Genomic DNA, 44,624 nt, shown 5'->3' on the forward strand with positions numbered 1-44,624 from the left:
TCGACCGCATTCCCCTGTGGGAGCGGGCTTGCTCGCGAAGGGCGCACCGCTTATTTAGCGACCTTGCCCAATACGCGCAGGCGGCTCACACCACCATCCGGGAACACGTTCAGACGGATGTGGGTGATCGGGCCCAGTGCCTTGATCTGCTCGACGAAGGTGTGTTCGGCGTGCATTTCCAGCTTCTGGCTCGGCAGCAGTTCGCGCCAGAACAGCGACTGGGTTTCGATCTGGCTGTCGGTGCCGCCCTTGACGAACGCGCCCTGGATCGAGCAGGTGTCCGGGTAGTTGCCCTTGAAGTGCAGGGTGTCGACGATGATTTTCTCGATCTCGCCCGGGTGGCCCAGTGCGACGATCACCCAGTCATTGCCCGGGGTGCGACGACGTGCGGTTTCCCAGCCGTCGCCCATGTTGATGCCACGGCCCGGATTGAGGATGTTGCTCATGCGGCCGAAGTGTTCGTCGGAGCAGGCGAGGGCGCGGCCACCGTTGAGGGCTGCTGCCAGGTCGACTTGCTCGTTGTCGCCAACAGCGGACCAGTCGCGGAACGGAATGCCGTACACGCGCAGACGGGCCACGCCGCCATCCGGGTAGATGTTGAAGCGCAGGTGGCTGAACGCCTTGTCGTTGCTGATTTCGTGGTAGTGGTGGCTGTTGCCTTGCAGCTCGACGGCCGACAGCACTTCGGTCCACTGGGTGTTTTCGTCCGGCTCGCCCGAGGCCAGGAAGCACGCTTCCAGCGAGGCCGAGGGCGGGAAGTTGCCGGTGAAGAATGAAGTGTCGATGTCCACGCCTTTGATCGAACCCGGTACGCCCAGGCGGATCACCGCGCTGTCGTAGCCTTCGAAGCGCTTGCGACGGGATTCCCAGCCGTCCATCCACTTGCCGTTGTCATCGAACACGCCCTCCTTCCACACGGCCGGGGTCGGCTGAAACAGACGATTGGCGTCTGCGAACCAGTCATCGGTGACCGAAATGATTTTGGTGCCCAGACGGGCATCGGCCAGGTTGACGAACTTCTCGAAAGGTACGGCGTAAGCTTTCATTCTTCTTGTCTGCCTTTAAATAAGTGGCTTGGGATGCTTGCAGGGCCCTGGGAAACACAAGCGTTCTAGAGGTTTCTCGGGCCAGGCTCGCTAGAGAGTCAGTAAACGGAACAGGGCAATCTTGTTGATCTCCGCCAGCGCACATTTGAACTCGGTGTCGACCGGGTTGTGAATGCGCGTTTCGAACGCCGCGAGGATCTGATGCCGGTTGCTGCCTTTTACCGCCATGATGAAGGGAAACTTGAACTTGGCCTTGTAGGCGTCGTTCAGCTCGGTGAAGCGAGAAAACTCTTCGGCCGTGCATTGGTGAATACCGGCGCCAGCCTGTTCATTGGTGCTGGCTTCGGTCAACTGGCCCTGGACGGCAGCTTTGCCGGCCAGGTCCGGGTGAGCGTTGATCAGTGCCAGTTGGCTTTCGTGATCGGCGCTCAACAGGATGTCGCTCATGCGCTGGTGCAGGGTTTCGATCTGGTCGATCGAGGCGTCCTGGCCCAGGTCGAAGGCCTTCTCGGCCACCCATGGCGAATGTTCGTAGATGTCGGCGAAGGCTTTGACGAAGGCGTCGCGGCTCAGGGTCGACGGTTTCAGGGTTTGAAAGGTGCTCATTTGGCAGCCCCTTGGTACGGGTGGGTTTCATGCCAGTGACGCGCGATGTCGACGCGACGGCTGAACCACACCTGTTCATGACTTTTGGCGTATTCGATAAAGCGCTTGAGCGAAGCCAGACGCGCCGGACGGCCCACCAGACGGCAGTGCAGACCGATCGACAGCATCTTTGGTGCTTCGGCGCCTTCGGCGTAAAGCACATCGAACGCGTCTTTGAGGTATTCGAAGAAATCGTCGCCCTTGTTGAAACCCTGGACCTGGGTGAAGCGCATGTCGTTGGTGTCCAGGGTGTACGGGATCACCAGGTGCGGCTTGCCGGTCGGGTTGTTCGGTTCCCAGTAGGGCAGGTCGTCGTCGTAGGTGTCGCAGTCGTAGAGGAAACCGCCTTCTTCCATCACCAGACGACGGGTGTTCGGACCGGTGCGGCCGGTGTACCAGCCCAGCGGGCGCTCGCCGGTCAGTTCGGTGAGGATGCGGATCGCTTCGAGCATGTGCTCGCGTTCCTGCGCCTCGTCCATGTATTGGTAGTCGATCCAGCGGTAGCCGTGGCTGCAGATCTCGTGGCCGGCCTCGACCATCGCGCGGATCACGTCCGGGTGGCGCTGGGCGGCCATGGCCACGGCGAAGATGGTCAGCGGAATGTCGAATTCCTTGAACAGTTTCAGAATCCGCCAGACGCCGGCACGGCTGCCATACTCGTAAAGCGATTCCATGCTCATGTTGCGCGCGCCTTGCAGAGGCTGGGCCGCGACCATTTCCGAGAGGAAGGCTTCCGATTCTTTGTCGCCGTGCAGAATGTTGCGCTCGCCGCCTTCTTCGTAATTGAGCACGAAGGACAGGGCGATCCGGGCATTGCCCGGCCAGTGTGGGTGAGGAGGGTTACTGCCGTAACCGATCAGGTCGCGTGGGTAGTCAGCGCTCACTGCAGTCTTCCTTCTTATTCGTTGACAGGTTGTGTAACGGCCTGCACAGGCTGGCGTCACAGCGATGGGCTGATTGTATACAACTTTATTCTCAATTTGTAAGCCTGAATTTTCGCATTTTTCACCGGCTGTCATCTTTTACTGTTAATGGCGTGAGCCTGCAAGAAACCTGCCTGGCCAGTCAGCTAATGGACTGGGGGTTCAATGAATGCATGGTACAAGGGCAGATCACCGGGAAATCGGAGGATGGCGGGGGCAGGAGGAAAAATGTCGTTTTTATTGTGTACAATTTTTTTGAAAAGTGTCTTAATCAATCGCTCGCCGCAGCTTTTCGTGCTCCGAAACGGTGCGGTCTCCTTTTCAACTGACTTCGGGAGGCGCGAAGTCTGACTGCTCCACGCAGGCAGGCGCGCAGAATCAATGGGACGTTTGACTACACACGTTTTGGACGCTGCACACGGTTGCCCGGGCAGCTCGATCAAGGTCGAGCTGTACCGCGTTGAAGGTTCGCACCTGGAATTGGTCGCCAGTGCGCTGACCAACAGCGATGGCCGGGTCGATGCGCCGCTGCTGCAAGGCGATGACTACCGTACCGGTGTCTATCAGGTTCAGTTCCACGCCGGCGATTACTACCGCGCCCGTGGCGTCCAGTTGCCGGAGCCGGCATTCCTGGACGTGGTGGTGCTGCGGTTCGGCATCTCTGCCGAACAGGACCACTACCACGTACCGTTGCTGATCTCGCCTTACAGCTATTCCACGTACCGGGGCAGCTGACCCCCAAGCAGCTGCCTCCACCGGGAAGCGACTGCGCATATAGCTTCTTTGGTCTTTCGCCCGCTCACACTGCGGGCTTTTTTTCGCCTCGCGAAAGGCGTTCCGGACTACAGGCTGGCAAGCGTTCCGAGCTTCGACTCATCATCCCTGACAATGAAAACGGTATCCGTTTGCGAAGCCAGGACCTGAGACCCACCCTTGAGCCAGACCAGCCTTTTTTCTGCGTGCGCCTGGAGCATTTCCTGCAGTGCGGCGTACCCGACCTGGGTATTCAACCGGGCTTCGATCGAATCAGGATCGTAATTGAGGGGTTGATGAATTTTTCTGCCCTTGACGCGATACAGGCTGATGAAAAAGACAAAGGGATGGTTTTTGCGACGAAACACCAGAGCCGGAAAGGCATTCGCAATGGTCGGCGGGAAAACATCATAGCCCTGTCGATTCAGAATGCCGGTCATGAGCTGCTTGAGCTCGTTACCTGACTGCGTTGTTTTGAAATCGTCCCATTCTTGCTTCGTCAAATCGAAGTCCAGCCGCTGGAGAGGGCCTTCCGGGGATGCGGCCGGTAAATCCAGAGTCCGGGCAAATCCCGTACCGCTGCTGGACGTTGCCAGTATCGGGAGCATCAGCAGCGGATCAGCCAACTGCGGTCGAGGTGCGCTGTTGCCACTTTTCCAGTCATTGAACGTTTGCCTGAGGCGGGTCATACCGACGCCGGTTGCCATGTCCCCATCGTTTGCCAGGCTGAACTGGTGCCTGGCCACTTTGGCCATCGAGGTTTCCGACAGCTGCGGAAAATAGGTGGCGATGTAGTGTTTCAGCGGGTGTTGAAAGGGGAGGTTCGGATCGATCTCCCACCGATTGGCAGGCGGAACGCGGATCGCGCCTCTGGGTTGCTGCAGCAGGTCTGTACCGAGGATGCGTTCCATGTAGTCGAAGTCGTATACCCAGTGTGCCGGATTCTTGATGTAAACGATGGGGTGATCGGGATCGCTACCGCGCGGCACCAGCAGATACCGGATTCCGTCGACTTCAAGGCTGCCGAAGGAAGCATGTTGGGGTGGTGCTTCCCATCTTCTCCAGGGCGCGGACCCATCATCGCCCGTTGAGGTGGAGGAACGTTTGGGCGCGACAATCTCGCCAGAATCGTCACCCGGGTTGCGCAGACGTTTGACGGTTAATCTGGAATCGTTGTCGCCGGCGCTCTCGTCGGTGGGCTTCACGCGCCAGGTGAGGGTGCCTCCCACACGTTCGAGGCGCGGGCCGGAAGGCTTGTAGTCGCTGTTCAATCTGGCCCGGAAATGATTTTCCGAGTCGATGCCCAGCAGCACGGTTCCTCCTTCCTGAAGATCCACGAAGTACCTTTGCGTCCCGAGCTCTCGAATCCCGGAAAGCGCGTCTGGCGCCGGGAGTCTGGATAACTGATTGGGCGGGAGGAAAAAGTGCTCGATCGGTGCATGGACGGTGACAGGGGTGATATGGGTTTCGAGCGGAAGGTCGACGATCTCCAGTGGCACAGGCTGAGAGGGGGATGATTGAACGGGCGTTCGGGGTTGGTCGACAGGTGCTCGGTCTGCGCCCTGGGAGCCAATGTTCAGCGGCAGTCTGTGCAGTGCTGGAGGTCGGACGTCGGGTAGGGTGAAAGGCGTTTCGGGTGAGGGGGTTTCCGCACCGGGTTTTATCGGTCGTCTGGGACTCATGGGTATTTCACTCGCAAGGTCGATTCACGTTGGTCTGGCCAGCAGAGGCCGGATGTTCGGTGAATCAACGCTGCGAAGTGCGGTACATATATCTATTCGTGAGGCGAAATGTTGCCGGGTATCACTCGATCCCAACGGCCTCAGTGGCTGCTCAACAATGAGGCTGCACCTGCTCCGCCAAACAAACCGGCGCTGATGCGGTTGAACCAGCTCTGGCCCTTGCCGCTGCGCAGGTAGCGCGCGGCGCCATGGGCGCCGAGGCCGTAGGTCAGCTTGCATAGCAGATCCAGCACCGTCCAGGTCGCGATCATCACCAGCAGTTGTGGCAGAAACGGCTGCTCGGCGTTGAGGAACTGCGGCAGGAAAGCGGCGAAGAACAGGATGTCTTTCGGATTGCTGGCGCCCAGCACGAAGGCCCGTCCGAAGAGGGCGCGGAAGCGCGGAACCGGAGCCGCCTCAGGGACCTGGGCGCCGACCGATGGCTGACGCGATTGTTGCCAGCTCTGCCAGGCGAGATAGAACAGGTACAGCGCACCGACGATTTTCAAAGCGCTGAACAGCTTTTCCGATGCCAGCAGCAGGGCACCCAACCCCAGGGCAGAAGCACTGAGCAAGCAGATTGATGCACTTACGCCACCCAGAAAGGCCGGGTAGGAACGGCGCAAGCCGTAATTCAGACTGTTGCTGATCATCAGCAATGACAGTGGCCCCGGAATCAGGATCACCACCAGCGCGGCGCCGCTGAACAGCAGCCAGGTTTCCAGACTCATCACTTTCTCCTTTTTATCGTTATCAAGAATGTGCAAAAGCCCCACCCGGTTGGGTGAGGCTGTTTTGACGCTTGGACTGCGTGACGCTTACAGGAAGATGAACTTGGCGATGAAGATCGCGCAGAGCACCCACAGACTCACGGAGATTTCCTTGTACTTGCCGGTGCCGGCCTTCAGCGCGACATAGGTGATGAAACCCAGCGCGATGCCGTCGGCGACCGAGAAGGTCAGCGGCATCATGATCGCGGTGACGATGGCCGGAATGCTGTCGGTCGCTTCGTCCCATTCGATGTGCGCCATGCCGCCCATCATCAGCATCGCTACATAAATCAGCGCGCCAGCGGTGGCATAGGCGGGAATCATGCCGGCCAGCGGTGCAAAGAACATCGCGGCTATAAATAGCACACCGACGGTGACTGCGGTAAGACCAGTCCGACCACCAGCCGCCACTCCTGCGGCACTTTCCACATAACTGGTTACAGGAGGAACGCCCACCACTGCACCGAATACGCTGGAGGCGGAGTCGGCCTTCATGGCGCGGGAGAGGTTTTCGATGCGGCCGTCAGCGCCAACCAGATTGGCGCGCTGGGCAACGCCCATCAAGGTGCCGGCGGTGTCGAACATGTGCACAAAGAGGAAGGCCAGCACTACGCTGATCATGCTGACGTTGAACACGCCGGCGACGTTCATGGCCATGAAGGTCGGTGCCAGGCTTGGCGGAGTCGACATGATGCCTGAGTAGTGCACGATGCCCAGGCCCCAACCGGCCAGGGTCACGGTGATGATGCTGATGAGGATCGCGCCGAACACTTTGTGGTAGCTGAGGATCGCGATCATCAGGAAGCAGATGGCGGCGAGCAGCGGGCCGGGTTCACGCAGCGAGCCGAGCTTGATCAGCGTGGCCGGGCTGTCGACGACGATGCCGGCGGTTTTCAGGCCGATCAGGCCGAGGAACAGGCCGACACCGGCGCCCATCGCGAAGCGCAGGCTGACCGGGATGCTGTTGAGCAGCCATTCGCGAATCCGCGAAAAGGTCAGGATCATGAACAAGACACCGGAAACGAACACCGCACCGAGTGCTGTTTCCCAGTTGTAGCCCATGGTGCCGACCACGGTGTAGGTAAAGAAGGCGTTGAGGCCCATGCCTGGGGCCAGGCCCACCGGCCAGTTGGCGTACAGCCCCATCAACAGGCAGCCGAGCGCAGCGGCGATACAGGTGGCGACGAACGCCGCACCGTGATCGATCCCGGCATCGGCCATGATGTTCGGGTTGACGAAAATGATGTAGGCCATGGTGATGAAGGTTGTCAGACCGGCGATCAGCTCGGTCTTCACCGTGGTGCCATGCAAGCTGAGTTTAAAGAGGCGCTCAAGCAGGCCATTGCGTAACGGCGGCGAGAGTTCCAGCGTCGATGCTTCGGATTTGCGGCTTTCCACAGCGAGTACTCCTCAAGAGTTTTATTGTTATTTCCAGGGCCGGACCCTATGAGGGGGTGGCAGCGGCCCTTTGAGGCATACGCGAATTTGTTGACCATGCGGTCAGGAACTCGCACGCTGTGGATTATGCTTTTGTATACAAATAAAGCAAATAATGTTTTTGGTTTTGTCGACGAAAGTTTTGAGGATCGGGCTATATCACTCGCTTGTACGGTTTTTCCCCAGTGCCAGATTCACCGCCAGCCACCCATTGACCGCCGTTTCGCCTGCTTCGGCAAACACCCGCTCAAGTAATTTCACCTGCTCACGGCGCAGCGCCTGTTCGAATCGCGCACCTTCGACGGTCAACGTCAGAAGCCGTTTACGTTTGTCTTCTTCGGACGCCACGCTGTCCACCAGGTGCATTTCCTGCAATTGACGCAACGGCATGTTCAGCGCCTGTTTGCTAACACCCAGCAGCGCCAGCAACTCCTTGACGCTCAAATTCGGGTAGCGGGCGATGAAGAACACGATGCGCTGATGCACCCGGGACAGGCCCCGACGCTCAAGCATTTCGTCGGCCTTGGCGGTGAACGCCTGATAGCCGAAGAAGAACGCTTCCATGGCTTGTTGTTGGCTGGTGCAGTTTTTAAGGTCAATCATATTGACGTTTCCGCTGGGGCTGTCGTAATTTCAGTCAACAAGTTTGACTCATTCTTCTCATGCCTCGCTAGCGGTGACTTCCATGGCTTTTTCCGAACGTGTCTCGCGTCTCAAAAGTTCTCTGATCCGTGAAATCCTTGCAGCGGCCCAGCGCCCGGAAGTGATGTCTTTCGCTGGCGGTTTGCCGGCTGAAGCGATGCTGCCGAAGGTCGAATGGGCCGACATGCCGCTATCTCTCGGCCAATACGGCATGAGCGAAGGCGAGCCTGCGTTGCGTGAAACGCTTGCGGCAGAGGCGAGGGCGTTGGGTTTGCCATGTGAGGCCAGTCAGGTGTTGGTGGTCAGCGGTTCCCAGCAAACCCTCGATCTGGCGGCCAAGTTATACATCGACAAGGGCACCGAAATTCTGCTGGAAGCGCCGACCTATCTGGCGGCCTTGCAGATCTTCCAGCTGTTTGGCGCCGATTGCCTGACCGTGCCGCTGGAAGCTGACGGTCCGAACCTTGCGCAATTACGTCAGCGTCTGGAGCAGCACCGCCCGGCCTTCATCTATCTGATCCCGACCTTCCAGAACCCATCCGCCGTGCGCTATAGCGAAGCCAAGCGCGAGGCTGTCGCAGCACTGCTCGACGAATTCGGTGTAACCCTGATCGAAGACGAGCCTTACCGCGAACTGACGTTCGACGGCGGCAGCGCCCGACCAATTGCCGGACGCTTGAAAAAATCCAGCTGGATCTACACCGGCACCGTATCGAAAACCCTGTTGCCGGGCCTGCGCGTCGGCTACCTCATCGCCAGTCCGGATCTGTTTCCGCATCTGCTCAAACTCAAGCAGTCGGCGGATTTGCACACCAACCGCATCGGCCAGTGGCAGGCGTTGCAGTGGATCGGCAGCGAGAAATATCAACAGCACTTGAGTGAATTGCGCAGCTTTTATCGTCAGCGTCGCGATGCTTTTCAATCAGCGCTGGAAACTCACTTCGCCGATCTGGCGGACTGGAACACACCCCAGGGCGGGCTGTTTTTCTGGCTGACCCTGAAGCAGCCGCTAGACACCCGCACCTTGCTGAACACCGCGCTGGCCAATGATGTGGCGTTCATGCCGGGCGAACCGTTCTTCCCAGAGCCGGATCGCAACCACGGTCACCTGCGCCTGAATTTCAGTCACATCGACCCGGCCCGGCTGGACGAAGGGCTCAAGCGTCTGGCAGCGGTGGTGCGCCAGGCCCAGGCCGCGCAGGCAGCATGAAAAAACCGGCCATCAGGCCGGTTTTTGTATTCAGACTGCGGCGAACCGCTTGTTCAGATATTCGATGATGGTGTTGGACTCATACATCCAGGTGGTCTGACCGTTTTCTTCGATGCGCAGGCACGGCACCTTGATCTTGCCGCCCTGTTCCAGCAGGGTCTGGCGATCCTGCTCGTTGTTCTTCGCGTCCTTCAGGGCCACCGGGACATTCAGGCGGCGCAGGCTGCGGCGAGTCTTCACGCAGAACGGGCAGGCGTGGAACTGATACAGGGTCAGGTCTTTCGCGGCGGCGTCCACTTGAGCCTGAGCAGCGGCGGGGCGCTGTTTCTTGCCCGGGCGGGTCAGGAAATCAACGAAGATGATCAGTTGGCCGAGGCCGACACGAAGCGCTTTGACGAACACGTTACAAGCCTCACAGGGACATTGAAGAAGGCGCGCAGCTTACCCGATTTTTCACGGACGAAAAAAAACCGGCGATCAACGCCGGTTTTTTTGTGTCGCAAATTACTTGATCAGGCTGAGAAACTCGCTGCGGGTTGCAGCGTTTTCGCGGAACTCACCGAGCATCACCGAGGTGATCATCGACGAATTCTGTTTCTCCACACCGCGCATCATCATGCACATGTGCTTGGCCTCGATCACCACGGCCACGCCCAGCGCGCCGGTGACCTGCTGGACCGCATCGGCGATCTGGCGGCTGAGGTTTTCCTGGATCTGCAGGCGACGGGCGTACATGTCGACGATCCGCGCGACCTTCGACAGGCCCAGCACTTTGCCGCTCGGGATGTACGCGACGTGGGCCTTGCCGATGAACGGCAGCAGGTGGTGTTCGCACAACGAGTAGAGCTCGATGTCCTTGACCAGCACCATTTCGCTGTTGTCGGAGCTGAACAGGGCACCGTTGGTGACCTCTTCGAGCGTCTGTTCATAACCGCGGCAGAGGTACTGCATGGCTTTGGCGGCACGCTTTGGCGTGTCGAGCAGGCCCTCGCGGGACACGTCCTCGCCCAGTTGGCCGAGAATCGCGGTGTAATTCTGTTCCAGGGACATGAAACTACCTGTGGGGATTTTCGCAAAGGGCAAGGGTACGGTGGCGGACACGACCCTGCAAGTTCGGTGTGACGGGATTATTCGTCGCGGCCTTCCATCATGGTGCGTTTGAGCATCACGTAGACCGCGCCGGCACCGCCATGTTTCGCCTGGCACGAGCAGAAACCCAGCACTTGCGGATGCTGACGCAGCCAGGTGTTGACGTGGCTCTTGATCATCGGCCGTTTGCCGTCCAGCCGCACAGCCTTGCCATGGGTGACGCGCACGCAGCGGATTTCGAATTTGGTCGCTTCGGCGAGAAATGCCCAGAGGGTTTCCCGGGCCTTTTCGACGCTCATGCCGTGCAGGTCGAGGCTGCCTTCGAACGGGATCTGCCCGACCTTGAGCTTGCGCATCTGGCTTTCCTGCACGCCGTCGCGGGCCCACATCAACTCGTCTTCGGGACCGACGTCGATCACGAACTGATCGGACAGGCCGTCAACGGTGGTGGTTTCGGTACGGATGGTCGCGGACTGGCGCAGCTTGGCGATTTGCGCGCGGTCAGCCTTGGGTTTGCCGGTGTCGGCGCGGTCGTGCTTGATCGGCTTGACGCCTTGGATCGCACTTTTGAACAGGGAAAAATCGTCGTCTTGCATATCAGCCTCCGCGAAGGGCGGCCAGTTTACCCAAACAGACACAAAACGGCCCGGCAAAAAAGCCAGGCCGTCGATTCAGTCGTGTTTTTTCATCAGGTGCGGGGACATGTTCAGTTCCCGCGATTGCCGTGCGCGACGCCGGCAACGACGCCACAGGGCTACGCCGAAATACAGGAACAACAGGCCGACGGCCAGAATGATCGCCGAGCCCATCGGGGTTGCGTTCAAGTCGCCGAGTGCCGGCGGGTGCCCCAGCAGGCTGGCGGCCCCGGCCATCGCCAGCAGCACACCGAATGTCGCCAGAATGGCGGCGATCGCTGCACCGAATCGAAATCGCCAGTTGCTTTGGCCTTTGGGCCGCAAGCGGCGTGCGTCAAATCCATCGGATAACTTCATTCCGACCTTCCTCAATGGGTATCGGCCCTTCGACCGGGAGTTGACCGGGTTGTTCCTGAGGCTAGGGTAATTGAAGCAAATGCGAGGTTTTTGCAGATGAGCGGCGGGCTGAGCCGCTCATTTACGGTCGATCAGATCAGATCCTGGGTCAGCGCGAGGGTGGCGAAGTTGTCGGCCATGATCGCCATTTCCGCTTCCTGAACCTGTTCGGCACTGAGCACGCGGCCCTTGAACGGCAGATCACGGGTGGCGCAGGCGTCTTCCACCAGAGTGCAACGGAAACCCAGGTTCTTCGCCGCGCGCACGGTGGTGCTGACGCTGGAGTGGCTCATGAAACCGCAGACGATCAGGTCCAGCGAACCGATGGTCTGCAGACGATCGTAGAGTTCGGTGCCGTGAAAGGCGCTCGGCAGCAACTTGCCGATGATGGTTTCATCGCCCTGGGGTTCCAGGCCGGGGATGAATTCGCCGCGTTCGCCTTGCGGGTCGAACAGACCGCCGACGGTGCCGAGGTGGCGCACATGCACGATCGGCCGGCCGGCTGCGCGGGCGGCGGCAACCAGTTGTTTGATGTTCGCGACAGCCGCGTCCATGCCGCTCAGGGCCAGCGGGCCGCTGAGGTACTCTTTCTGGGCATCGATGATGACCACGGTGGCATGGCTCAACGTGGCCGCTGCGTAACCGCGACCGCTGAGTTGAAACATCGTTTTTGGAACGGACATTCTGGGGCTCCTTGGGGTGGGGCTTTTGCGACATTGTCCTCTGGCTGAGCGGTTCTGTGAATCGCTACCATCGTAGGCACCGTCGTTACTGGCCTGCAGCCTCGTCAAGTTACACGTTCTGTTCAATAGCCGATAAGGAATTCGGAACACTCCTACCGTCGCTCAGGGATTTTTCCTGCGTCGTCGTGGCGCGTTTTGGCTGGTAGAATCGCCAGTCGTTTTTTCTGGAGTTCTGCCCCGTGATCACTTCCCGACTTCGTACCCTGCGCGACCACATCCGTTGGGCCGTCAGCCGCTTCCATGGGGAGGATCTGTTTTTCGGCCATGGCACCGACAATGCCTGGGACGAGGCCCGGCAGCTTGTGCTCGGTGCCTTGCACCTGCCATGGGAAATCGCCGACAGCTATCTGGACTGTGCGCTGGAAGACGACGAACTGGTCAACCTGCAACGCCTGCTCAAGCGCCGCATCGAAGAACGCATTCCGACCGCTTACCTGTTGGGCGAGGCGTGGTTCTGTGGCATGTCGTTCATCGTCGATGAGCGTGTGCTGATCCCGCGTTCGCCGATTGGCGAGTTGATCGAAAACCGTTTTGCACCGTGGATCGGCGACGAGCCGGCGCGGATTCTCGACCTGTGCACCGGCTCCGGTTGCATCGGCATCGCGTGTGCCTACGAGTTCCAGAACGCTGAGGTTGTGCTGGCGGACCTGTCGTTCGAAGCCCTTGAAGTGGCGAACCAGAACATCGAGCGCCATGGCGTCGATGAGCGGGTGTTCACCGTGCAGGGTGATGGTTTCGATGGTCTGCCGGGTCAACGTTTCGACCTGATCGTGTCGAATCCGCCCTACGTCGATGCGGAAGATTTCGCCGACATGCCGGACGAATACCAGCACGAGCCGGAACTGGGCCTGGCCTGCGGTGACGATGGTTTGAATCTGGTGCGCCGGATGCTCGCCGAAGCGGCGGATCACCTGACCGAGAAGGGTTTGCTGATCGTCGAGGTGGGCAACAGCCAGGTACACGTCGAAGCGCTCTACCCGGAAGTCGATTTCGCCTGGCTGGAGTTCGAGCGCGGCGGGCATGGCGTGTTCATGCTGACCGCCGAACAGTGCCGCGATCATCAGGCGCTGTTCGCTTCCCGCGTCTGACCTGAACCGATCGTTCCCACCTTGGTGGGAACGATCATTGGCTCAGCGGTGAGTGGCAATCCAGATCAGCAACCCCGCCTGGAACACCGCAAACGCCACCAGACAAGTAATGGTGAAGCGCAAACCCGCGTCTTCACGCTTGAACTTGCTGACCTTGTCTTCCTGTTTCTTCAGCTTCACTTCCTGCTCGGCCAGGTTCTGCTCGGCCTGCTGCAACATCTGCGCGGCTTCGAGAATCTCGACGATCTGCAGCTTTTCGCTGTTCCAGTCGCCCAGCAAGTCACCGACCTGCACTTCCTTGACGCTGCCCTTCAAATGCTGGGCGTCGGCGTAAACCACATCAAAGCCATGCACGCGCAGAAAGTGATCGCGGCGCAGGCGGGTGTCTTCGTTCAGCGCGTCCTTGTTGTTCAAGTCCATGCCGTCGACGGTATAGGTGGGCCAGCGCTTTTTTGCCCAGTTGATGCCCTGGGCTGCCATGAAGCGGCCGATGCCACGGTTCAACGGTTCGATCTGCAAACCGCTGTCCGGGCCGAAATGCACGCGTTTGGTCTTGTGGTCGACCCACACGTCGAGCTGGTTCTGTTCCTTGCGCACACGCTGCGCGGGCAGTTTGATCGACATGCGCATCAGGCTGTGTTCTTTGCTGTTGCGCTCGGCGTAGCCGAACTCTACAAAGCGCAACGGCCGCCCGCCCGTGTTGCGGTCGGTCTGCAACGGCGCCAGGCGGAGCATCTTGTGGTGCTCGACGTGGACATCCGCCCATGGCAGCTCGACCGCTGGCGGTGCGTCTTTTTCAGCGGTGGTGTCGGGTGAAGTCTGGGTATCAGTCATAACGGCGAGATCCTGTCCAAGCGGCTTGCCGCCAGCCAGTACGCTGGCGACAAAGGCTTATCGGCCGTTTTCTACAGGACTAGAGGGCAAAAAGCGCTTAACGGGTGCGAAGTCCGTCAATAAATTCGAGGATACGGGTTCCCAGTTCCGCCGCCAGAGGCAGATTCGGGTCCTTATAGGAGGCCATTTGCCGCTTCACGTCGTTGGGCACGATGCGCATCACGTGGTTCATTCCCTCGATCAACGCCAGTGTCGCGTCGGGTTTTGCCGCTTTGAGCAAATTGGCGTCATCCACCTGAACCTGAATGTCGTTGCTGCCCTGAACGATCAAGGCCGGCATTTTCAGTTGAGCGAAAGCGGCGGACGGATCCTGACGGAACAGCGAAATCAGATACGGCTGCACGCTTGGGCGGAAGATCGTTTGCAATGGGGGCGGGACATTGTCGTCGGTATGACCGGCCTTGAGGCTGTCGAGCAACTCGTTGCTGCGCTGCATCAGCGGTGGCGGGAGACTGCGGGCCAGTTGCCGGCGCAAGACCTGATCGATTGGCCGAGCCGTGCCGGACAGCGAAATGACTGCCGCGGCGTCGACTTTCGGTGCGGCCAGACTTGCGATCAATGCGCCCTCGCTGTGGCCGAGCAGGATCAACGGGCCGAAACGCGGATCAGCCTTGAGCTTCTGGCCCCAGGCCACGGCGTCCGCCACATAGGCTTCCACCGACAGGTTTCGCTCATCCGGCGTCGCGGCCAGGCTCGCAGCGACCCCGCGTTTGTCGAAGCGCACGCTGGCGATATTGTGCTTGGCCAGCACCCAGGCCAGTCGTTTGAGGCTGTCGTTGCGCCCGCCGTCCGGGTTGTTTCCGTCACGATCCGTAGGACCCGAGCCAGAAAGAATGAGGACAACCGGCACGGGATTGTCAGACTTTGGCAGCAACAGCGAGCCGAAAAGTTCGCCGCTGCCGGTGTCCAGAGTCACCGGGCGTTGCAGGACAGTTGCCTGGACGAAGCCAGTAAACAGGGTAAGGCTCAAGATCAAAACTCGCAGCATCATCACGCCATCATTTGCAAAGGTGCCGGTTGGACTCACCAACACCGCCAAGGTTCGAGGATGAACTACTCGGTTAGCCTGCGTATACTGGCGCGCATCATGAATTTGGGTTTGATTTCACGGAGCGTCCTGCATGTCCGGCAATACCTACGGCAAGCTGTTCACTGTCACCACCGCGGGCGAAAGCCATGGTCCGGCGTTGGTCGCCATTGTCGACGGCTGCCCGCCGGGCCTGGAGATTTCCCTTGAGGATCTGCAACGCGACCTCGATCGCCGCAAGCCGGGCACCAGCCGCCACACCACCCAGCGTCAGGAAGCCGACGAAGTCGAAATCCTTTCCGGCGTGTTCGAGGGCCGCACCACCGGCTGCTCCATCGGCCTGCTGATCCGCAACACCGACCAGAAGTCCAAGGACTACTCGGCGATCAAGGATCTGTTCCGTCCGGCCCACGCCGACTACACCTACCACCACAAATACGGCGAGCGCGATTACCGCGGCGGCGGTCGCAGCTCTGCGCGGGAAACCGCCATGCGTGTGGCGGCCGGTGCGATTGCCAAGAAATACCTGGCGACGCAGGGCATCGTCATTCGTGGCTACATGAGCCAGCTTGGCCCGATCGAAATCCCGTTCAAGACTTGGGACTCGGTCGAGCAGAACGCCTTCTTCAGCCCGGATCCGGACAAGGTTCCGGAACTGGAAGCCTACATGGACCAGCTGCGCCGCGACCAGGACTCGGTCGGGGCCAAGATCACCGTGGTCGCTGAAGGTGTGATGCCGGGTCTGGGCGAGCCGATCTTCGACCGTCTCGACGCCGAACTGGCCCACGCGCTGATGAGCATCAACGCGGTCAAGGGCGTGGAAATCGGCGCCGGTTTCGCCTCGGTCGCCCAGCGTGGCACCGAGCATCGCGATGAAATGACCCCGGAAGGTTTCCTCAGCAACAACGCTGGCGGCATCCTTGGCGGTATCTCGTCCGGTCAACCGATCGTCGCGCATCTGGCCTTGAAGCCAACATCGAGCATTACCACCCCGGGTCGTTCGATCGACATTCACGGCAATCCTGCGGAAGTGATCACCAAGGGCCGTCACGATCCGTGCGTCGGCATCCGCGCCACGCCGATTGCCGAGGCCATGATGGCCATCGTGCTGATGGATCACTTGCTGCGTCACCGTGGACAGAACGCCGATGTGCGCGTGAGCACGCCGGTGCTGGGTCAGCTCTGATGGGTCAACTCACAGCCGCTGCGGTCTGACCGTGGCGGCGCTTCCGTACTGGCGGCTGTCCAGTTTCTATCTGTTCTATTTCGCCTTGCTCGGTTCGACGGCGCCGTTTCTGGCGCTGTACTTCGATCACCTCGGATTCAGCGCTGCGCGCATCGGCGAGCTGGTGGCGATCCCGATGCTGATGCGCTGCGTGGCGCCGAACATCTGGGGCTGGCTCGGCGACTACACCGGCAGGCGCCTGGCCATCGTGCGCTTTGGTGCGGTGTGCACGCTGCTGACCTTCTCGTTGATTTTCGTCAGCAAGACCTACGCCTGGCTGGCGATGGTCATGGCGTTGCATGCGTTCTTCTGGCACGCGGTGCTGCCGCAGTTCGAAGTCATTACCCTCGCGCATCTGCAAGGCCAGACCTCCCGTTACAGCCAGATTCGCCTCTGGGGCTCCATTGGTTTCATCATCACAGTGGTGGCGCTGGGGCGATTGTTCGAATGGCTCAGCCTCGACATCTACCCGGCGGCGCTAGTGCTGATCATGGCCGGCATCGTGCTCAGCAGTCTGTGGGTGCCGAACGCGCAACCGCCTCAGGGCAATCGGCCGACGGGCGAAGGTTTTCTCAAGCAGTTGCGCAATCCCGGGGTGCTGGCGTTCTACGGTTGCGTGGCGCTGATGCAGATGAGCCACGGGCCGTATTACACGTTTTTGACCCTGCACCTCGAACGACTGGGCTACAGCCGTGGTGTGATCGGCATGCTCTGGGCGGTGGGCGTGGTAGCGGAAGTGCTGATGTTCATGGCCATGAGCCGGATCCTTGCGCGTTTTTCCTTGCGGCGGGTGTTGATGGCGAGTTTTCTGCTGGCGGCGCTGCGCTGGTTACTGTTAGGTTCGTTCGCCGAATTCCTCTGGGTGCTGCTGTTTGCCCAGGTGTTGCACGCCGCCACGTTCGGCAGCTTTCATGCGGCTGCCATTCAATTCGTGCAACGTAGCTTCGGCGCCCGTCAACAAGGGCAGGGCCAGGCGCTGTACGCCGCACTCGCCGGCACCGGCGGTGCGCTCGGCGCGTTGTATTCCGGCTACAGCTGGAATGCCCTCGGCGCAACATTGACCTTTAGTATTGCCAGTCTCGCAGCGCTCGCCGCTGCCGTTATCATTGCCATTCGAATGCAAGAGGACAGGCCATGAGCCTTACCCGTGAACAGCTTGCCCAGCAAATCGTCGATGCCGGGCGTTTTCTTTATGGTCGCGGCTGGTCGCCAGCCACCAGCAGCAATTACTCGACGCGCCTGTCGCCGAGCGAAGCGCTGCTGACCGTGTCCGGCAAGCACAAGGGCCAATTGGGCGTGGACGATGTGCTGGCCACCGACCTGTCCGGCAACAGCCTGGAGCCGGGCAAAAAACCGTCCGCCGAAACCCTGTTGCACACTCAACTCTATAGCTGGCGCCCGGAAATCGGCGCGGTGTTGCACACCCACTCGGTGAACGCCACGGTGCTGTCGCGGCTGACGTCCGAAGACTTCATCGAATTCGAAGACTACGAACTGCAAAAAGCCTTCAGCGGCATCTCGACCCACGAATCCCGTGTGCGTGTGCCGATCTTTGACAATGATCAGGACATTGCGCGCCTCGCCGCCAAGGTGCAGCCTTGGCTCGACGCCCATCCCGATTGCGTCGGCTATCTGATTCGCGGCCACGGCCTCTACACCTGGGGCGCGCAGATGAGCGATGCGTTGCGCCAGATCGAGGCTTTTGAATTCCTGTTTGAATGCGAGTTGAAGACCCGCAGCGTCATGAACCGCCAAGGCTGACTTCACCAGAACCAGCCCATTTGCCTGATGAATGCAGTGCCCGACCGGTCTGAAAGAACCGGACGGCAAGGCCGATACCGAGGAATTGCCCCCATGAGCAGCCTGTCCGTCTATCACGTTTCCAGCCCCGAAATTCCGAACAAGGTGCTGACCCATTTCGAAGACATCGCCTCGACCCTGGCCGAGCAGGGCGTGCGCTTCGACCGCTGGCAAGCCGCTGCGAAGATCCAGCCCGGCGCCAGTCAGGAAGAAGTGATCGGTGCCTATAAAGAGCAGATCGACAAGCTGATGACCGAGCGCGGCTACATCACTGTCGATGTGGTCAGCCTTAACAGCGATCACCCGCAAAAAGCCGAGTTGCGCGCCAAGTTCCTTGAAGAACATCGCCATGGCGAAGACGAGGTGCGCTTTTTCGTCGCCGGTCGTGGCCTGTTTACCCTGCACATCGACGATTACGTCTACGCCGTGCTGTGCGAGAAGAACGACCTGATTTCGGTGCCGGCCGGTACCAAGCATTGGTTCGACATGGGCGAGAATCCGCACTTTGTGGCGATCCGCCTGTTCAACAATCCTGAAGGCTGGGTTGCCAACTTCACCGGCGAAGACATCGCCGGCCGCTTCCCGCGCCTGGAGGACTGAGCCGATGTCGATCAAGGTCATCCTCACCGATATCGAAGGCACCACCAGCGCGGTGAGTTTTGTGTTCGACGTGCTGTTTCCGTATGCCGCCAAACACCTGCCTGACTTCGTTCGCCAGAACGCCCAGCGCGCCGACGTTGTCGAGCAACTGGACGCGGTGCGCCGCGACAGCAATGAGCTGCAGGCTGACGTCGAGCGGGTCGTGGACATTCTGCTGGGCTGGATCGCCGAAGACCGCAAAGCCACGCCGCTGAAAGCGTTGCAAGGCATGGTCTGGGAGCAGGGTTATCAGGCAGGTCAGTTGAAGGGGCATGTTTACCCGGACGCTGTTGAAGCGCTCCAGCGCTGGCATCAGGCGGGGTATCAACTGTTTGTTTATTCGTCCGGCTCGATCCAGGCGCAGAAGCTGATTTTCGGCTGCTCGGAAGCGGGGGATCTGACACCGCTGTTCAGCGGCTACTTCGACACCACGTCGGGCCCCAAGCGCGAAGCGCAGTCGTACAGCAATATCCAGCAGGCCATCGGGGTCGAGCCGCAGGAGATCCTGTTCCTGTCCGACATCGTGCAGGAACTCGACGCCGCCCAGGCCGCCGGCCTGCAAACCTGCGGCCTGGCCCGTGAGGGCGGGGAGCTGGAAGGGCATTTGACCGTCGACAGCTTTACCGGGATCGAACCGGAAGCGTTCTGATTCCACACAATCGATGCGCAAAAAAACAGGCCGTGAAGCGAAAGCTCCACGGCCTGTTTGTTTATGCGGTGTTTACATCGAGTGATAGGTCGGCAGGGCAAAACGCTGCTGACTTTGCAGCATGCCGATTTGCGGCAGCTCGCTGGCTTGTTCGGCCAGGTCACGGCGGATCGCGCTGATCGCCCAAGACAGTTGGTCGCCGGCATGCAGTTGCTGATAGGTGAGCGCACGTTTGAACACTTTGCCGTCGGCACTCTTCAGCGTCAGCAGGATCCCGCCATCGGGACGCGGTTGGGTGGTGACGTTGAAGTTGGAGAACAGGGAGGTAAATTTTTCTTGGATCAGGCTCATGTCTTTCAGCTCCGTATGCACTTGAATGGCAAGCATGCAGAGGGAGTTGCAGTGATTGTGCCAGTATTCTTTTTTTATAAAATCCTTATAAATCAATAATTTATAAATTATGCAGATTCAAGTCGTCGTGCAATCTGCATGAATGGCCATCGTGCATCCTGCATTTTGCGGGATCGCTGTCGATCCGATGGAACCATTCCATCCGGCCGCAATCGCACTTCGCCCTGTTGCGTTGGCGGATACAAAACATTGCAAAAACCGCGTGTACAGCTCCAGAAGCCCTGACGTATTTTCGGCCTCGACCCTCGCTCAAGAAGCGCCGGTTGTCTTACCCGATTGCCCGACAATAAAAAATCCGGCCTGCACGTCAAGGTCGAACGGGAGCTGCCATGCGCCACGCGCCTAGCGACACGATTACCTGGAGCATGATGCTCCGCAAGCTGCCGATGATCGCCAAAGCTATCCCCCGGGTGGTGAAAGGCATGAAGGTGGCCAACGTCAAGGATCCGACCCAAACCTGTGGCCTGGGCTGGACATTCGAGCAAGCGACCCTGCGCAATCCCGAGGGCCCCGCGCTGCTGTCGGGCGAGGTGGTGCTGAGTTATTCACAGGTCAACCAGTGGGCCAACCGCATTGCCCACTACCTGATCGGGCAGGGCATCGGCAAAGGCGATGTGGTGGCGGTGTTCATTGAAAACCGTCCGGAACTGCTGGTGACGATTCTGGCGCTGGCCAAGGTCGGTGCGGTCAGCGCACTGCTGAACACTTCGCAGACCCGCGACACGCTGATCCACAGCATCAATCTGGTGGCACCGGTGGCGATTGTCGTCGGCGAGGAATTGCTGCCAGCCTTCGCGGCGGTGCGCGAGCAAGTGTCGATCCCGGCAGCGCGTGCCTGGTTCGTCGCCGATCAGGATACGTTCAGTCATCCGGGCATCGCGCCCGAGGGCTATATCAACCTGATAAGCGCCAGTGCCGACGCCTCGGGTGAGAACCCGGCCAGCAGCCGGCAGATTTTCTTCGATGACCCGTGCTTCTACATCTACACCTCCGGCACCACCGGTTTGCCCAAGGCCGGCGTGTTCAAGCACGGACGCTGGATGCGCAGCTCCGCGAGCTTCGGCATGATCGCCCTCGACATGCGCCCGGACGACATCGTCTATTGCACCTTGCCGCTGTATCACGCCACCGGGCTTTGCGTGTGCTGGGGTTCGGCGGTTAATGGTGCGTCGGGTTTTGCGATTCGCCGCAAGTTCAGCGCCCGGCAGTTCTGGAGCGACGTGCGCCGCTACCGCGCAACCACCATCGGCTATGTCGGCGAGTTGTGCCGTTATCTGGTGGATCAGCCGGTCAGCAGTGATGACAGCCGCCATGACGTGCGCAAGATGATCGGTAACGGTTTGCGTCCCGGTGCCTGGGCCGAGTTCAAGACCCGGTTTGCGGTGGATCACATCTGCGAACTGTACGCGGCGAGCGACGGCAATATCGGTTTCACCAACATCCTCAACTTCGACAACACCATCGGTTTCTCACTGATGGCCTGGGAACTGGTCGCCTACGATCAGGACAGTGGCGAACCGATTCGCGGTGACGACGGATTCATGCGCAAGGTCGGCCGGGGCGAGCGCGGCCTGTTGCTGGCGCGGATCGACGACAAGGCGCCGCTGGATGGCTACACCGATCCGCAGAAAACCGCGAAAGTCGTGTTGCAGGATGTGTTCGCCAAGGGCGATCGTTTCTTCAACACCGGCGATCTGCTGCGCAACATCGGTTTCGGTCATGCGCAGTTTGTCGATCGCCTCGGCGATACCTACCGCTGGAAAGGCGAGAACGTCTCGACCACCGAGGTCGAGAACCTGCTGCTCCAGCATCCGCACATTTCCGAAGCCGTGGCCTATGGCGTGGAAATCCCCAACACCAACGGTCGCGCCGGCATGGCGGCGATCACCCCGGCCGAGTCTTTGGCGACGCTGGACTTCACCGAGCTGCTGGCCTTCGCCCGTCAGCGCATGCCGGCCTATGCGGTGCCGTTGTTCTTGCGGGTCAAGGTGAAAATGGAAACCACCGGCACCTTCAAATACCAGAAGACGCGCCTGAAAAACGAAGGCTTCGACCCCGGCCTGACGGGGGATGATCCGATTTATGCCTGGTTGCCCGGGACCGAAACCTACGTGCAGGTCACGGATGAAATCCTTGCGGACATTCAGGCAGGCAAGTTCCGTTATTGATATTGGCTATCGGCTGTCTTGGAAAAAAGGGGGTGACAGCTATCGCCGCGCTCGGGAAACTATCGACTTTCCGATTGACCGAAAGTGGAGTTGCCCCATGTCCGACCAAAGCCGCCAGATGACCCCCGAAGAAGCTGCCGAATTCACCGAGCAGGTATTCAACAAGGCACGCGACGGCGATGCGGTGATGCTGGATCGCCTGATCACTGCCGGTCTGCCGGTGAACCTGACCAACAGCAAGGGCGACACCCTGCTGATGCTCGCCAGTTACTACGGACACGTGGACGCGGTGCAAGTGCTGCTCAAGCACAAGGCCGACCCGGAGCAACGCAATGGCAACGGCCAGAGCCCGATTGCCGGCGCGGCGTTCAAGGGTGATCTGGCCGTGGTCAAGGCGTTGGTGGCCGGTGGGGCGCAGATTGAAGGCGCCTCGTTCGACGGTCGCACGGCGCTGATGATGGCGGCAATGTTCAACCGGGTGGAAATCGTCGAATACCTGATCGACCAGGGCGCCGACCCGAAAGCCAAGGACGCCAACGGCATCACGGCGCTGGACGCGGCCCGCACCATGGGCGCTGTGGACACCACCGCGCAGCTGGAAAAACTGCTGGGTTGAACCGTCGGGCCGGAACCCGCTCTGTGGCGAAGGCGAGAATGCGCTATCCTTCGCGCCCTCAAAATTCTCTTCGCCACAGGATCCGCCCCATGAAAGCCGCACTCGCCGAACTCATCAGCAAAATCAGCTCCGGCTGCATGGGCGAAGACGAGATCCTGAAGGTCGCCGATGAAGCGGCGCAGGCCTACGCTGATGCCGACGCTTTTCTGACCGCCAACCCGGACATCAACTACGACGACACTTTCCCGATTCCGCTGGGCGAGTGGGTCGTGGTCGGCAGCCTGCCGGAGACCGTGCTGTTCCAGGCTGACACCTACGTTGACCTGTTCGCGCAGATCGTTGCCTCGTTCGGCCCGGGCGTGGAGTTCAACCTCAAGCCCAAGCAACTGGCCAAGACCGAAGCGCTGACCGCGCTCAACCGCATCCAGGTGCAGATGAGCAGCCTGAACAAGGAAAACGGCGGCTACACGCTGATGAACTTCAGCCAGTTGCTCGACGACGAGTTGCAAGTGGTGCTGGTCTACGGCAACGACGTGCCGCGAGTGCTGGAGCTGTGCGCCGAAGTCGGTATCGCTGCCGCGCCGTCGCTGGAAGCCTTGAAGGTCGCCGTTCACGTCTGAACGCAATAAAAGGGAACCCTGCGCGCGACCGTCTATCCTAAAAGTGCATGCCACTATTCTGGAGCGACACCATGGGTTCCACGTTCAACGGCCTGATCGGCCTGATCATTCTTGCCCTCGACATCTGGGCGATCATCAACGTGCTGAAAAGCGGCGCCGAGACCGGGATGAAAATCCTCTGGGTGCTGTTGATCATCTTCCTGCCGGTGCTGGGCCTGATCATCTGGGCGATTGCCGGGCCACGGGGCAATGTGCGGATCTGACTGTTCGCACCATGGATTGCGCGGGGCCGATGAACTGAGGTTCGACCTGTCATCTTCGGCAACGTAGAATGCGCGCCTTTCCCGGGCAATCGAACCTGACGATTGGCGCCCGCGCATTCATCGGAGCACTTCACCATGACCGTCACCAAGACCAGCGAATATCTGGAAACCCTCTACGAAGGCTACGGCCAGCGTTTTCGCATGGAAAAACTGCTGCACGAAGTGCGCACCGAACACCAACACCTGGTGATTTTCCAGAACCCGCGCATGGGCCGGGTGATGGCGCTGGACGGCGTGATCCAGACCACTGAAGCCGATGAATTCATCTACCACGAAATGCTCACCCACGTGCCGATCCTCGCCCACGGTACCGCCAAGCGCGTGCTGATCATCGGCGGCGGCGACGGCGGCATGCTGCGCGAAGTGACCAAACACGCCAGCGTCGAGCACATCACCATGGTCGAAATCGACGGCACCGTGGTCGACATGTGCAAGGAATTCCTGCCGAACCATTCCAAGGGCGCCTACGATGATCCACGCCTGAACCTGGTCATCGACGACGGCATGCGTTTCGTCGCCACTACCACCGAAAAGTTCGACGTAATCATTTCCGACTCCACCGACCCGATCGGTCCGGGCGAAGTGCTGTTCTCGGAAAACTTCTACCAGGCGTGCCACCGCTGCCTGAACGAGGGCGGCATCCTCGTGACCCAGAACGGCACGCCGTTCATGCAGATCGACGAAGTGAAGACCACCGCCGGTCGCCTGCGCAGTCTGTTCCCGGACTGGCACTTCTATCAGGCGGCCGTGCCGACCTACATCGGCGGTTCGATGACCTTCGCTTGGGGCTCGACCAATCCGGCCTACCGCAAGCTGAGCCGCGAAGTTCTGCAACAGCGCTTCATCGGCAGCGGCATCGTCACCCGTTACTACAACCCGGAAATCCACATCGGCGCCTTCGCCTTGCCGCAATACGTGCTGCAAGCGGTGAACAAGCCAAGCAACGACTAAAAACACTGTAAAACCCCTGTAGGAGCGGGCTTGCTCGCGAAGGCGTCTTATCATTCAACGCAGAGTTGACTGGTCGTCCGCTTTCGCGAGCAAGCCCGCTCTCACATGGGATAACTTTTTTTTCATGTTCGGCGGATGTAAACCTTTTGAACGATCATTCCTGACAAAAGTCGAGATAGATGTAAGCCCATTTGCGGGTTTGTTCGAGGAGGCTCCAATGCAAAAGTGGAAAGTCACTTTCGTGGATGATCACGGTGAAATTGTCGATGAAGTCTTCGAGCGTGCGGAATGCCCCAGCGATGATGAGGCTGCCCGTTTGATTAAGGAACGACTCCTCCCTGTCGCGGCCGCACTGGATCTGAACGATCTGGAAGGGCGAACCTCCGATGCAGGCGCCAAAAGCCTGAAAACCCAGAACAGCATAGAAATCCGCAGCATCACTCCCATCTGAAAATCTTCTTGTCCGTAACGCACCAGGCCTTGGCAGCGGCTCTATCTTGGGGCTACTCTGCAAGCGAGATCAGCGAAAGGATCGCTAAGGTCTGGTCTTGTCAGCTACATGCTTGTTTCCCGCGTGCAACCACGTTGCCGAAGTACTTAGGCCAAAGGCCCGGGGCGGGAATACGGAAAGTCTATCCATCTATGCGAGGGGGACGATTCATGAGCACAGCCTATCAAGAAGACATCAGCAGCAATGTTCTGCGCCGCATGAAAGAAGGCGGTTTCGATTTTTCCCGATTCCATCCCATCGAGTTCTACGCCATTTTCCCGGACGAGGAGCGGGCGCGCAGGGCGGCAGGCAAGTTTCGCGGTGAATCCATCAATGCCCAGGTCAGTGCGCGCGACGACGGCGCGTGGTCCCTGGAATTGAGCAAGGTGATGTACGCAACCTACGACGACATTGGCGATTTCGAACAGGGCTTTTCGGCGGTGGTCGAGCCCCTGGGCGGCATCATCGAAGGCTGGGGCGTGAAGCAGGAGGTGCGCAACCGCAATCGTTTGAACTGATAACCCTCGCAACACGTCGAGCAACGGCTGACCTTCGGGTCGGCCGTTGTCGTTTGTACGCCTTGAAAACCGCCCGGCAAAACCCTGAAACAAGAATCCGGCGCAAAAAAAAGCCACCAGGAGAGGTGGCTGAAAGGGAAGACCGGAAGGAGAGGAAACCGGTCAGGGTTACGGCCGGTAGGGCTGCCAGGGCAAGCCGGATCAGTTGGGCTGCGCACTTCGTCAGAGACGTTTTGCAGCGGATGTGCGGATTATCCGCAGGCGGCGCCGGGCAGTGAAATCAACTCTGACTATGCTGGTGATAGGCGACTGCACTGCGTCGCAATGAGGCGGGGGCGATCAGGTTGGGGCATTTACCGCACAGGAATGGTGCGGTGCTTGTGACGTGAATATCCAACCGATTGAAATCAAAGCGTTTATGCCGATGGCACGGGCCTTGCGAAGGTCTGTATGTCCGGGGTGACAAGGAGTACGGCATGATCCGCACCTATTTTGATGAAATGTACGATGCCGGCGGCCAGGTTCGCCCGCATTACCGGGAGTTTGCCCGCTGGCTGGCCGAGACGCCTGACGAACTGCTGGCCCAGCGGCGACGCGAGGCCGATCTGCTGTTCCATCGTGCCGGGATCACGTTCACGCTCTACGGGGACGAGCAAGGGACAGAACGCCTGATTCCCTTCGACACCATTCCGCGCAGCATTCCCGCCAGCGAGTGGCGGATTGTCGAGCGCGGCTGCATTCAGCGGGTCAAGGCGTTGAACATGTTCCTCGCCGACCTTTACCACGAGCAGCGCATCATCAAGGCCGGGATCATTCCCGCCGAGCAGGTGCTGGCCAACGAGCAATACCAGTTGGCGATGCAGGGGCTGGATCTGCACCGCGATATTTATTCGCACATCTCCGGCGTCGATCTGGTGCGCGACGGCGACGGCACGTATTACGTGCTCGAGGACAACCTGCGAACGCCCAGCGGCGTGAGCTACATGCTCGAAGACCGCAAGATGATGATGCGCCTGTTCCCCGAGCTGTTCGCGGCCCAGCGCATCGCCCCGATCGACCATTATCCGAACCTGTTGCTCGACACCCTGAAAAGCTCAAGCCCCATTGATGACCCGAGTGTCGTGGTGCTGACGCCGGGCCGGTTCAACAGCGCGTTTTTCGAACACGCATTTTTGGCCAGGGAAATGGGCGTGGAACTGGTCGAAGGCGCCGATCTGTTCGTGCGCGACGACAAGGTCTTCATGCGCACCACCGACGGCCCCAAAGCGGTGGACGTGATCTACCGCCGGCTCGACGACGCGTTCCTCGACCCATTGGCTTTCCGTCCGGATTCAATGCTGGGCGTGCCGGGCCTGCTGTCGTCCTATCGCTCCGGCAACGTGGTGCTGGCCAATGCCATCGGCACCGGAGTGGCGGACGACAAGTCGGTGTATCCGTTCGTCACCGAGATGATCCGTTTCTACCTCGATGAAGAGCCGATCCTGAAGAACGTGCCGACGTGGCAATGCCGCAATCCGTCTGAACTTTCCCATGTACTGGCCAATCTTCCGGATCTGGTGGTCAAGGAAACCCAGGGATCCGGCGGTTACGGAATGCTGGTGGGGCCGGCGGCGACGACTGCGGAAATCGATGCATTCCGCGAGCGGATCAAGGCCAAGCCCCACGCGTACATCGCGCAACCGACGCTGTCGCTGTCGACCTGTCCGACCTTTGTCGAAAACGGCATTGCGCCGCGCCATATCGACCTGCGCCCGTTCGTATTGTCCGGCCGCGAAACCCGGGTTGTGCCCGGCGGTTTGACCCGTGTCGCCCTGCGTGAAGGCTCTCTGGTGGTGAATTCATCCCAGGGCGGCGGAACGAAGGACACCTGGGTGGTCGAGGATTGAAGGAAGCCTGTCATGTTAAGTAGAACTGCCTCGGATCTGTACTGGATGTCGCGTTACCTGGAGCGGGCGGAAAACCTCGCACGCATGCTCGATGTCAGTTATTCGCTGTCGCTGATGCCGCAGGACGGCCGTGGCGACGGTCTGCACGAACTGGCGATGCCGCTGTTGATCACTGGCACGCTGGACGATTACCTGGAGCGTCACGGTGAACTGCATGCAGAGCGCTTGCTGCATTTCTTCGCCCTCGACGCGGCCAACCCGGCGAGTATCTACAGCTGCCTCGGCGCGGCGCGGGCCAGTGCCCACGCGGTGCGCGGTCGGATCACCGCCGACATGTGGGAGAACATCAACGCCACCTGGCTGGAGATCCGCGGGATCGCCAATCAAGGCCTCAGCCGCTACGGCATGAGCCGTTTCTGCGAGTGGATCAAGGAACGTTCGCACCTGTTCCGGGGCGCGTCCTACGGCACCATCATGCGCAATGACGCGTTCCGTTTCATTCGCCTGGGTACGTTTATCGAACGCGCTGACAACACGTTGCGCCTGCTCGATGCCCGCTACGAAATGGCCGGCGATCAGGCCGAAGCGGTCAGCGACGGCACCGCGCATGCCTATTACCAGTGGAGCGCCTTGTTGCGGGCTTTGTCCTCGTTCGAGGCCTACACCGAAATTTACCGCGATGCACCCGGCGCCCGGCATGTCGCCGAGCTGCTGCTGTTGCGCGCCGACGTGCCGCGCTCGCTGCGAGCCTGCACCGAAGAAATCGACCAGATCCTCGCGCAATTGCCGGGTGCCAACGGTCGTCCCGCGCAACGGCTGGCGGCGGAAATGGATGCACGCCTGCGCTACACCGGCATCCACGAAATTCTTGAAGAAGGGCTGCACGCCTGGCTCACCGAATTCATCCCGCTGGTGCGTCAGCTGGGCAACGCCATTCACAGTTCCTACCTGGAGGCCGCATGAGACTTTCCATCAGCCACGAGACCACCTATCACTACGAAGATCAGGTGCGGGCTAGCATCCAGTACCTGCGCCTGACACCCCACGACAGCGAGCGTCAGCACGTGCTGAGCTGGCAGCTCGATCTGCCGCGCCCGGTACGCGCCCAGCTCGATCCGTTCGGCAACATCCTGCATGTGCTGACCATGGACGAGCCCCACGAAGCGATCATCATCGGCGCCCGGGGGCAGGTCGATATCGACGAGTTGCGTGAAGCGGAGCATGAGAGCCAGTCGGCGCTGCCGTTCCTGCGTTTCACCCGGCTTACCGAGGCCGACGAGGCACTGCGGGCGTTTGCCGAAAAATCCTGCAAGCAACGACGCGACCGCAACGCATTGATTGACCTGATGCACGGTTTGAACCAGCACATGACTTACAAGCCCGGCTCTACCGAAGTCGACACCAGCGCCGCCGAGGCGTTTGCCGGCCGGGCGGGTGTTTGCCAGGATCACGCCCACGCGTTTCTCGCCTGCGCGCGCAGCCTCGGTGTGCCGTCGCGGTATGTGTCGGGTTATCTGTACAGCGAGGATTGCGAGCATCTGGCCAGTCACGCCTGGGCCGAAGCCTGGATCGATGACGCCTGGTACAGCTTTGACGTGACCAATGAGCTGGCTCGGCCGGAGCGGCATTTGAAACTGGCGGTGGGACTGGATTACCTCGACGCCTGCCCGGTGCGGGGGATGCGCCGGGGCGGCGGTTCAGAGCAGATGCACGCGAAAGTGCTGGTGTCGCCGACACCAGCGCCAATCATTTCAGTGCAGCAGCAGTAAGATCCGCAATTCCGTATCGTTGGCAAGTCGAGTCGTTGCACCGCAGCTCCCACAGGTTATGCGCTGATCCTGTGGGAGCGGGCTTGCCCGCGAAGAGGCCAGTGAGAGCACTGCAAGGCTTAAGTGATCAAGGCTTAACCTTGCGCCCAGCCATATGCTGCAAATACCCCACCAGCTTCTGCAGATCCGCATCCGGCAACACCTGCGCAGTAAACCCCGGCATTTTCGCCTGCGGCCACTGACGCAAACTTTGCGGATCGCGGATGTAACGCTTGAGGAAGTCCGTGCCGAAGTACTCAGTCGGGTTGTAGGGAATATTCAGGTCCGGCCCGAATTGCGCATCGCCAGCGCCATTCAGGCGATGGCAGGCCAGGCAGTTCTTCTGGAACAGCGCAAACCCCTGATTCACCGGGTCGTCGGCCTTCAGCGCAGGATCCGGCAGCAGGGCAGGGAAGCGCTCGGCCACTGGCGCCATGCGCTTGATGCTTGCGACTTGGAATGGCCATTGTTCCGGGCTGATATGGCCGGCCTGTGGATCGGTCCACACCAGATAGAACGGCCCGGCGCTCTGCTTGCCTTCCGACAGCGGCGGCCAGGGCTGCGCCGGATCCTCGATTGCCAGCCAGGCGCGTGAGCCCTTGTTGTTCAAGAGCGGCGCGGCGGACAGTTCGGCGGCAAAGCCGTCCAGCGCTACCGCTTGCAGGTGATCGTCCGGTTTGATGCCGGTCAGCAGCGCGGCAACCGGCACGGCGCGATAAGTCATGTCCTTCTTGTAGGACACGTCGTTCTTGATCGTGAGGGATTGCACCTGAGGATGCTTGAGCAATTCCTCTGTCTGCCAGGTGCGGCTGTTCGCGCCCAACTCCAGATTCAGCTGCGCGGCAGACAGGGGCAGGCTCAGCAGCATGGCCCCAAACAGAATGAGCGTTTTCAAGTGATCGCCGTCCATGTCGTGGAAGTGCGCAAAGGGTCGCACAGCCACGCTGGCCCGGGTAGCGGGCCAGTCACAATTTCAGTGGCGATGAACAATACCTGCCGCTTGAATCAGCCGATGACCTTGGTCAGATTCGGCAAAATCAACAACAGCGTCGTGGCGAAAAGAATGAGCCCTGCTTGACGAACTTTCGGTTGTTTGAACATGGCTTGACCGCCTTTTTTGTTATTTCCTGATGCCTGCCTGCATATCCATGATGGCAAGCGCTGCACTTCCTGTTGAAGAACGCCTGCCTCGGCAAAACCCGACGACAACGACGTACATGTTCACCTTAGGGCCCGCGTCACGCTTGGCTTAGATCCATTTCATATGTATTTGCTACCAGGCGCGATTAAAAAGGCATGAGGCCCATTGCCAGCTTCTTTGCCGCCCTTTTGCTAGACAGCTCGGTGACCTGAACCGGTTAACCTGGCCGGGAATGACCGTCCGTCTGAGCGTGCGCGTCAACGTCATTGAGCGCTGTGGTCATTGAATCCGTAAGCGTCCCGGCCAAGAGTGGAGGCACGAATTTCACTCACCGCACAGGTTCGAGAACGCCATGACCCAAGCTTTGATTTTCGACGCGTTACGCACACCCCGCGGCAGGGGTAAGGCCGACGGTTCGCTGCACAGCGTCAAACCGGTGAACCTGGTGGCCGGGCTGCTGACCGCTTTGCAGGCGCGCACGGCACTGGACACCAGCCAGGTCGATGACGTGGTGCTCGGTTGCGTCACGCCGATTGGTGATCAGGGCTCTGACATCGCCAAGACCGCCGTGCAGGTGGCCGATTGGGACGTCAGCGTCGCCGGCGTGCAGATCAACCGCTTCTGCGCCTCGGGGCTGGAAGCGGTGAACCTCGGAGCGATGAAAGTGCGCTCCGGGTTCGAAGACCTGGTGGTGGTCGGCGGTGTCGAGTCCATGTCTCGTGTGCCAATGGGCAGCGACGGCGGCGCCTGGGCGCTGGACCCGCAGACCAACCTGCACAGCCACTTCACCCCTCAAGGTGTCGGCGCCGACCTGATTGCCACTCTTGAAGGCTTCAGCCGTCAGGACGTCGATGCCTACGCGCTGCACTCGCAACAAAAAGCTGCCCGGGCTCGGGCCGACGGTTCGTTCAACAAGTCGTTGGTGCCGGTGCAAGACCAGAATGGCATCATCCTGCTCGACCACGATGAGTTCATTCGCGCCGATTCGACCCTCGAAGGCTTGGGCAAACTCAAGCCGAGTTTCGAAATGATCGGCCAGATGGGTTTCGATGCCACGGCGCTGCGGGTCTACAGCCATGTCGAGCGCATCAATCATGTACACACGCCGGGCAACAGCTCGGGGATCGTCGACGGTGCGGCGCTGATGTTGATTGGCTCCGAGGCCAAGGGCCGGGCGCTGGGCCTGCAACCCCGGGCGCGGATTGTCGCCACGGCAGTCACCAGCACCGACCCGACCATCATGCTCACCGGCCCGGCGCCGGCCACCCGCAAGGCACTGGCCAAGGCCGGGCTGCGGGTCGAGGACATCGACCTGTTCGAGGTCAACGAGGCGTTCGCCTCGGTGGTGCTGAAATTCATCAAGGACATGGCCGTCGACCCGGACAAGGTCAATGTCAATGGCGGCTCGATTGCCATGGGCCATCCGCTGGGCGCCACCGGTTGCGCGATTCTCGGCACCTTGCTCGATGAACTGGAAGCCCGGCGCCTGCGTTACGGCCTCGCGACTCTGTGCGTCGGCGGCGGCATGGGCATTGCCACCATCATCGAACGCCTCTGACCCCAAGGAATCTGTCATGACCCAAGCCATTCGTTACGAAAAAGGCCAGGACGGCATCGTCCTCCTGACCATCGACATGCCGGGCCAGAGCGCCAACACCATGAACGCGGTGTACCGCGAAGCCATGGCCGAAAGCGTCGCCCGACTGCTCGCGGAAAAAGATGACATCGCCGGGGTGATCATCACGTCGGCCAAAAAGACCTTCTTCGCCGGCGGTGACCTGAATGAACTGATCAAGGTCGGCAAGCCCGAAGCCAAGGCTTTCTACGACATGGTGCTGACCCTCAAGGGCCAATTACGCACCCTGGAGACCCTCGGCAAACCGGTGGTCGCGGCGATCAACGGCGCGGCGCTCGGCGGTGGCTGGGAAATCTGCCTGGCCTGCCACCACCGCGTGGCGCTGGACGATGCGTCGGTGCAACTCGGCCTGCCGGAAGTGACCCTTGGCCTGTTGCCGGGCGGCGGCGGGGTGGTGCGCATGGTGCGCATGCTCGGTATCGAAAAAGCCCTGCCGTATCTGCTCGAGGGCAAGAAAGTCCGTCCGCAGCAGGCGTTGCAGGCCGGTTTGATCGATGAACTGGCGGCGGATCGCGATGAGCTGCTGGCCAAGGCCCGGGCCTGGATTCTGGCCAATCCTGCGGCCGTGCAGCGTTGGGACGTGAAGGGCTATCAGATTCCCGGCGGCACGCCGTCGAACCCGAAAGTTGCGCAGATGCTGGCGATTGCGCCGTCGATCCTGCGCAGCAAAACCCAGGGCACGTTGCCGGCGCCGGAGAAAATCCTCTGCGCGGCGGTGGAAGGCGCGCAGGTGGATTTCGACACCGCGCACCTGATCGAAACCCGTTACTTCACTGAATTGACCACCGGCCAGATCTCGAAAAACCTGATCGGCACCTTCTGGTTCCAGCTCAACGAAATCAATGCCGGCGGTTCGCGTCCCCAGGGCTTTGCGCCTTATGTGACGAAACGCGTGGGTGTCCTCGGCGCCGGGATGATGGGGGCGGGAATTGCCTACGTTAGTGCTGTGGCCGGAATCGACGTGGTGCTCAAAGACATCAGCCTCGCGGCTGCCGAAAAGGGCAAGGCGCATTCGGCGGCACTGCTGGACAAGAAAGTCGCTCGCGGGCAGATGACCTCGCAGCAGCGTGAAGTGGTGCTGGCGCGTATCCAGACCACTGAAAATGACGCCGATCTGGCGGGGTGCGATCTGATCATCGAAGCGGTGTTCGAGGATCGTCAACTCAAGGCCAAGGTCTCGGCAGCGGCGCAGCAGGTGGTCGGCGCCGACGCGGTGATTGCCTCCAATACCTCGACCCTGCCAATCACTGGTCTGGCGGCTGCGGTGCCGGATCAGAGCAAGTTCATCGGCCTGCACTTCTTCAGTCCGGTGGAAAAAATGCCGCTGGTGGAGATCATCAAAGGTGCGCAAACCAGCGAAGAAACCCTCGCTCGTGGGTTCGATTTCGTACTGCAAATCAAGAAAACCCCGATTGTGGTCAACGACAGTCGTGGCTTCTTTACCTCGCGAGTATTCGGCACCTTCACCAATGAAGGCATCGCGATGCTGGGTGAGGGCGTCAGCGCACCGATGATCGAGACTGAAGCGCGCAAGGCCGGGATGCCTGTCGGACCGCTGGCAATCTCTGACGAAGTTTCCCTCAGCCTGATGAGCCATATCCGTCAGCAAACGGCCAAAGACCTGCAAGCGGAAGGGAAACCGCTGATTGAGCACCCGGCATTCGCCGTGATTGACTTGCTGCTTAACGAATACAAGCGGCCGGGCAAGGCGGCGGGAGGCGGTTTTTATGAGTACCCGGCGGGAGGGCAGAAACACCTGTGGCCCGAGCTGAGAACCCGTTTCGAGAAAGCTGACGGGCAGATTTCGCCGAAGGATGTGCGTGATCGGTTGCTATTCGTGCAGGCCATTGAAACCGTGCGCTGTGTGGAGGAGGGCGTGCTGACCTCGACGGCGGACGCCAACGTCGGCTCGATCTTCGGCATCGGTTTCGCGGCATGGACGGGCGGCGCGTTGCAGTTCATCAATCAATATGGCGTGAAAGACTTTGTCGCGCGGGCGCAGTACCTGGCGGAACAGTATGGCGAGCGTTTCGCACCGCCAGCCTTGTTGCTGGAGAAGGCCGCGAAGGGCGAGTTGTTCTAACAGGGTGGGGACGCATTTCGGGGCTTGCCTTGCCGGGTGGTTTCAAGGCAGGCTCTGGGGTGTGCATTATTCCCATCACGTGTCAGGTATTTTTTATGTCGCTACGCATCTGCATTCTGGAAACCGACATCCTGCGTCCGGAACTGGTCGATCAATATCAGGGTTACGGGCAGATGTTCCAGCGCCTGTTCTCGCAACAGCCGATCGCCGCCGAGTTCACGGTTTACAACGTGATGCAGGGCGATTATCCGAGTGATGACCTGACGTTCGATGCGTACCTGGTCACTGGCAGCAAGGCTGACTCGTTCGGTACCGACCCGTGGATCCAGACCCTCAAGCAATACCTGCTGACCCGCTATGAGCGCGGCGACAAACTGCTCGGCGTGTGCTTCGGCCATCAACTGCTGGCACTGCTGCTGGGCGGCAAGAGCGAGCGGGCGACCCAGGGTTGGGGCGTCGGCATTCACAACTACAAACTGGCGGCCAAGGCACCGTGGATGAGCCCGGTGCGCGAAGAGCTGACGCTGCTGATCAGCCACCAGGATCAGGTCACGGCACTGCCGGAGAACGCCACGGTGATCGCCTCCAGCGATTTCTGCCCGTTCGCCGCGTATCACATCAACGATCAGGTGCTGTGCTTCCAGGGGCATCCGGAATTCATTCACGATTACTCGCGGGCGCTGCTGGATCTGCGTCAGGAAGCGCTTGGCGAACAGATCTACAGCAAGGGTGTGGCCAGCCTTGAAAGCGATCACCACGGCGCCACGGTGGCGGAATGGATGATGCGTTTCGTGGCGCACAAGCCAAACGCTGCTTGAACCCGAAAGCCCCCGTGTCCTGCACGGGGGCTTTTTTCCTTACAGCCAGCCCGATTTTTTGAAGCTCGCCCACAGGCTGACGCAACCCACGGTGATAAAGCCCAGCACCGCGAAATAGCCGTAATGCCAACTCAGCTCCGGCATGTTCTGAAAATTCATCCCGTAGATCCCGGCGACCGCCGTCGGGAACGCCAGAATCGCCGCCCACGCCGCAAACTTGCGCTGCACCACGCTTTGGCGTGACGCCTCCAGCAATACACCGATCTCGATGGTCTGGCTTGCAATGTCGGCCAGAGTGGTCAGGTCTTCCATTTGCCGCGTGACATGGATCTGCACATCGCGGAAGTAAGGGCGCATGTTCTTGTCGATGAAGGGGAAGCTCAGCTTCTGCAGTTCCTCGCCGATTTCCACCATCGGCGCCGCGTATCGACGCAGGCGCAGCACATCGCGGCGCAGGCCATGAAGCTTCTGGATGTCGTGCTCATTCAGTGCGCTGCACAACACGTTGCGTTCCAGTTCATCGATCTCGGCGTGGATGGCTTCACCCACCGGCTGATAGTTTTCAATCACGAAATCCAGCAGCGCATACAGTACGAAATCTTCCCCGTGCTCCAGCAACAGCGGCCGCGCCTCACAGCGCTGACGGACATGGGCGTAGGACGCCGAATGACCGTTGCGGGCAGTGATGATGTAGCCCTTGCCGGCGAAGATGTGAGTTTCGATGAACTGCAAAATGCCGTGCTGGCGCACGGGGGAGTAAGTGACGATGAACAGGGCGTCGCCGAAGGTTTCGAGTTTTGGCCGACTGTGTTTTTCCAGGGCGTCTTCGATGGCCAGTTCGTGGAGGTTGAACTGGCGTTGCAGGTTGGCCAGCTCCTGGGCGTTCGGCTCTTCGAGGCCGATCCAGACGAAGTGCCCGGTTTTGGCGGCCCAGGCGGCGCCTTCGTCGAGGGAAATATTGGTGACTTTCTTACCGGCGCTGTAAACCGCAGCAGCAACAACTCGACCCATGGTGGTGGTTCACTTCTTATTGGCAGATGGCAGGGGAGACATGGCTTCAGCTTAGCCGTGTCGCTGCTTGAGAGTCAGTGAAATCTGCACAGTTCACCGGGCAAAAGAAAACCCGCACAGGGCGGGTTTCTTTTTCACGCGGCTTGAAGCTGCCGATCCATCGCATCGATGCATTCGCGCATCTGCTCGCGGCATTGGCTTATGAGCATGGGCATGTCGTCCATGGTCAGGCCGGCGGTAGGAATCGCCGGCAGCGAGCGTATGAGAATTTTCCCGCTGTGCCAGCGGTTCAGGCGCATGTGCTTGATGTAGCTGCTGACACACACTGGAACGATCGGCACACCGGCGGCGATGGCCATTTGAAATGCGCCTTTCTTGAATGGCAGCAGTTCCTCACCCAGGTTGCGCGTGCCTTCCGGGAAAACCCAGATCGAGGTGTCTTTGTGCTGCAAGGTGTCGGTGGTTGTCAGCATCGACTGGCGCGCCTTGTGCGCGTTCCCACGATCGATCAACACATTGCCCGCCAGCCAGAACAACTGCCCGAACAACGGAACCCATTTCAGGCTCTTTTTACCAATGCACACGGTCCGACGCGGCACCACATTGCCGAACACGAACAGGTCGTAGTTGGATTGATGGTTGGCGATGATCACGCAACTGTCAGGCTTGTTCATCAACGGGCCGACGTCGGCCTTCACCCGCAGGCGCAAGATGCACATGGCCGGCAGGGCGTACAGTCGAGCGCACAGACGACTGTTGTCCGGATTGAATGGCCGGCACAGCCCGAGGATCACACCGAGCACACCCGCGAGAATAAAGTGCAGGCCCATCAATAACATACGAAACACAAACAGCATTTTCAGGCCCACCGGGACAAAAGGTGGCGCAGTGTACGGATGTGCACTGTTTTCGGCAATTGCCGCTATAGAGTCAGGAGATGGGCGATGTTTAAGCGCATGTTTCCGACTTGTCGGTCAGAGGCGTCCTAGAGCAGCTGCGGAGTTTGAAACGTACGTGCAAGAAAAAGCCCGACACGACGGTCGGGCTTTTCTCTGAAGGAGCGAGCCGGGTTCAGCCCAGGTGTTCCTGATCCTGAATGATCGCGTTGTCCAAGGCTTCCAGCAGTGCTTTGCGCACTTTCAACTTGGTGTTCTTGTGCGCGGTCATGTTGATCTTCTTCAACTGACGCGCGGCGGCGAGGGCGGCACCTTGCAGTTCTTCGGCCGAAACAACCTTGTCGAGGAAACCGGCATCCACAGCGCCTTGCGGATCAAACATTTCGCCGTTGATCACCGAGCGATGGAAGGCCGAGCGGCGCAGGCGATCACGGGCCAGCTCGATGCCGGCGTGGTGCATGGTCATGCCGATCTGCACTTCGTTCAGACCAATGCTGAACGGGCCGTCGACACCGATCCGGTAATCGGCGGACAACAGAATGAACGCGCCTTTGGCCACGGCATGACCCGGGCAGGCAACGATCACCGGGAACGGGTGCGACAGCAGGCGGCGGGCGAGAGTCGAACCGGCGGTCACCAGCGATACGGCTTCTTTAGGGCCGGCGGTCATTACCTTCAAATCATAGCCGCCGGAGAGAATGCCCGGCTGACCGGTAATGATCACGATTGCGCGATCCGTCACCGCCTGATCCAGCGCCGCGTTGAAGGCCGCGATCACGTCCGGGGAAATGGCGTTGACCTTGCCGTTGCTCAGGGTCAGGGTCGCGATACCGTCTTCGAGGTGGTAGGCAATCAGATCGCTCATGGCGCTATTCCTTATAAGAAAGATCGGCAGACGTTACCCACCGTCGTCGGTCAGGTAAAGCACTGTGACTGACCCGCCGGTCATCCTTGACCGCCTGATGCACCGCAACGTGCCCCGCGGCAAACGCCTTCGCCTCTATATAGAAGGGCCGCGCCCACCCAAGATTGGCCGGATCGCCATGGCCCTTCGATAGCAGAAACGACTTTTTCTCTTAACCGCATGAAAATTCTGAAAAAAAGTTTGCCATCAGAAAAGCTTTCGACTACATTAGCGCGCCTCGACAGACAGAACATGTTTGAAGAGATACGGTGAAGTGTCCGAGTGGCTTAAGGAGCACGCCTGGAAAGTGTGTATACAGGAAACTGTATCGAGAGTTCGAATCTCTCCTTCACCGCCACATTCAGTAAGCGCAAACCCCTGATTTTTTTAGAGAAAATCGGGGGTTTGTGGTTTTTGCCATCTGAAAAAAGGCCATATGGGACTGAGATGGGACTGGGACGCTATTTTGGTGCGTAAAGAAAGCACACTGGATGCGGGCTGACCTCCGCCGGCGATCAGATTTACCATGCTCTCGCGAACCGAACTCCAAGGATGACCTTCATTCCGAATGACTCAGACTCCAACATTGCCACTGCAGATGTGCTGACATTGCTTCTACATAACCAGCATGCCTTGGCGGCGGCGATAGAGGAGGTCACTAAATGGCTTTCAGAAAATGGTAGACAGTTGCATATAACGCGGTCGTGGCCATAGAAACTCTGGATACCAACGCGAGAGCGGTTGAAGATGCGATTTTGCGTTTACGGCAGTCCTAGAGAATTGCCGCTGATCCAGAGTACGCAAATAGCTAGATCGTTTACGAGCATTCACGGTTGTCAGCGATCGACGAATTGCGGCCATTCGTCAACGTCAGCGTTGGCTGATCCCCCGACTTGTCTCTTAAATGCAAAACGCCCGCTACGATGCATCGGGCGTTAGGGTGGAGTAGATGTAAGCCTATTAAGACCTAAACCATGCACTCATCAATAGAATGATAGAGCCTCGTCGACAGTGCAGGTCTTTGGTGTTTCGTTTCCTCTACTAGCTATATTTCCTGATGAAGAGATTCACTCCTTCAAGCATGAGTGATATCCGCTTTCGGTCATTTACCTCATCCCACGTGCCGTGAGCCGCTGCGTTCCGGACTCCACCCCATGATTCAATATCCTTCACATCCTGCTTGGATATTTTGTCGTCGGTTCGAAGCACCTGTGCATATGTACTGATACTCGGTTTTTTGCCATTTAAATCTATCCCCGCATCCTCCACCCATGTACGTAGGAACTCCTCAAGCGTAGCTCCGACCAAAACAGCCGCAGCGGCCGGATGACAGTCATCCTTCGCAAGCAGGGTAGAAGCTTGTGCGAGAAAATCGGACACAACGTCGATTTCGGCCTGCCTCTTAGGTGACACGGCACCATGAAGCCCCGCATCAACATAGGCTATGAAAGCAAGGAGAACTTCTCTTGCTCCCTTAGAACCCGATAAAAAGCCAAATTTCTCGAAGGCGTTGACTTGCTTATAGAAGTCGCTTTCCTGACCAGCATAAACCCGTAAAAACTCCCGCGCAGCAGAAAGCGCCCCCAGAAAGTGTGTGCTCCCGTCGACTGCTGGTATTTTGTCCAATAGGTTTATGATCAACCGCGCCTTATCAATCAATTGCTCTGGCGTCATTTACTTCCCTTCCCTAGCTTGCGTTTGCTCTTGATCACCGAATGAGATAATCGCGTCAGCAGCGATTTATCAGGACGAAGATACTATATTTACGACGTTCTATAGCATTGGGGAACGTAATAAAGACGTCTCTAACGAACTAGAGGGCGTGGTACATGAAGTGCTAACTGCTCAATCTATGGAAGTATTCACTCTCAAGCAAATGCCCAAAAACCTCCCCTTTTTTTCCTTCTACCCTTCTTTCCATCTGTCGGTGCGCCAGGCGTCGGCCGATAGCTGCCTGCCGTGGGTTGCTCAGGACTAAATTTTTGTATTTCTGTAGTCGGTGCTGCCTTACGTGCCGCGTTCATTGTTGAAACGGGTGAGTAGATCCGTTTCTTTCAGCTCGAAATGCCCCATCAATTGGTAATAGTTGGTCACCGCTCGCTCTAGCAAATCCTTTGCTTCGGTCTTCGGCTCAAAATCGACGGTTGAGTCATCGCCACCATTCATGTGTTTTGTCGAGTTCTTCGCCTTGTTCATTAGGTTTTGGATAGCCTTCTCCGTGGTTGGCTCCCCCTCTAGAAACCGTGATAGAAGCACAGCACCGTTCTTCATGCTATTGAATGATGACTCACCACCTTTCGACTCTACATGCTTGCCCAGTATCTCTTCGGCAGCACCGGCAAGGCATATCGTGGCGAAATACTCTGGTGGTTCACTGAAATAATGATGCAAGGCGGTATCGAGTAGTTGGGATGCAATTTCGATTTTTGGCGTAAGGGTAGACATGTTGATTTACCTAATGGGTTTGGAAGGGAGAGATTAGTTCACAAGTAGAATTTTGGTTTTCGGCTGCGGTGACGTTGGATAAGTGATCATCTGTGATTTCTCAACCGCAATCAGCCGGTGGCTGTTAACGCGTGTCGCATAGATCCTCGGCATGCATGTAATTCCACTCTATGTTCGTCCAGTGAGCGCCAAATAGTAGGGTTCTGGTATACCTTGCTCGGTGTGTCTGGTATCAGGCGCACTCTTCCTTATTTAGAAAGGAGCTGCACATGAGTAATGGAATGGATTTTTTCGACGAAAACGGGCAACCAGCGGCTACGGTGGCTTTCACCACGTTGAAGGCGTTGGCCCCACTGACGTCCGATCCGGCTGCCACGCTGGAAGCTTTGGGTGTCAGCGACCCGGCGGTCGAGGCGGCATTGGTAAAGATTGCTGAATTAGCTAACTCGCGCGCTTGATGATTTGCCGAGTTTTGCGCTCGCAAAACTCGGTTTCCTTAAGGTCGAGGTAGGATCATGCGGGCAGGCATCCATTGCGCGCCATGCTTGAGGTCGGTGCGGTGCGCGATGTGCTGATTAGCCGGCAGCAGGACAAATGGGGTCTGGCGATTCGCTTGGGTGGGCCTGGCAGTCACTGGTTGCCAGTGCGTTCGCAACGTGAGGCGCTCCGCACCTGGGCAAGCCTGACGGCGGTGGGGCGCTTCGCCGAAAGAGTGGGGATCCGTGGATTCAATGTCGAGCTGTAGCCGGGGCCAGTTGCAGCATGCCCACCACGTCCGGTCCGTCCTCATTGACCCAAGTGCCGTAGTGCTAGCGGATCATGTTGCCGTTGGTGTGACCCATCTGTTTGCCGATCCAGTAGATTGACGCCGCGCCGGTGGCCAGCAGTTGGCTGGCTTAGGTGTGTTTTGTGCATTCTGGTGTCCGGATTTTTTTGGTCACAGAGAGGGGTTCGGCTTCATTTTGCCGGGGCAGTACAATCGCGGTTTTATCTGCATGTAAAAGGACGACCTATGATCATTTCCACTACTCACGCCATCGAAGGCCGGCAGATCACGGCGTATCTGGACATTGTCAGTGCCGAGTCGGTGCAGGGCGTCAATGTGATCCGTGACATGTTTGCCGGGATGCGGGATTTTTTCGGCGGGCGTTCGCAGACGCTGGAGCGGGCTTTGAAGGAGGCGCGTGTTCAGGCGACTGACGAGATCAAGGAGCGGGCGCGTGCCTTGCAGGCGGATGCCGTGGTTGGAGTGGATTTCGAGATCAGCATGCCTGCGGGGAAGGGCGGCATGGTTGTGGTGTTTGCGACAGGTACGGCGGTCAAGTTGCGCTGAGCATTGGCTTCTTGCTTGTGAGCCCATTCAAATGAATGGGCTCTTCGCTGGCGATCAACCCTGCGGTTTGAGCAGGATGGTGCCTTTCGAGTCGTAGGTCAGTGGGGTGTCGATTGCAACCATCGGCGTACCGCCAGGCTGAACCGGGTCTGGATGGTAGATGACGCCAGGTTTGCCAGGTTGCACCGGACTAGGTCCGTCCAGCGGCTTGATGACGATTTCACCTGAGGCAAGCTTCTCCTTGAATTTTTCCGCCCCGGCTTTACCGGCGGCGATCTGCTCGTCCGTGAGCTTTACAACAGGCATCGGTGGGAATCCTTTGATTTCCATATTCTCTCCTTGAGATTCATTGCGTAGGAAAAAGGGCAACGGCCAGTCGCCGAGAATCTTTAGCTGTGTGGGACCAATGGTTCATCATTGCGCTGAGTTTTTTGTAAGCCATTCGTCGGGCGTCGGACGATATGAATCACAAGTCCAGGAATGACCGGCTAGTCTCAAAAGCCTTGGAGGTCGATATTTTTTCAGGCAAAAGGGTCTTGCCGGTATCGACCCCGCTTTTGAAAGGGGTGAAGAGATGACTGATCCGTACATCGAAGACGACGGGGCTGAGTTTCCATTCAACAATTGCGTGCGCTGTGGCCAGACCGAGTATCAGGCGGGCTTTGGTGAAGATCCGGTACAGACCGGCAAGATCAAGTCGACAGCACCCAAGGGGCCTAAAGCAAAATTTCTGCCCAAAGTAACGACACGCTCCAGGAAGTAATCCGGATGCCACACAGCCCCGCGATTGAGCGGGGTTTTTTATCGCTGATTTTTTTGAGAAGCGTCCTACAAAATTTGCGGATTCGTTTGGTTTCTTTCACAAACTTTTCACACCGGTCTACGTAGGGTGAAGCCATCCGTTAGAAAGCAAGTCTCCAGCCCGTCTCCCCAGCGGGCTTTTTTTTGCCTGCCATAAAACCTTTTCCATAATCGCTGTCCAATCGGCGCCAAGTGCGCTGCGGCGCTGGACATTGCCGCGGCAACAGCATTCAATCTGCGCCCTTTTTTCTTCCTTCTGTTGAGGTTTTAGTCATGCGTTTAACTCTGCCTGCTCTGGTTCTGGGGCTTTTGGTTGCTCAAGGTGCAATGGCTGGCGACGGTACCGCCGCACTGGGTGGCGGTCTGGGTGGCGCGCTCGGTAACGTGGTCGGCCAGAAAATGGGCGGCAGCACCGGTGCAGCGATTGGTGCTGGCGTAGCCGGTGCGGCAGGCAGTGCATTGGCGGCTAAAAAAGGTGCTCGTACCAAAGCGGCCATTGGCGGCGGTGTCGGCGCAGCAGGTGGTTCGGTGATCGGTAACAGCCTGGGCGGCAAGACTGGCGCAACCATCGGTGCCGGCCTGGGTGGCGCAGCCGGTGGCGCGGTGGGCAGCAATCTGTCCAAAGGTCACAAGCGTCACTGATTGCGAATGCATGTCTGAAAAGGCCCGGCTTGATGCCGGGCCTTTTTGTTGCTGAACGTTTTCCCTGAATGCGCCTCCAATCTCACATAGCCCCTCTCCGGGCATACCGTCCCGATCCGGGACCTGTGAGGTCTGTATGCGCTCGACTTTAACTGCAACTGCGTTGGTTATTGGACTGCTCGTGGCTCAAGGCGCCATGGCTGCCGGCGATGGTTCCGCGGCTGTCGGTGGTGGGCTGGGCGGTGTGCTGGGTAATGTGGTCGGCGGGCAACTCGGCGGCAGCACCGGTGCGGCGGTTGGTGCTGGCGTGGGCGGTGCGGCCGGCAGTGCCGTCGGGGCGAACAAGCGCAATCGTACGGAAGCCGCGATTGGCGGTGGTCTCGGTGCCGCTGGCGGCTCAGTGCTCGGCAACAGCCTCGGCGGCTCCACCGGTTCGGCCATCGGCGCAGGATTGGGTGGCGCAGCGGGTGGCGCGGTCGGCAACAACCTCGGTGACGATGGTGGTAGATCTCACTCTGGGGGCGGCCACAAGCACAAGTACAAACACAAGAATCGTCATCATTGAGTGATCGGTTCTGCATAAACCCGGCTTGATGCCGGGTTTTTCTTGCCTATGTGTCATGCGCAGGAACGATTAGCGACCATACTTTTCGAACGTCTACACGTCTGAGATTCACGAGGTACGCCATGACTCCCGAAACCGAAGGCAAGGAAGAAAAAGGCCCGAGCGGGTTGCCGTTTATCAATGATCCGGGGAATGAGGATCCGGGGTCGTTGATGGATGATGCGACGGTTCCGCTTTGGGAGGGTGAGGGGGAAGAGCTTGAGTATGAGGATTTTGATGATGAGTGATGGGCTTTGAATGCGTGATTTCAAGCTTTGAGTGGGCCTTTGTTACAGGCCCTTTGAGAATGGAGGTCTTGAAAGTCTCCCTCCTATTATTGAGTCGCAGCCCAGTGATTTTGGAGGTCGATGGGGAGCTGTTAAACAGCATCACCTGAGGATTTTATTTTTTCGTTCAGCTTGCTCTTGATGTGCAATAGCCATGTTTCGCCAGACACCCAATCATTCCAATAGCAGTAGTAGCAGCTGAGTTCTGACAGCAAATAGCTCCTGAGAGCTGACTCATTCTTTCTCCAGTTAATCAGCGTTTGCAGGTCGTTCCTGATTAATATCAACTCTGTTTCACCTGCCTCATCAAGAAAATTTGTCAATACAAGGTCGGCACTATCGTGCTCCATCATCCAGTCCTGATGGAAATACGCCCCAAAAAAATCGTGCAGCTCGGGAAGGTCTTTGTTCATAACTCTGGAAACCCGGTTAGTAAGAAATATCCCAAAGGTAATTGGGCATCCCGTTTTAGCACCAAAAGTAATTTTGTTGCAGGCATGGAGTGAGGGTGTCCATTGGGCATGCTTACACCCACCGGTATCTGCAACTGATGTGTGATAGTTGTTTTTCCTTTGTTGCTAGCCAAGAAGTCTCTTATTTTCACTGAGTTCGCCGATATAGCTTCCGATACAGCAGCCTCTGCAGTTGCTCGATCACGAAAGGTCGATGCTGCCGGAATATTCGGTTCGGCGAGCAATCTTTGAGCTAGCTGAGTATCTGTTCTACCCACATGTTTGATAATGAGATGGCCTCCTTGTGCTTCATGAGTCGCCAAACCCCCGCCAGGAACAATCTCACTGTAAGGCCCATCGGCTGTCTTCGATCCCGGGCACGGATTGCAAGTTAACCCCAACGGATCCACCCACCCCGTCGGATTCGGCACGTACCGGTACTGGTTCA

52 protein-coding genes, 1 tRNA gene and 2 pseudogenes are annotated in these 44,624 nt (G+C 58.9%); 30 read left to right on the top strand and 25 right to left on the bottom strand.

Going from position 1 to position 44,624, the window contains the following annotated elements; genetic code table 11:
• Nucleotides 1–50: 50 nt before the first annotated feature.
• From alc to puuE, 3 genes are all read right to left on the bottom strand, one after another.
• Nucleotides 51–1,046, bottom strand: coding sequence for an allantoicase (alc, locus tag ACW9HX_RS22745; protein WP_007960036.1), 996 nt, complete (start codon nucleotides 1,044–1,046; stop codon nucleotides 51–53).
• Nucleotides 1,047–1,136: 90 nt separating this feature from the next.
• Nucleotides 1,137–1,652, bottom strand: a complete 516-nt coding sequence (gene uraD, locus ACW9HX_RS22750; protein ID WP_457382336.1) for a 2-oxo-4-hydroxy-4-carboxy-5-ureidoimidazoline decarboxylase — start codon at nucleotides 1,650–1,652, stop codon at nucleotides 1,137–1,139.
• Nucleotides 1,649–2,575, bottom strand: coding sequence for an allantoinase PuuE (gene puuE, locus ACW9HX_RS22755; protein ID WP_007960032.1), 927 nt, complete (start codon nucleotides 2,573–2,575; stop codon nucleotides 1,649–1,651). Before puuE ends, uraD begins: the two co-directional genes overlap by 4 nt.
• 420 nt (nucleotides 2,576–2,995) lie before the next feature.
• Here puuE and uraH point away from each other — a divergent pair, with 420 nt between their 5' ends.
• Nucleotides 2,996–3,349 (top strand): hydroxyisourate hydrolase, encoded by a 354-nt coding sequence (gene uraH, locus ACW9HX_RS22760; RefSeq protein WP_011333195.1) that lies wholly within the window; start codon nucleotides 2,996–2,998, stop codon nucleotides 3,347–3,349.
• Between the two features lie 107 nt (nucleotides 3,350–3,456).
• Here the strand turns inward: uraH and ACW9HX_RS22765 are convergent, their stop codons facing one another.
• From ACW9HX_RS22765 to ACW9HX_RS22780, 4 genes are all read right to left on the bottom strand, one after another.
• The gene (locus ACW9HX_RS22765) at nucleotides 3,457–4,680 is read right to left on the bottom strand and encodes a hypothetical protein (RefSeq protein ID WP_457382337.1); all 1,224 of its coding nucleotides are present in this window, start codon (nucleotides 4,678–4,680) and stop codon (nucleotides 3,457–3,459) included.
• Between the two features lie 509 nt (nucleotides 4,681–5,189).
• Nucleotides 5,190–5,819: a LysE family translocator gene (locus ACW9HX_RS22770; RefSeq protein WP_457382338.1), complete on the bottom strand. Its 630-nt coding sequence runs from the start codon at nucleotides 5,817–5,819 to the stop codon at nucleotides 5,190–5,192.
• 87 nt (nucleotides 5,820–5,906) lie between these two features.
• The gene (locus ACW9HX_RS22775) at nucleotides 5,907–7,256 is read right to left on the bottom strand and encodes an NCS2 family permease (RefSeq protein ID WP_248741277.1); all 1,350 of its coding nucleotides are present in this window, start codon (nucleotides 7,254–7,256) and stop codon (nucleotides 5,907–5,909) included.
• 198 nt (nucleotides 7,257–7,454) lie between these two features.
• Nucleotides 7,455–7,898, bottom strand: a complete 444-nt coding sequence (locus tag ACW9HX_RS22780) for a MarR family winged helix-turn-helix transcriptional regulator (RefSeq protein ID WP_457382339.1) — start codon at nucleotides 7,896–7,898, stop codon at nucleotides 7,455–7,457.
• Between the two features lie 82 nt (nucleotides 7,899–7,980).
• On the opposite strand from ACW9HX_RS22780, the gene ACW9HX_RS22785 reads away from it, so the two are divergent.
• Nucleotides 7,981–9,147 carry an aminotransferase-like domain-containing protein gene (locus ACW9HX_RS22785; protein WP_457382340.1) on the top strand — a complete coding sequence of 389 codons (1,167 nt, stop codon included), beginning with the start codon at nucleotides 7,981–7,983 and terminating at the stop codon, nucleotides 9,145–9,147.
• Between the two features lie 30 nt (nucleotides 9,148–9,177).
• On the opposite strand, the gene ACW9HX_RS22790 is transcribed toward ACW9HX_RS22785, so the two are convergent.
• The 5 genes from ACW9HX_RS22790 to ACW9HX_RS22810 all read right to left on the bottom strand — a co-directional run bounded on the left by ACW9HX_RS22790 (nucleotide 9,178) and on the right by ACW9HX_RS22810 (nucleotide 11,950).
• Nucleotides 9,178–9,549, bottom strand: coding sequence for a glutathione S-transferase N-terminal domain-containing protein (locus ACW9HX_RS22790; protein ID WP_007960011.1), 372 nt, complete (start codon nucleotides 9,547–9,549; stop codon nucleotides 9,178–9,180).
• A 102-nt stretch (nucleotides 9,550–9,651) separates the two neighbouring features.
• Entirely contained in the window at nucleotides 9,652–10,197 is a 546-nt protein-coding gene (gene folE / locus ACW9HX_RS22795; RefSeq protein WP_003204506.1) for a GTP cyclohydrolase I FolE, read from the bottom strand.
• Nucleotides 10,198–10,274: 77 nt separating this feature from the next.
• On the bottom strand, nucleotides 10,275–10,832 hold the full coding sequence (locus tag ACW9HX_RS22800) for a Smr/MutS family protein (RefSeq protein WP_457382341.1): 558 nt from the start codon (nucleotides 10,830–10,832) through the stop codon (nucleotides 10,275–10,277).
• A gap of 75 nt (nucleotides 10,833–10,907) precedes the next feature.
• Nucleotides 10,908–11,228 carry a hypothetical protein gene (locus ACW9HX_RS22805; RefSeq protein ID WP_201239387.1) on the bottom strand — a complete coding sequence of 107 codons (321 nt, stop codon included), beginning with the start codon at nucleotides 11,226–11,228 and terminating at the stop codon, nucleotides 10,908–10,910.
• A 131-nt stretch (nucleotides 11,229–11,359) separates the two neighbouring features.
• Nucleotides 11,360–11,950, bottom strand: coding sequence for a cysteine hydrolase family protein (locus ACW9HX_RS22810; RefSeq protein ID WP_011333204.1), 591 nt, complete (start codon nucleotides 11,948–11,950; stop codon nucleotides 11,360–11,362).
• 239 nt (nucleotides 11,951–12,189) lie between these two features.
• Between ACW9HX_RS22810 and prmB the strand changes: the two genes are divergently transcribed.
• Nucleotides 12,190–13,098, top strand: coding sequence for a 50S ribosomal protein L3 N(5)-glutamine methyltransferase (gene prmB / locus ACW9HX_RS22815; protein ID WP_457382342.1), 909 nt, complete (start codon nucleotides 12,190–12,192; stop codon nucleotides 13,096–13,098).
• A 42-nt stretch (nucleotides 13,099–13,140) separates the two neighbouring features.
• Here prmB and ACW9HX_RS22820 read toward each other — a convergent pair whose 3' ends face one another.
• Nucleotides 13,141–13,932 carry a hypothetical protein gene (locus ACW9HX_RS22820; protein ID WP_096822947.1) on the bottom strand — a complete coding sequence of 264 codons (792 nt, stop codon included), beginning with the start codon at nucleotides 13,930–13,932 and terminating at the stop codon, nucleotides 13,141–13,143.
• Nucleotides 13,933–14,029: 97 nt separating this feature from the next.
• Complete coding sequence (locus ACW9HX_RS22825; RefSeq protein ID WP_457382343.1) at nucleotides 14,030–14,983, bottom strand: alpha/beta hydrolase; 954 nt, start codon at nucleotides 14,981–14,983, stop codon at nucleotides 14,030–14,032.
• A 130-nt stretch (nucleotides 14,984–15,113) separates the two neighbouring features.
• Between ACW9HX_RS22825 and aroC the strand changes: the two genes are divergently transcribed.
• The 5 genes from aroC to mtnC all read left to right on the top strand — a co-directional run bounded on the left by aroC (nucleotide 15,114) and on the right by mtnC (nucleotide 19,332).
• Nucleotides 15,114–16,205 carry a chorismate synthase gene (gene aroC / locus ACW9HX_RS22830; protein WP_457382344.1) on the top strand — a complete coding sequence of 364 codons (1,092 nt, stop codon included), beginning with the start codon at nucleotides 15,114–15,116 and terminating at the stop codon, nucleotides 16,203–16,205.
• A 31-nt stretch (nucleotides 16,206–16,236) separates the two neighbouring features.
• A complete protein-coding gene (locus tag ACW9HX_RS22835) occupies nucleotides 16,237–17,382 on the top strand; it encodes an MFS transporter (protein ID WP_457382345.1) in 1,146 nt (381 codons plus the stop codon).
• Nucleotides 17,379–18,005 (top strand): methylthioribulose 1-phosphate dehydratase, encoded by a 627-nt coding sequence (locus ACW9HX_RS22840; RefSeq protein ID WP_457382346.1) that lies wholly within the window; start codon nucleotides 17,379–17,381, stop codon nucleotides 18,003–18,005. Before ACW9HX_RS22835 ends, ACW9HX_RS22840 begins: the two co-directional genes overlap by 4 nt.
• Before the next feature lie 93 nt (nucleotides 18,006–18,098).
• Entirely contained in the window at nucleotides 18,099–18,644 is a 546-nt protein-coding gene (locus ACW9HX_RS22845; RefSeq protein WP_085710649.1) for a 1,2-dihydroxy-3-keto-5-methylthiopentene dioxygenase, read from the top strand.
• 4 nt (nucleotides 18,645–18,648) lie between these two features.
• Nucleotides 18,649–19,332 (top strand): acireductone synthase, encoded by a 684-nt coding sequence (gene mtnC / locus ACW9HX_RS22850; RefSeq protein WP_457382347.1) that lies wholly within the window; start codon nucleotides 18,649–18,651, stop codon nucleotides 19,330–19,332.
• 72 nt (nucleotides 19,333–19,404) lie between these two features.
• Here mtnC and ACW9HX_RS22855 read toward each other — a convergent pair whose 3' ends face one another.
• Entirely contained in the window at nucleotides 19,405–19,683 is a 279-nt protein-coding gene (locus ACW9HX_RS22855) for a DUF3509 domain-containing protein (RefSeq protein ID WP_096822971.1), read from the bottom strand.
• Nucleotides 19,684–20,072: 389 nt separating this feature from the next.
• Between ACW9HX_RS22855 and ACW9HX_RS22860 the strand changes: the two genes are divergently transcribed.
• The 10 genes from ACW9HX_RS22860 (at nucleotide 20,073) to ACW9HX_RS22905 (ending at nucleotide 29,084) form a co-directional block, all read left to right on the top strand.
• Nucleotides 20,073–21,911, top strand: a complete 1,839-nt coding sequence (locus ACW9HX_RS22860) for a long-chain-acyl-CoA synthetase (RefSeq protein WP_457382348.1) — start codon at nucleotides 20,073–20,075, stop codon at nucleotides 21,909–21,911.
• Nucleotides 21,912–22,008: 97 nt separating this feature from the next.
• Nucleotides 22,009–22,527, top strand: a complete 519-nt coding sequence (locus ACW9HX_RS22865; protein ID WP_457382349.1) for an ankyrin repeat domain-containing protein — start codon at nucleotides 22,009–22,011, stop codon at nucleotides 22,525–22,527.
• 89 nt (nucleotides 22,528–22,616) lie between these two features.
• The gene (locus ACW9HX_RS22870; RefSeq protein ID WP_011333215.1) at nucleotides 22,617–23,147 is read left to right on the top strand and encodes a hypothetical protein; all 531 of its coding nucleotides are present in this window, start codon (nucleotides 22,617–22,619) and stop codon (nucleotides 23,145–23,147) included.
• A 71-nt stretch (nucleotides 23,148–23,218) separates the two neighbouring features.
• Nucleotides 23,219–23,410 (top strand): PLDc N-terminal domain-containing protein, encoded by a 192-nt coding sequence (locus tag ACW9HX_RS22875; protein ID WP_102622501.1) that lies wholly within the window; start codon nucleotides 23,219–23,221, stop codon nucleotides 23,408–23,410.
• A gap of 135 nt (nucleotides 23,411–23,545) precedes the next feature.
• Nucleotides 23,546–24,421 (top strand): polyamine aminopropyltransferase, encoded by an 876-nt coding sequence (gene speE, locus ACW9HX_RS22880; protein ID WP_085608797.1) that lies wholly within the window; start codon nucleotides 23,546–23,548, stop codon nucleotides 24,419–24,421.
• Nucleotides 24,422–24,638: 217 nt separating this feature from the next.
• On the top strand, nucleotides 24,639–24,872 hold the full coding sequence (locus ACW9HX_RS22885) for a hypothetical protein (RefSeq protein WP_085710655.1): 234 nt from the start codon (nucleotides 24,639–24,641) through the stop codon (nucleotides 24,870–24,872).
• A 209-nt stretch (nucleotides 24,873–25,081) separates the two neighbouring features.
• Nucleotides 25,082–25,429, top strand: a complete 348-nt coding sequence (locus ACW9HX_RS22890) for a ribonuclease E inhibitor RraB (protein WP_457382350.1) — start codon at nucleotides 25,082–25,084, stop codon at nucleotides 25,427–25,429.
• 476 nt (nucleotides 25,430–25,905) lie between these two features.
• Nucleotides 25,906–27,315, top strand: a complete 1,410-nt coding sequence (locus ACW9HX_RS22895; RefSeq protein WP_085690507.1) for a circularly permuted type 2 ATP-grasp protein — start codon at nucleotides 25,906–25,908, stop codon at nucleotides 27,313–27,315.
• A gap of 12 nt (nucleotides 27,316–27,327) precedes the next feature.
• Nucleotides 27,328–28,278, top strand: a complete 951-nt coding sequence (locus tag ACW9HX_RS22900; RefSeq protein WP_096822958.1) for an alpha-E domain-containing protein — start codon at nucleotides 27,328–27,330, stop codon at nucleotides 28,276–28,278.
• Entirely contained in the window at nucleotides 28,275–29,084 is an 810-nt protein-coding gene (locus ACW9HX_RS22905) for a transglutaminase family protein (RefSeq protein WP_085710657.1), read from the top strand. The genes ACW9HX_RS22900 and ACW9HX_RS22905 overlap by 4 nt, the downstream gene beginning before the upstream one ends.
• Before the next feature lie 127 nt (nucleotides 29,085–29,211).
• Here the strand turns inward: ACW9HX_RS22905 and ACW9HX_RS22910 are convergent, their stop codons facing one another.
• Nucleotides 29,212–30,033: a c-type cytochrome gene (locus ACW9HX_RS22910; protein WP_457382364.1), complete on the bottom strand. Its 822-nt coding sequence runs from the start codon at nucleotides 30,031–30,033 to the stop codon at nucleotides 29,212–29,214.
• 583 nt (nucleotides 30,034–30,616) lie between these two features.
• Here ACW9HX_RS22910 and ACW9HX_RS22915 point away from each other — a divergent pair.
• The 3 genes from ACW9HX_RS22915 (at nucleotide 30,617) to ACW9HX_RS22925 (ending at nucleotide 34,801) form a co-directional block, all read left to right on the top strand.
• A complete protein-coding gene (locus ACW9HX_RS22915; protein ID WP_457382351.1) occupies nucleotides 30,617–31,822 on the top strand; it encodes an acetyl-CoA C-acetyltransferase in 1,206 nt (401 codons plus the stop codon).
• A 16-nt stretch (nucleotides 31,823–31,838) separates the two neighbouring features.
• Complete coding sequence (locus ACW9HX_RS22920) at nucleotides 31,839–33,983, top strand: 3-hydroxyacyl-CoA dehydrogenase NAD-binding domain-containing protein (protein WP_457382352.1); 2,145 nt, start codon at nucleotides 31,839–31,841, stop codon at nucleotides 33,981–33,983.
• A 95-nt stretch (nucleotides 33,984–34,078) separates the two neighbouring features.
• Nucleotides 34,079–34,801: an amidotransferase gene (locus ACW9HX_RS22925; protein WP_457382353.1), complete on the top strand. Its 723-nt coding sequence runs from the start codon at nucleotides 34,079–34,081 to the stop codon at nucleotides 34,799–34,801.
• Between the two features lie 39 nt (nucleotides 34,802–34,840).
• Here ACW9HX_RS22925 and ACW9HX_RS22930 read toward each other — a convergent pair whose 3' ends face one another.
• From ACW9HX_RS22930 to ACW9HX_RS22940, 3 genes are all read right to left on the bottom strand, one after another.
• The gene (locus ACW9HX_RS22930) at nucleotides 34,841–35,812 is read right to left on the bottom strand and encodes a magnesium and cobalt transport protein CorA (RefSeq protein ID WP_457382354.1); all 972 of its coding nucleotides are present in this window, start codon (nucleotides 35,810–35,812) and stop codon (nucleotides 34,841–34,843) included.
• Between the two features lie 134 nt (nucleotides 35,813–35,946).
• Entirely contained in the window at nucleotides 35,947–36,669 is a 723-nt protein-coding gene (locus tag ACW9HX_RS22935) for a 1-acylglycerol-3-phosphate O-acyltransferase (RefSeq protein ID WP_457382355.1), read from the bottom strand.
• Between the two features lie 214 nt (nucleotides 36,670–36,883).
• Complete coding sequence (locus ACW9HX_RS22940) at nucleotides 36,884–37,573, bottom strand: crotonase/enoyl-CoA hydratase family protein (RefSeq protein WP_457382356.1); 690 nt, start codon at nucleotides 37,571–37,573, stop codon at nucleotides 36,884–36,886.
• Nucleotides 37,574–37,880: 307 nt separating this feature from the next.
• On the opposite strand from ACW9HX_RS22940, the gene ACW9HX_RS22945 reads away from it, so the two are divergent.
• A tRNA-Ser gene (locus ACW9HX_RS22945) sits at nucleotides 37,881–37,970 on the top strand.
• A gap of 203 nt (nucleotides 37,971–38,173) precedes the next feature.
• Nucleotides 38,174–38,388, top strand: a pseudogene (locus tag ACW9HX_RS22950) (hypothetical protein).
• Nucleotides 38,389–38,653: 265 nt separating this feature from the next.
• Here the strand turns inward: ACW9HX_RS22950 and ACW9HX_RS22955 are convergent.
• Both ACW9HX_RS22955 and ACW9HX_RS22960 read right to left on the bottom strand, forming a co-directional pair.
• A complete protein-coding gene (locus ACW9HX_RS22955) occupies nucleotides 38,654–39,286 on the bottom strand; it encodes a hypothetical protein (protein ID WP_457382357.1) in 633 nt (210 codons plus the stop codon).
• A 333-nt stretch (nucleotides 39,287–39,619) separates the two neighbouring features.
• Nucleotides 39,620–40,057: a hypothetical protein gene (locus tag ACW9HX_RS22960; protein ID WP_457382358.1), complete on the bottom strand. Its 438-nt coding sequence runs from the start codon at nucleotides 40,055–40,057 to the stop codon at nucleotides 39,620–39,622.
• A 269-nt stretch (nucleotides 40,058–40,326) separates the two neighbouring features.
• Between ACW9HX_RS22960 and ACW9HX_RS22965 the strand changes: the two genes are divergently transcribed.
• Together ACW9HX_RS22965 and ACW9HX_RS22970 are read left to right on the top strand one after the other, a co-directional pair.
• Entirely contained in the window at nucleotides 40,327–40,515 is a 189-nt protein-coding gene (locus ACW9HX_RS22965; RefSeq protein ID WP_457382359.1) for a hypothetical protein, read from the top strand.
• Nucleotides 40,516–40,598: 83 nt separating this feature from the next.
• On the top strand, nucleotides 40,599–40,802 hold the full coding sequence (locus ACW9HX_RS22970) for a hypothetical protein (protein ID WP_457382365.1): 204 nt from the start codon (nucleotides 40,599–40,601) through the stop codon (nucleotides 40,800–40,802).
• On the opposite strand, the pseudogene ACW9HX_RS22975 reads toward ACW9HX_RS22970, so the two are convergent.
• A pseudogene (locus tag ACW9HX_RS22975) lies at nucleotides 40,786–40,953 on the bottom strand (site-specific integrase); the annotation flags it as partial. The gene ACW9HX_RS22970 and the pseudogene ACW9HX_RS22975 sit on opposite strands and share 17 nt — an antisense overlap.
• Nucleotides 40,954–41,069: 116 nt before the next feature.
• Here ACW9HX_RS22975 and ACW9HX_RS22980 point away from each other — a divergent pair.
• Nucleotides 41,070–41,390 carry a YbjQ family protein gene (locus tag ACW9HX_RS22980; protein ID WP_262151894.1) on the top strand — a complete coding sequence of 107 codons (321 nt, stop codon included), beginning with the start codon at nucleotides 41,070–41,072 and terminating at the stop codon, nucleotides 41,388–41,390.
• Nucleotides 41,391–41,444: 54 nt separating this feature from the next.
• On the opposite strand, the gene ACW9HX_RS22985 is transcribed toward ACW9HX_RS22980, so the two are convergent.
• Nucleotides 41,445–41,720, bottom strand: coding sequence for a hypothetical protein (locus tag ACW9HX_RS22985; protein WP_457382360.1), 276 nt, complete (start codon nucleotides 41,718–41,720; stop codon nucleotides 41,445–41,447).
• Nucleotides 41,721–41,964: 244 nt separating this feature from the next.
• On the opposite strand from ACW9HX_RS22985, the gene ACW9HX_RS22990 reads away from it, so the two are divergent.
• The 4 genes from ACW9HX_RS22990 (at nucleotide 41,965) to ACW9HX_RS23005 (ending at nucleotide 43,685) form a co-directional block, all read left to right on the top strand.
• The gene (locus ACW9HX_RS22990) at nucleotides 41,965–42,153 is read left to right on the top strand and encodes a hypothetical protein (protein WP_085701198.1); all 189 of its coding nucleotides are present in this window, start codon (nucleotides 41,965–41,967) and stop codon (nucleotides 42,151–42,153) included.
• Nucleotides 42,154–42,464: 311 nt separating this feature from the next.
• Nucleotides 42,465–42,833, top strand: coding sequence for a glycine zipper domain-containing protein (locus tag ACW9HX_RS22995; RefSeq protein ID WP_039769955.1), 369 nt, complete (start codon nucleotides 42,465–42,467; stop codon nucleotides 42,831–42,833).
• Between the two features lie 136 nt (nucleotides 42,834–42,969).
• On the top strand, nucleotides 42,970–43,398 hold the full coding sequence (locus ACW9HX_RS23000; RefSeq protein ID WP_096822966.1) for a YMGG-like glycine zipper-containing protein: 429 nt from the start codon (nucleotides 42,970–42,972) through the stop codon (nucleotides 43,396–43,398).
• Between the two features lie 122 nt (nucleotides 43,399–43,520).
• Nucleotides 43,521–43,685 carry a hypothetical protein gene (locus tag ACW9HX_RS23005; protein WP_457382361.1) on the top strand — a complete coding sequence of 55 codons (165 nt, stop codon included), beginning with the start codon at nucleotides 43,521–43,523 and terminating at the stop codon, nucleotides 43,683–43,685.
• A 131-nt stretch (nucleotides 43,686–43,816) separates the two neighbouring features.
• Here ACW9HX_RS23005 and ACW9HX_RS23010 read toward each other — a convergent pair whose 3' ends face one another.
• Together ACW9HX_RS23010 and ACW9HX_RS23015 are read right to left on the bottom strand one after the other, a co-directional pair.
• Complete coding sequence (locus ACW9HX_RS23010; protein WP_457382362.1) at nucleotides 43,817–44,137, bottom strand: contact-dependent growth inhibition system immunity protein; 321 nt, start codon at nucleotides 44,135–44,137, stop codon at nucleotides 43,817–43,819.
• Nucleotides 44,134–44,624, bottom strand: a 491-nt coding sequence (locus ACW9HX_RS23015) for an RNase A-like domain-containing protein (protein WP_457382363.1), incomplete at its 5' end; no start/stop codon positions are given. The genes ACW9HX_RS23010 and ACW9HX_RS23015, both read right to left, overlap by 4 nt.

The sequence above is a fragment of the Pseudomonas sp. SDO52101_S400 genome, from assembly GCF_054071635.1.

Excerpts from the sequence above, each read along its gene's own strand:
- alc (WP_007960036.1), bottom strand. The coding sequence starts at position 1,046 with ATGAAAGCTTACGCCGTACCTTTCGAGAAGTTCGTCAACCTGGCCGAT.
- uraD (WP_457382336.1), bottom strand. The coding sequence starts at position 1,652 with ATGAGCACCTTTCAAACCCTGAAACCGTCGACCCTGAGCCGCGACGCC.
- uraH (WP_011333195.1), top strand. The coding sequence starts at position 2,996 with ATGGGACGTTTGACTACACACGTTTTGGACGCTGCACACGGTTGCCCG.
- ACW9HX_RS22770 (WP_457382338.1), bottom strand. The coding sequence starts at position 5,819 with ATGAGTCTGGAAACCTGGCTGCTGTTCAGCGGCGCCGCGCTGGTGGTG.
- ACW9HX_RS22780 (WP_457382339.1), bottom strand. The coding sequence starts at position 7,898 with ATGATTGACCTTAAAAACTGCACCAGCCAACAACAAGCCATGGAAGCG.
- ACW9HX_RS22785 (WP_457382340.1), top strand. The coding sequence starts at position 7,981 with ATGGCTTTTTCCGAACGTGTCTCGCGTCTCAAAAGTTCTCTGATCCGT.
- folE (WP_003204506.1), bottom strand. The coding sequence starts at position 10,197 with ATGTCCCTGGAACAGAATTACACCGCGATTCTCGGCCAACTGGGCGAG.
- ACW9HX_RS22800 (WP_457382341.1), bottom strand. The coding sequence starts at position 10,832 with ATGCAAGACGACGATTTTTCCCTGTTCAAAAGTGCGATCCAAGGCGTC.
- ACW9HX_RS22805 (WP_201239387.1), bottom strand. The coding sequence starts at position 11,228 with ATGAAGTTATCCGATGGATTTGACGCACGCCGCTTGCGGCCCAAAGGC.
- ACW9HX_RS22810 (WP_011333204.1), bottom strand. The coding sequence starts at position 11,950 with ATGTCCGTTCCAAAAACGATGTTTCAACTCAGCGGTCGCGGTTACGCA.
- ACW9HX_RS22820 (WP_096822947.1), bottom strand. The coding sequence starts at position 13,932 with ATGACTGATACCCAGACTTCACCCGACACCACCGCTGAAAAAGACGCA.
- ACW9HX_RS22825 (WP_457382343.1), bottom strand. The coding sequence starts at position 14,983 with ATGATGCTGCGAGTTTTGATCTTGAGCCTTACCCTGTTTACTGGCTTC.
- aroC (WP_457382344.1), top strand. The coding sequence starts at position 15,114 with ATGTCCGGCAATACCTACGGCAAGCTGTTCACTGTCACCACCGCGGGC.
- ACW9HX_RS22840 (WP_457382346.1), top strand. The coding sequence starts at position 17,379 with ATGAGCCTTACCCGTGAACAGCTTGCCCAGCAAATCGTCGATGCCGGG.
- ACW9HX_RS22845 (WP_085710649.1), top strand. The coding sequence starts at position 18,099 with ATGAGCAGCCTGTCCGTCTATCACGTTTCCAGCCCCGAAATTCCGAAC.
- mtnC (WP_457382347.1), top strand. The coding sequence starts at position 18,649 with ATGTCGATCAAGGTCATCCTCACCGATATCGAAGGCACCACCAGCGCG.
- ACW9HX_RS22855 (WP_096822971.1), bottom strand. The coding sequence starts at position 19,683 with ATGAGCCTGATCCAAGAAAAATTTACCTCCCTGTTCTCCAACTTCAAC.
- ACW9HX_RS22860 (WP_457382348.1), top strand. The coding sequence starts at position 20,073 with ATGCGCCACGCGCCTAGCGACACGATTACCTGGAGCATGATGCTCCGC.
- ACW9HX_RS22865 (WP_457382349.1), top strand. The coding sequence starts at position 22,009 with ATGTCCGACCAAAGCCGCCAGATGACCCCCGAAGAAGCTGCCGAATTC.
- ACW9HX_RS22870 (WP_011333215.1), top strand. The coding sequence starts at position 22,617 with ATGAAAGCCGCACTCGCCGAACTCATCAGCAAAATCAGCTCCGGCTGC.
- ACW9HX_RS22875 (WP_102622501.1), top strand. The coding sequence starts at position 23,219 with ATGGGTTCCACGTTCAACGGCCTGATCGGCCTGATCATTCTTGCCCTC.
- speE (WP_085608797.1), top strand. The coding sequence starts at position 23,546 with ATGACCGTCACCAAGACCAGCGAATATCTGGAAACCCTCTACGAAGGC.
- ACW9HX_RS22885 (WP_085710655.1), top strand. The coding sequence starts at position 24,639 with ATGCAAAAGTGGAAAGTCACTTTCGTGGATGATCACGGTGAAATTGTC.
- ACW9HX_RS22890 (WP_457382350.1), top strand. The coding sequence starts at position 25,082 with ATGAGCACAGCCTATCAAGAAGACATCAGCAGCAATGTTCTGCGCCGC.
- ACW9HX_RS22895 (WP_085690507.1), top strand. The coding sequence starts at position 25,906 with ATGATCCGCACCTATTTTGATGAAATGTACGATGCCGGCGGCCAGGTT.
- ACW9HX_RS22900 (WP_096822958.1), top strand. The coding sequence starts at position 27,328 with ATGTTAAGTAGAACTGCCTCGGATCTGTACTGGATGTCGCGTTACCTG.
- ACW9HX_RS22905 (WP_085710657.1), top strand. The coding sequence starts at position 28,275 with ATGAGACTTTCCATCAGCCACGAGACCACCTATCACTACGAAGATCAG.
- ACW9HX_RS22910 (WP_457382364.1), bottom strand. The coding sequence starts at position 30,033 with ATGGACGGCGATCACTTGAAAACGCTCATTCTGTTTGGGGCCATGCTG.
- ACW9HX_RS22915 (WP_457382351.1), top strand. The coding sequence starts at position 30,617 with ATGACCCAAGCTTTGATTTTCGACGCGTTACGCACACCCCGCGGCAGG.
- ACW9HX_RS22920 (WP_457382352.1), top strand. The coding sequence starts at position 31,839 with ATGACCCAAGCCATTCGTTACGAAAAAGGCCAGGACGGCATCGTCCTC.
- ACW9HX_RS22925 (WP_457382353.1), top strand. The coding sequence starts at position 34,079 with ATGTCGCTACGCATCTGCATTCTGGAAACCGACATCCTGCGTCCGGAA.
- ACW9HX_RS22930 (WP_457382354.1), bottom strand. The coding sequence starts at position 35,812 with ATGGGTCGAGTTGTTGCTGCTGCGGTTTACAGCGCCGGTAAGAAAGTC.
- ACW9HX_RS22935 (WP_457382355.1), bottom strand. The coding sequence starts at position 36,669 with ATGCTGTTTGTGTTTCGTATGTTATTGATGGGCCTGCACTTTATTCTC.
- ACW9HX_RS22940 (WP_457382356.1), bottom strand. The coding sequence starts at position 37,573 with ATGAGCGATCTGATTGCCTACCACCTCGAAGACGGTATCGCGACCCTG.
- ACW9HX_RS22955 (WP_457382357.1), bottom strand. The coding sequence starts at position 39,286 with ATGACGCCAGAGCAATTGATTGATAAGGCGCGGTTGATCATAAACCTA.
- ACW9HX_RS22960 (WP_457382358.1), bottom strand. The coding sequence starts at position 40,057 with ATGTCTACCCTTACGCCAAAAATCGAAATTGCATCCCAACTACTCGAT.
- ACW9HX_RS22965 (WP_457382359.1), top strand. The coding sequence starts at position 40,327 with ATGAGTAATGGAATGGATTTTTTCGACGAAAACGGGCAACCAGCGGCT.
- ACW9HX_RS22970 (WP_457382365.1), top strand. The coding sequence starts at position 40,599 with ATGCTTGAGGTCGGTGCGGTGCGCGATGTGCTGATTAGCCGGCAGCAG.
- ACW9HX_RS22980 (WP_262151894.1), top strand. The coding sequence starts at position 41,070 with ATGATCATTTCCACTACTCACGCCATCGAAGGCCGGCAGATCACGGCG.
- ACW9HX_RS22985 (WP_457382360.1), bottom strand. The coding sequence starts at position 41,720 with ATGGAAATCAAAGGATTCCCACCGATGCCTGTTGTAAAGCTCACGGAC.
- ACW9HX_RS22990 (WP_085701198.1), top strand. The coding sequence starts at position 41,965 with ATGACTGATCCGTACATCGAAGACGACGGGGCTGAGTTTCCATTCAAC.
- ACW9HX_RS22995 (WP_039769955.1), top strand. The coding sequence starts at position 42,465 with ATGCGTTTAACTCTGCCTGCTCTGGTTCTGGGGCTTTTGGTTGCTCAA.
- ACW9HX_RS23000 (WP_096822966.1), top strand. The coding sequence starts at position 42,970 with ATGCGCTCGACTTTAACTGCAACTGCGTTGGTTATTGGACTGCTCGTG.
- ACW9HX_RS23005 (WP_457382361.1), top strand. The coding sequence starts at position 43,521 with ATGACTCCCGAAACCGAAGGCAAGGAAGAAAAAGGCCCGAGCGGGTTG.
- ACW9HX_RS23010 (WP_457382362.1), bottom strand. The coding sequence starts at position 44,137 with ATGAACAAAGACCTTCCCGAGCTGCACGATTTTTTTGGGGCGTATTTC.